This is a genomic window from Microbacterium sp. K24 (assembly GCF_004794465.1).
In the GTDB taxonomy this organism is placed as follows: domain Bacteria; phylum Actinomycetota; class Actinomycetes; order Actinomycetales; family Microbacteriaceae; genus Microbacterium.
Map to the genome: position 1 here is coordinate 1 of NZ_SSDJ01000122.1, position 52090 is coordinate 52090.

Annotated in this window: 55 protein-coding genes, 1 tRNA gene and 1 pseudogene; 40 read left to right on the forward strand and 17 right to left on the reverse strand. The window is 68.4% G+C overall.

The window, feature by feature from the left end; genetic code table 11:
• The 22 genes and pseudogenes from DW306_RS11710 to DW306_RS11815 all read left to right on the forward strand — a co-directional run.
• Positions 1-283, forward strand: a pseudogene (locus DW306_RS11710) (guanylate kinase); the annotation flags it as partial.
• Positions 284-348: 65 nt separating this feature from the next.
• A complete protein-coding gene (gene rpoZ, locus DW306_RS11715; RefSeq protein ID WP_116634940.1) occupies positions 349-606 on the forward strand; it encodes a DNA-directed RNA polymerase subunit omega in 258 nt (85 codons plus the stop codon).
• Positions 607-697: 91 nt separating this feature from the next.
• A complete protein-coding gene (metK, locus tag DW306_RS11720; RefSeq protein ID WP_136055772.1) occupies positions 698-1891 on the forward strand; it encodes a methionine adenosyltransferase in 1194 nt (397 codons plus the stop codon).
• Between the two features lie 16 nt (positions 1892-1907).
• Complete coding sequence (locus DW306_RS11725; RefSeq protein WP_136055773.1) at positions 1908-3866, forward strand: primosomal protein N'; 1959 nt, start codon at positions 1908-1910, stop codon at positions 3864-3866.
• An 18-nt stretch (positions 3867-3884) separates the two neighbouring features.
• Positions 3885-4805: a methionyl-tRNA formyltransferase gene (fmt, locus tag DW306_RS11730; RefSeq protein ID WP_136055774.1), complete on the forward strand. Its 921-nt coding sequence runs from the start codon at positions 3885-3887 to the stop codon at positions 4803-4805.
• Complete coding sequence (locus DW306_RS11735) at positions 4802-6301, forward strand: transcription antitermination factor NusB (RefSeq protein ID WP_136055775.1); 1500 nt, start codon at positions 4802-4804, stop codon at positions 6299-6301. The genes fmt and DW306_RS11735 overlap by 4 nt, the downstream gene beginning before the upstream one ends.
• 4 nt (positions 6302-6305) lie before the next feature.
• Entirely contained in the window at positions 6306-6986 is a 681-nt protein-coding gene (gene rpe, locus DW306_RS11740; RefSeq protein WP_136055776.1) for a ribulose-phosphate 3-epimerase, read from the forward strand.
• The gene (locus DW306_RS11745; RefSeq protein ID WP_136055777.1) at positions 6983-7246 is read left to right on the forward strand and encodes a phosphoribosyl-ATP diphosphatase; all 264 of its coding nucleotides are present in this window, start codon (positions 6983-6985) and stop codon (positions 7244-7246) included. The genes rpe and DW306_RS11745 overlap by 4 nt, the downstream gene beginning before the upstream one ends.
• A 38-nt stretch (positions 7247-7284) precedes the next feature.
• Positions 7285-8127, forward strand: a complete 843-nt coding sequence (gene hisG / locus DW306_RS11750) for an ATP phosphoribosyltransferase (RefSeq protein ID WP_136055778.1) — start codon at positions 7285-7287, stop codon at positions 8125-8127.
• Positions 8127-8888 (forward strand): imidazole glycerol phosphate synthase subunit HisF, encoded by a 762-nt coding sequence (hisF, locus tag DW306_RS11755; protein WP_136055779.1) that lies wholly within the window; start codon positions 8127-8129, stop codon positions 8886-8888. Before hisG ends, hisF begins: the two co-directional genes overlap by 1 nt.
• Positions 8885-9241, forward strand: a complete 357-nt coding sequence (gene hisI, locus DW306_RS11760) for a phosphoribosyl-AMP cyclohydrolase (protein WP_136055780.1) — start codon at positions 8885-8887, stop codon at positions 9239-9241. Before hisF ends, hisI begins: the two co-directional genes overlap by 4 nt.
• A complete protein-coding gene (locus DW306_RS11765; RefSeq protein ID WP_136055781.1) occupies positions 9238-9825 on the forward strand; it encodes a Trp biosynthesis-associated membrane protein in 588 nt (195 codons plus the stop codon). The genes hisI and DW306_RS11765 overlap by 4 nt, the downstream gene beginning before the upstream one ends.
• 47 nt (positions 9826-9872) lie before the next feature.
• On the forward strand, positions 9873-10103 hold the full coding sequence (locus tag DW306_RS11770; RefSeq protein ID WP_136055782.1) for an HGxxPAAW family protein: 231 nt from the start codon (positions 9873-9875) through the stop codon (positions 10101-10103).
• Entirely contained in the window at positions 10103-10879 is a 777-nt protein-coding gene (gene trpC / locus DW306_RS11775; protein WP_136055783.1) for an indole-3-glycerol phosphate synthase TrpC, read from the forward strand. The genes DW306_RS11770 and trpC overlap by 1 nt, the downstream gene beginning before the upstream one ends.
• Positions 10876-12144 (forward strand): tryptophan synthase subunit beta, encoded by a 1269-nt coding sequence (gene trpB, locus DW306_RS11780; protein ID WP_136055784.1) that lies wholly within the window; start codon positions 10876-10878, stop codon positions 12142-12144. The genes trpC and trpB overlap by 4 nt, the downstream gene beginning before the upstream one ends.
• A complete protein-coding gene (gene trpA / locus DW306_RS11785) occupies positions 12141-12944 on the forward strand; it encodes a tryptophan synthase subunit alpha (RefSeq protein WP_136055785.1) in 804 nt (267 codons plus the stop codon). The genes trpB and trpA overlap by 4 nt, the downstream gene beginning before the upstream one ends.
• 10 nt (positions 12945-12954) lie before the next feature.
• Positions 12955-13980, forward strand: a complete 1026-nt coding sequence (lgt, locus tag DW306_RS11790; protein WP_136055786.1) for a prolipoprotein diacylglyceryl transferase — start codon at positions 12955-12957, stop codon at positions 13978-13980.
• An 85-nt stretch (positions 13981-14065) separates the two neighbouring features.
• The gene (gene gltB, locus DW306_RS11795; protein ID WP_136055787.1) at positions 14066-18646 is read left to right on the forward strand and encodes a glutamate synthase large subunit; all 4581 of its coding nucleotides are present in this window, start codon (positions 14066-14068) and stop codon (positions 18644-18646) included.
• Positions 18639-20105: a glutamate synthase subunit beta gene (locus tag DW306_RS11800; RefSeq protein WP_136055788.1), complete on the forward strand. Its 1467-nt coding sequence runs from the start codon at positions 18639-18641 to the stop codon at positions 20103-20105. Before gltB ends, DW306_RS11800 begins: the two co-directional genes overlap by 8 nt.
• 60 nt (positions 20106-20165) lie before the next feature.
• Positions 20166-21617, forward strand: coding sequence for a pyruvate kinase (gene pyk, locus DW306_RS11805; protein ID WP_136055789.1), 1452 nt, complete (start codon positions 20166-20168; stop codon positions 21615-21617).
• A gap of 125 nt (positions 21618-21742) precedes the next feature.
• The gene (locus tag DW306_RS11810) at positions 21743-22555 is read left to right on the forward strand and encodes an alpha/beta hydrolase (protein ID WP_136055790.1); all 813 of its coding nucleotides are present in this window, start codon (positions 21743-21745) and stop codon (positions 22553-22555) included.
• The gene (locus DW306_RS11815) at positions 22492-23205 is read left to right on the forward strand and encodes an alpha/beta hydrolase (RefSeq protein WP_240747169.1); all 714 of its coding nucleotides are present in this window, start codon (positions 22492-22494) and stop codon (positions 23203-23205) included. The genes DW306_RS11810 and DW306_RS11815 overlap by 64 nt, the downstream gene beginning before the upstream one ends.
• Before the next feature lie 9 nt (positions 23206-23214).
• Here the strand turns inward: DW306_RS11815 and DW306_RS11820 are convergent, their stop codons facing one another.
• The 3 genes from DW306_RS11820 to DW306_RS11830 form a co-directional block, all read right to left on the reverse strand.
• Complete coding sequence (locus DW306_RS11820; protein WP_136055791.1) at positions 23215-23427, reverse strand: DUF2945 domain-containing protein; 213 nt, start codon at positions 23425-23427, stop codon at positions 23215-23217.
• Between the two features lie 76 nt (positions 23428-23503).
• On the reverse strand, positions 23504-24757 hold the full coding sequence (locus tag DW306_RS11825) for an alpha/beta fold hydrolase (protein WP_136055792.1): 1254 nt from the start codon (positions 24755-24757) through the stop codon (positions 23504-23506).
• Between the two features lie 74 nt (positions 24758-24831).
• A tRNA-Leu gene (locus tag DW306_RS11830) sits at positions 24832-24914 on the reverse strand.
• Positions 24915-25006: 92 nt separating this feature from the next.
• On the opposite strand from DW306_RS11830, the gene DW306_RS11835 reads away from it, so the two are divergent.
• Together DW306_RS11835 and DW306_RS11840 are read left to right on the forward strand one after the other, a co-directional pair.
• Positions 25007-25624 carry a response regulator gene (locus tag DW306_RS11835; protein ID WP_136055793.1) on the forward strand — a complete coding sequence of 206 codons (618 nt, stop codon included), beginning with the start codon at positions 25007-25009 and terminating at the stop codon, positions 25622-25624.
• Between the two features lie 16 nt (positions 25625-25640).
• A complete protein-coding gene (locus tag DW306_RS11840; protein ID WP_240747170.1) occupies positions 25641-26222 on the forward strand; it encodes a GNAT family protein in 582 nt (193 codons plus the stop codon).
• Here the strand turns inward: DW306_RS11840 and DW306_RS11845 are convergent.
• On the reverse strand, positions 26197-26625 hold the full coding sequence (locus DW306_RS11845; protein WP_136055794.1) for a hotdog fold thioesterase: 429 nt from the start codon (positions 26623-26625) through the stop codon (positions 26197-26199). The genes DW306_RS11840 and DW306_RS11845 overlap by 26 nt on opposite strands.
• A gap of 45 nt (positions 26626-26670) precedes the next feature.
• Here DW306_RS11845 and polA point away from each other — a divergent pair, with 45 nt between their 5' ends.
• Genes polA through DW306_RS11880 form a run of 7 tightly spaced genes read left to right on the forward strand, consistent with a single transcriptional unit; the run spans position 26671 to position 35727 of the window.
• Entirely contained in the window at positions 26671-29304 is a 2634-nt protein-coding gene (polA, locus tag DW306_RS11850; protein WP_205814160.1) for a DNA polymerase I, read from the forward strand.
• A 55-nt stretch (positions 29305-29359) separates the two neighbouring features.
• The gene (locus tag DW306_RS11855; RefSeq protein WP_136055795.1) at positions 29360-31036 is read left to right on the forward strand and encodes a DUF885 domain-containing protein; all 1677 of its coding nucleotides are present in this window, start codon (positions 29360-29362) and stop codon (positions 31034-31036) included.
• Positions 31037-31090: 54 nt separating this feature from the next.
• Positions 31091-32125 (forward strand): LLM class flavin-dependent oxidoreductase, encoded by a 1035-nt coding sequence (locus DW306_RS11860; RefSeq protein WP_136055796.1) that lies wholly within the window; start codon positions 31091-31093, stop codon positions 32123-32125.
• A 48-nt stretch (positions 32126-32173) separates the two neighbouring features.
• Positions 32174-33526 (forward strand): MFS transporter, encoded by a 1353-nt coding sequence (locus DW306_RS11865; protein WP_136055797.1) that lies wholly within the window; start codon positions 32174-32176, stop codon positions 33524-33526.
• 48 nt (positions 33527-33574) lie between these two features.
• Positions 33575-34321 carry an SGNH/GDSL hydrolase family protein gene (locus tag DW306_RS11870; protein WP_136055822.1) on the forward strand — a complete coding sequence of 249 codons (747 nt, stop codon included), beginning with the start codon at positions 33575-33577 and terminating at the stop codon, positions 34319-34321.
• Complete coding sequence (locus tag DW306_RS11875; protein ID WP_342670853.1) at positions 34318-34977, forward strand: hypothetical protein; 660 nt, start codon at positions 34318-34320, stop codon at positions 34975-34977. Before DW306_RS11870 ends, DW306_RS11875 begins: the two co-directional genes overlap by 4 nt.
• An 18-nt stretch (positions 34978-34995) precedes the next feature.
• A complete protein-coding gene (locus DW306_RS11880; RefSeq protein ID WP_168429311.1) occupies positions 34996-35727 on the forward strand; it encodes an SUMF1/EgtB/PvdO family nonheme iron enzyme in 732 nt (243 codons plus the stop codon).
• 4 nt (positions 35728-35731) lie between these two features.
• Here DW306_RS11880 and DW306_RS11885 read toward each other — a convergent pair whose 3' ends face one another.
• A complete protein-coding gene (locus tag DW306_RS11885) occupies positions 35732-36154 on the reverse strand; it encodes a GNAT family N-acetyltransferase (protein ID WP_136055799.1) in 423 nt (140 codons plus the stop codon).
• An 18-nt stretch (positions 36155-36172) separates the two neighbouring features.
• Positions 36173-37498, reverse strand: coding sequence for an MFS transporter (locus DW306_RS11890; protein WP_136055800.1), 1326 nt, complete (start codon positions 37496-37498; stop codon positions 36173-36175).
• A gap of 54 nt (positions 37499-37552) precedes the next feature.
• Here DW306_RS11890 and DW306_RS11895 point away from each other — a divergent pair, with 54 nt between their 5' ends.
• Together DW306_RS11895 and DW306_RS11900 are read left to right on the forward strand one after the other, a co-directional pair.
• Positions 37553-37918 (forward strand): VOC family protein, encoded by a 366-nt coding sequence (locus tag DW306_RS11895; RefSeq protein ID WP_205814161.1) that lies wholly within the window; start codon positions 37553-37555, stop codon positions 37916-37918.
• 9 nt (positions 37919-37927) lie between these two features.
• Positions 37928-38524: a hypothetical protein gene (locus tag DW306_RS11900; protein WP_136055801.1), complete on the forward strand. Its 597-nt coding sequence runs from the start codon at positions 37928-37930 to the stop codon at positions 38522-38524.
• Positions 38525-38531: 7 nt separating this feature from the next.
• Here DW306_RS11900 and DW306_RS11905 read toward each other — a convergent pair whose 3' ends face one another.
• Complete coding sequence (locus tag DW306_RS11905) at positions 38532-39167, reverse strand: TetR/AcrR family transcriptional regulator (protein ID WP_136055802.1); 636 nt, start codon at positions 39165-39167, stop codon at positions 38532-38534.
• A 119-nt stretch (positions 39168-39286) separates the two neighbouring features.
• Between DW306_RS11905 and DW306_RS11910 the strand changes: the two genes are divergently transcribed.
• Positions 39287-39829, forward strand: a complete 543-nt coding sequence (locus tag DW306_RS11910; RefSeq protein ID WP_136055803.1) for a dihydrofolate reductase family protein — start codon at positions 39287-39289, stop codon at positions 39827-39829.
• A gap of 5 nt (positions 39830-39834) precedes the next feature.
• Here DW306_RS11910 and DW306_RS11915 read toward each other — a convergent pair whose 3' ends face one another.
• Both DW306_RS11915 and DW306_RS11920 read right to left on the reverse strand, forming a co-directional pair.
• Positions 39835-40119: a DUF1905 domain-containing protein gene (locus DW306_RS11915; RefSeq protein ID WP_136055804.1), complete on the reverse strand. Its 285-nt coding sequence runs from the start codon at positions 40117-40119 to the stop codon at positions 39835-39837.
• A 30-nt stretch (positions 40120-40149) separates the two neighbouring features.
• Positions 40150-40530: a DUF1761 family protein gene (locus DW306_RS11920; protein WP_136055805.1), complete on the reverse strand. Its 381-nt coding sequence runs from the start codon at positions 40528-40530 to the stop codon at positions 40150-40152.
• A 74-nt stretch (positions 40531-40604) separates the two neighbouring features.
• Between DW306_RS11920 and DW306_RS11925 the strand changes: the two genes are divergently transcribed.
• Positions 40605-41222: a TetR/AcrR family transcriptional regulator gene (locus tag DW306_RS11925; RefSeq protein ID WP_136055806.1), complete on the forward strand. Its 618-nt coding sequence runs from the start codon at positions 40605-40607 to the stop codon at positions 41220-41222.
• Positions 41223-41441: 219 nt separating this feature from the next.
• Here the strand turns inward: DW306_RS11925 and DW306_RS11930 are convergent, their stop codons facing one another.
• From DW306_RS11930 to DW306_RS11945, 4 genes are all read right to left on the reverse strand, one after another.
• Complete coding sequence (locus DW306_RS11930) at positions 41442-41747, reverse strand: hypothetical protein (RefSeq protein WP_136055807.1); 306 nt, start codon at positions 41745-41747, stop codon at positions 41442-41444.
• A gap of 103 nt (positions 41748-41850) precedes the next feature.
• Positions 41851-44208 carry an excinuclease ABC subunit UvrA gene (locus DW306_RS11935; RefSeq protein ID WP_136055808.1) on the reverse strand — a complete coding sequence of 786 codons (2358 nt, stop codon included), beginning with the start codon at positions 44206-44208 and terminating at the stop codon, positions 41851-41853.
• 30 nt (positions 44209-44238) lie between these two features.
• Positions 44239-44649, reverse strand: a complete 411-nt coding sequence (locus DW306_RS11940) for a VOC family protein (RefSeq protein ID WP_136055809.1) — start codon at positions 44647-44649, stop codon at positions 44239-44241.
• A 5-nt stretch (positions 44650-44654) separates the two neighbouring features.
• Positions 44655-45053: a helix-turn-helix transcriptional regulator gene (locus tag DW306_RS11945; protein WP_136055825.1), complete on the reverse strand. Its 399-nt coding sequence runs from the start codon at positions 45051-45053 to the stop codon at positions 44655-44657.
• Between the two features lie 179 nt (positions 45054-45232).
• On the opposite strand from DW306_RS11945, the gene DW306_RS11950 reads away from it, so the two are divergent.
• Positions 45233-45826, forward strand: a complete 594-nt coding sequence (locus DW306_RS11950; protein ID WP_136055810.1) for a DUF308 domain-containing protein — start codon at positions 45233-45235, stop codon at positions 45824-45826.
• 73 nt (positions 45827-45899) lie between these two features.
• On the opposite strand, the gene DW306_RS11955 is transcribed toward DW306_RS11950, so the two are convergent.
• Positions 45900-46664 carry an SDR family oxidoreductase gene (locus tag DW306_RS11955; RefSeq protein ID WP_136055811.1) on the reverse strand — a complete coding sequence of 255 codons (765 nt, stop codon included), beginning with the start codon at positions 46662-46664 and terminating at the stop codon, positions 45900-45902.
• 120 nt (positions 46665-46784) lie between these two features.
• Between DW306_RS11955 and DW306_RS11960 the strand changes: the two genes are divergently transcribed.
• The 4 genes from DW306_RS11960 (at position 46785) to DW306_RS11975 (ending at position 49481) form a co-directional block, all read left to right on the forward strand.
• Positions 46785-47258: an NfeD family protein gene (locus DW306_RS11960; RefSeq protein WP_136055812.1), complete on the forward strand. Its 474-nt coding sequence runs from the start codon at positions 46785-46787 to the stop codon at positions 47256-47258.
• 9 nt (positions 47259-47267) lie between these two features.
• Complete coding sequence (locus tag DW306_RS11965) at positions 47268-48197, forward strand: SPFH domain-containing protein (protein WP_136055813.1); 930 nt, start codon at positions 47268-47270, stop codon at positions 48195-48197.
• Positions 48194-48970 carry a glycerophosphodiester phosphodiesterase family protein gene (locus DW306_RS11970; RefSeq protein WP_136055814.1) on the forward strand — a complete coding sequence of 259 codons (777 nt, stop codon included), beginning with the start codon at positions 48194-48196 and terminating at the stop codon, positions 48968-48970. The genes DW306_RS11965 and DW306_RS11970 overlap by 4 nt, the downstream gene beginning before the upstream one ends.
• Positions 48971-49097: 127 nt before the next feature.
• Entirely contained in the window at positions 49098-49481 is a 384-nt protein-coding gene (locus tag DW306_RS11975; protein ID WP_136055815.1) for an RNA polymerase-binding protein RbpA, read from the forward strand.
• Positions 49482-49552: 71 nt separating this feature from the next.
• On the opposite strand, the gene DW306_RS11980 is transcribed toward DW306_RS11975, so the two are convergent.
• The 3 genes from DW306_RS11980 to lnt all read right to left on the reverse strand — a co-directional run.
• On the reverse strand, positions 49553-50353 hold the full coding sequence (locus DW306_RS11980) for an NAD(P)H-dependent oxidoreductase (protein ID WP_136055816.1): 801 nt from the start codon (positions 50351-50353) through the stop codon (positions 49553-49555).
• Positions 50350-50931, reverse strand: a complete 582-nt coding sequence (locus DW306_RS11985; RefSeq protein WP_136055817.1) for a TetR/AcrR family transcriptional regulator — start codon at positions 50929-50931, stop codon at positions 50350-50352. Before DW306_RS11985 ends, DW306_RS11980 begins: the two co-directional genes overlap by 4 nt.
• A gap of 109 nt (positions 50932-51040) precedes the next feature.
• On the reverse strand, positions 51041-52090 hold a 1050-nt coding region (gene lnt / locus DW306_RS11990; protein ID WP_136055818.1), incomplete at its 5' end, for an apolipoprotein N-acyltransferase.

Sequence of the window (52090 nt, forward strand, 5' to 3'; positions counted from 1 at the left end):
CGGCAAGACCGTTCTCCTCGAGATCGATCTCCAGGGCGCGCGCCAGGTGCGGCGCGCCGAGCCGTCCGCGACGTTGATCTTCCTGCTTCCGCCCAGCTGGGATGAACTGGTGCACCGACTGGTCGGCCGGGGCACCGAAGACGCCGAAGAGCGGGCGCGGCGACTGCGCACGGCGAAGGTCGAACTGGCTGCTCAGAACGAGTTCGATCACCTCATCGTGAACGAGGACGTCGCCGCTGCGGCTCGCGAGGTCGTAGAATTGACCTCAGGCTCTGCGCGCTGACAAGTTTAGCGCGCCTATTGCACCGTCTTCGCGACGATCCCGTCGCCTGATCTGGAGGTCCCACCATGGCCGGACACCACACCAAGGGCATCATCGATCCCCCCATCGACAACCTGCTCGACCGCGTCGACTCCAAGTACGAGCTCGTGATCTACGCCGCGAAGCGCGCGCGTCAGATCAACGACTACTACTCCGACCTGCACGAGGGCAACCTGTTCGACAACGTCGGCCCGCTCGTCGACTCCTCGGTCGAGGACAAGCCGCTGACGATCGCCCTGCACGAGATCAACGAGGACAAGCTCCGCCTGCGTCACGCGGAGTGATATTCCGATCGCGCACGCCGCTCTGTCGGCGGCGCGGTCCAGAATGGGTGCTGCACCCCCTCTTCCCGTCCGTCCCCGTTCTGGAGCATCGATGAGCGCCCTGCGTCTGTTCACGTCCGAGTCCGTCACCGAAGGGCACCCGGACAAGATCTGCGACCAGATCTCGGACAGCATCCTCGACGGGCTCCTCGCCAAGGACCCGGGCTCCCGCGTGGCGGTCGAGACGCTCGTCACGACCGGCCTCGTCCATGTCGCCGGTGAGATCCGCACCGAGGCGTACGTCGACATCCCGACGATCGTGCGTCAGGTCGTGAACGGCATCGGCTACACATCGAGCGAGACCGGGTTCGACGGCGACTCCTGCGGTGTCAGCGTGTCGGTGGGCGAGCAGTCCTCCGACATCGCACACGGCGTCGACAGCGCCCAGGAGCACCGCGATGGCTCGTCGGTCGATCCGCTCGACGGCCTCGGCGCGGGTGACCAGGGCATCATGTTCGGCTTCGCGACGAACGAGACGCCGCAGCTCATGCCCATGGCCGCGTGGACGGCCCACCGCATCGCCGAGCGCCTCACAGAGGTGCGCCGCAGCGGTCTGCTGCCGTTCCTCCGCCCCGACGGCAAGACCCAGGTCACGCTCGGCTACGACGGCTTCACGCCGAAGACCGTCGACGCCGTGGTGCTCTCGACGCAGCACCACCCCGACATCTCGCAGGACGAGCTGAAGGCGCAGGTGCGCGAGCACGTCATCGACCCGATCCTCGCGACGACCGGCCTCGACCTCGGCGACGTCACGCACTACATCAACCCTGCCGGCCCGTTCGTCACGGGCGGACCGAAGGGCGACGCCGGCCTCACGGGTCGCAAGATCATCATCGACACCTACGGGGGAGCGGCTCGCCACGGCGGAGGCGCCTTCAGCGGCAAGGACCCGTCGAAGGTCGACCGCTCCGGGGCCTACGCCACGCGCTGGGTCGCGAAGAACGCCGTGGCTGCGGGGCTGGCCGACCGGCTCGAGGTTCAGGTCGCCTATGCGATCGGCGTCGCACGACCCGTCGGGCTCTACGTCGAGACGTTCGGCACGGGCAAGGTGACCGACGAAGTCATCATCAAGGCCATCGAAGAGGTCTTCGACCTGCGGCCGCAGGCGATCATCGAACAGCTCGATCTGCTGCGCCCCATCTACGCGCAGACGGCGGCGTACGGGCACTTCGGGCGCGAGCTGCCCGACTTCACGTGGGAGCGGACCGACCGCGTGGAAGAGCTTCGCCGCGCTGCCGGGCTCTGATGCGGACCCGGTCGTCATGACGGGCGAGAGCCGGCGCATCGCGCGCGTGCTCCTCGACTCACCGCTGCCGCAGCTCGACCGGCTGTTCGACTACGCGCTTCCGGCAGAGTTCGGCGATGTGCCGCTCGGGGTGCGCGTGCGCGTGCCGCTGCGCACAGCCGGTCGGGTCATCGACGGCTACATCGTCGACATCGACAGCGAGGACGACGCCGACCGGGCGCTCTCCGAGGTCGACAGCGTCGTGTCCGACGTGGCGGTGCTTCCGGAGCGGCTGCATCGTCTCGCCCGCCGGGTCGCGGACCGCGCCGCGGGGTCCGCCTCCGATGTGCTGCGTCTCGTCATCCCCAAGCGTCAGGTGCGGGTCGAGAAGGCATGGACCGCCGACAGCGCGGTGCCGGTGGTCGACGAGGATGCCGCCGCCCGGGCCGCGGAGATCGTCGACGCGTACGACGGTCTCGCCGCCGTGCTCGACGACAGCGGACGCGCCGCGGTCGAGGCCATCCCGCAGCTCCGCGACGGGGGAGAGGCATGGACGCTTCTCCTGGCGGCCGCAGCCGCGCGGATGCTGGCGTCGGGGAAGTCCTCGATCCTCATCGTCCCCGACCATCGCGACCTCGATCGTCTGCTGACCGCTCTCGACGGGCTCGTGCCCGGGGAGGCCGTCGTGCGCTACGACTCTCGGCAGACGAACCCCGATCGCTACCGCGGCTTCCTGCGCACGCTCGAAGAGGCGCCGTGCGTCGTCGTCGGCAACCGGTCCGCGGTCTACGCGCCGGTCCAGGCGGGGCTCGTCGCCATCTGGGACGATGGCGATCCGCTGCTCGGCGAACCGCTCGCCCCCTACGTGAACGCGCGGGATGCGGCGCTGCTCCGGCAGGAGCTCGAGCAGTCGGCTCTGCTGTTCGCGGGCCACACCCGCACCACCGACGTCGAGCGTCTCGTCGCGCACGGCTGGCTGGCGGATGTGCGCGCGGCGCGCCGCGTGCTTCCGAAGGTCGTGCTCAGCACCCCGCAGGAGATGGAGCAGCCGGCCGGGCAGCGGATGCCGTCCTCGGCGTTCCTCGCCGCACGCACCGCCGCCGCCGAAGGCCCGGTGCTGGTGCAGGTATCGCGTCCGGGATTCTCTCCGTCGCTCGTCTGCGCGGAGTGCCGTGCCCCGGCGCGCTGCCCGCACTGCGGAGGGCCGCTCGGCGCCCGTCACCGTGGAGCCGTCCCGGTGTGCGGATGGTGCGGTCGGAGCGCCCAGGCGTGGACGTGTCCCTTCTGTTCGTCGACGAAGCTCCGCCTCGCGTCGTCCGGGAGCGAGCGCACTGCGGATGAACTCGGCCGTGCGTTCCCCGGCATCCGCGTGATCGTCGCCGACGGAGCCCACCCCGTCGAACGCGTCGACGTCAAGCCCGCACTCGTCGTGGCCACACGCGGCGCCGAGCCGCTGGCCGTCGGGGGATACCGCGCCGTCGTGCTCCTCGACGGACCGCGGATGCTGCAAGCACCCGATCTGCGAATCGGGGAGGCCTGCCTGCGCTGGTGGTCGAACGCCGCGGCCCTCGCGTCCCCCGGAGCCCCGATCCACCTCGTCGGCGTGAGCGGTGCGGTGGGCATGGCCCTCGCGACGTGGAACCAGTCGGGATACGCGCGATCCGAGCTCGAGAGCAGGGCGCCGCTCCACATGCCGCCGACGACGCGCGTGGCCCTGGTCGAAGGATCGGCCGCCGCCGTGTCGCGGGCCCTCATCGCGCTGGGCGAGCTCGCCCTGCCCTCCGATGCCGTGCTCGGGCCGGTGCCCGTCGAGTCCGACGACCTGCCTCCGCGCGTGCGGGCACTCGTGCGGTTCGAGTACGGGGCGGGCAGTCGCGTCGCCACGGTGCTCCGCGCGGCCGTCGTCGCCGAGGCCGTGAGCGGACGTCGCGGCAAGGCCCGCAACACGAAGAGCACCCTCACGGTGCGCCTCGATATCCTCGATCCAGAGCTCTGACCCTTCCGGAGAACCTTCATGCGCCTCGTCTTCGCCGGCACACCCGCTGCTGCCGTGCCCACCCTGCAGCGTCTTGCGACCCTGCACGAGATCGTGGCGGTCGTCACGCGGCCGGATGCGCCTCTCGGCCGCAAGCGGCTGCTCACTCCCTCGCCGGTCGCCCGAGCCGCAGAAGAACTCGGTCTTCCGGTGATCCGGGCGGCACGCCTCGACGCCGACGCCACCGCGCAGATCACCGCGCTGGAGCCCGAGCTCGGCGTGATCGTCGCCTACGGCGGGCTGGTGCGGGAGCCGCTGCTCTCGGCGCCGGATGCCGGGTGGATCAACCTTCATTTCTCGCTGCTTCCCGCGTGGCGTGGTGCCGCCCCGGTGCAGCGCGCCCTCATCGCCGGAGATCGTGAGCTCGGGGCAAGCGTCTTCCAGCTCGTGCCCGAGCTCGACGCCGGTGACGTGTTCGCGATGCGCACGATCGCTGTCGCCCCGACCGCGACGGCCGACCAGGCGCTGGAGAACCTCGCTCACGACGGCGCCGAGCTGACCGCGGAGGTCGTGGCCGCGATCGCCGACGGCACCGCCCGCGCCGTACCCCAGCGGGGAGAGCCGACGCTCGCGCCCAAGCTGACACTCGACGACGGACTGCTCGACTGGTCGCAGACCGCCGAAGCGGTGTTCGCACGCTTCCGCGGCGTGACCCCCGAGCCCGGTGCGCACACCACCATCGACGGACAGCGGCTGAAGATCCTCGAGGCGGGGCCCGCAGAGGACGCAGATCCCCTGGAGCCCGGCGTGATCAGCAGCACGAGATCCGCGCTGCTGATCGGCACGGCATCCGCTCCGCTCGCGGTCACGCGCGTGCAACCGGCTGGGAAAGGCGCGATGAGCGCCGTCGACTGGTGGCGCGGCCAGCGCGACACGGAAGGGCTGCGTGCCGGATCATGAGTCCCTCCGAGCAAGGAAGATCGGCGCGTCGTCCCGCGAATCGGTCAGGGGGCGACGCCCGGTCGTCGAACCGCGGTGAGCGCTCCGGCGGGCGGGGCCCGAGCCGCACGGTGCAGCCGGCGCGACGCGTCGCCTACGACGTGCTCCGCGCCGTCTCGGACTCCGACGCCTACGCGAACCTGCTGCTGCCCGCCGCGATCGCCGAGGCCGGTCTCTCGCCCCAGGACGCCGGTCTGGCCACGGAGCTCACCTACGGCACCCTGCGCCGTCGCGGACTGTACGACGCGATCATCGCGGCGGCGGCCGATCGCGCCACCGACGAGATCGATCCCGCGGTCCTCGATGCGCTCCGCCTCGCCGTGCACCAGCTGCTGGCGACCCGCGTCGCCTCGCACGCCGCGGTCAACGAGTCGGTGAACCTCGTGGCGACGACCGTCGGACGGGGAGCATCGAGCTTCACGAACGCCGTGCTGCGTCGCATCGCCCGCGACACTCCGGGCGAATGGCAGGAGCGGATCGAGAGGGATGCGCGTTCGGACGACGAGCGGCTCGCCCTGCGATCGGCGCACCCCGTGTGGATCATCCGTGCTCTGCGTCGCGCTCTCGCGGCCGAGGGGCGTGTCGACGAGCTCGAGGCGCTGCTCGAGGCCGACAACGTCTCTCCCGAGGTGACGCTCGTGGCTCTGCCCGGGCTCGCGGAACCCGTCGAGCCCCGACGCCCCTACGCCGCCACGGCCTTCGCGTCACCCGGCGGCGATCCGCGTCGCCCTGTCGAGGCCTCGGGCGGCACGGTCCGCGTCCAGGACGAGGGGTCCCAGCTCGTCGCACTGGCGCTGGCTGAGGCCGCCCCCATCCGGCCGGGGGAGCGGTGGCTCGATCTGTGCGCCGGCCCCGGCGGAAAGACGGCGCTCCTCGCCGCGATCGCCCGCCAGCACGACGTGGTCCTCGAGGCCAACGAGGTCGTCCCGACACGGGCGCGCCTGGTGCGCAACGCCCTGCGCGCGGTCCCGGGCGAGGTGGTGGTCCACGAACAGGACGGTCGCGAGTTCGCCGCGACCAGGGCCGGAGAGTTCGACCGGATCCTCGTCGACGCGCCGTGCACCGGACTCGGCGCCCTGCGTCGCCGTCCCGAGGCGCGATGGCGGAAGTCGCCGGCCGATGTCGCCGAGCTCGTGCCGCTGCAGGTGGACCTGCTGACGGCCGCTCTGGACGCGCTCGCGCCGGGGGGCATCGTCGCCTACGTGACCTGCTCACCGCACCTCGCCGAGACGGTCGGCGTGGTGCAGGAGGTGCTCCGCGACCGGGCCGACGTCACGGAGCTCGACGCGCGCGCCGTCCTCACCGACGTCGCGCAGTCGCCGATCGACCTCGCCGAGGCCGGCCGGGCGGAATCGGGCAGCGCTCAGCTCTGGCCCCACCGGCACGGCACCGACGCCATGTTCCTCGCGCTGCTGCAGCGCACGGACGCCCCGAACACCTCAGCGAAGGAAGAGTAGGACCGTGGAACTCCCCAGCGCCCCGCGCATCAACCCCAGCATCCTGGCCGCCGATTTCGTGAACATGCAGGCGGATCTCGCCCGCATCGCCTCGGCGGACTTCGCGCACGTCGACGTGATGGACAACCACTTCGTGCCCAACCTCACGTTCGGGCCGCAGATGGTCGAGCGGATCCAGGCCACGAGCCCGATCCCGCTCGATGTGCATCTGATGATCACGGATCCCGACCGCTGGGCTCCGGGGTACGCGGAGTTGGGCGCCGCCAGCGTGACCTTCCACCTCGAGGCCGCGGCCGATCCGATCGCGCTCGCACGGCGTCTCCGCGACATCGGCTCCCGGGCAGGCATCGCCATCAAGCCCGACACCCCGGCGGAACCCCTGTTCTCGGTGCTCGAGGAGTTCGACCAGATCCTCGTCATGACCGTCGAGCCGGGATTCGGCGGCCAGGGCTTCATGCCCGAGACCATGCCGAAGCTGCGCGCCCTCCACGATGAGGCGCGTCGACGCGGTTCGCAGGTGTGGCTCCAGGTCGACGGCGGCATCTCCGACAGCACGATCGAGATGGCTGCGGCCGCCGGCGCCGACACCTTCGTCGCAGGATCCGCGGTCTACGGCGCCGATGACATCGAGGCGGCCGTCACTCGGCTCAGGGACCGCGCACGAGCCGGTAGCCTGGAAGGGTGAAGACTTTCGACGAGCTGTTCGCCGAGCTCAGCGTCAAGGCCGAGACCCGACCAGAGGGCTCCCGCACCATCGCGGAGCTCGACGGCGGCGTGCACACGATCGGAAAGAAGATCGTCGAAGAGGCCGCCGAGGTGTGGATGGCGTCGGAATACGAGTCCGACGAGGCCGCCGCCGAGGAGATCTCGCAGCTGCTCTACCACCTGCAGGTGATGATGCTCGCGAAGGGTCTCAGCCTGCAGGACGTCTACCGACATCTGTGATGCGCTCCGTTCCGATCCCCTCGAACTGAAAGCCATCCATGCTGCGCATCGCTGTTCCCAACAAGGGCTCGCTCTCCGAGACCGCCGCCGACATGCTCGCGGAGGCCGGGTACGCCGGACGCCGCGACCCGAAGACCCTGCATGTCGTCGACGCCGAGAACGACGTCGAGTTCTTCTTCCTCCGCCCGAAGGACATCGCGACCTACGTCGGGTCGGGGGCGATCGACGTCGGCATCACCGGACGTGACCTCCTCCTCGACGCCCGGATGCCGGGTGCACGCGAGATCGAGGCGCTCGGCTTCGCCGGTTCCACATTCCGCTTCGCCGCGCCCTCCGGCCGGTACACCGACGTCTCCGAGCTCGACGGTCTGCGCATCGCGACCTCGTATCCGGGCCTCGTCGACGCGTTCCTCGACGAGCGGGGCATCGCCGTCGACCTGGTGCCGCTCGACGGCGCCGTGGAGTCCGCCGTGCGGCTCGGTGTCGCGGATGCCGTCGCCGACGTGGTCGAGACCGGCACGACGCTCCGCCAGGCGGGGCTCGACGTGTTCGGCCCGGTGATCCTGGAGTCCGAGGCCGTGCTCATCGCCGGTCCGGTCGACGCCGACGGCTCCGAGACTCTGCTGCGCCGCCTGCGCGGTGTCATGGTCGCGCGCCGCTTCGTCATGATCGACTACGACCTTCCGGTCGCCCTGCTCGATGACGCCGTGAAGATCGCGGGCGGCGTCGAGTCGCCGACGGTCTCGCCGCTGCGCGACCCCGAGTGGGTGGCGGTGCGCGTCATGGTCGCCCGCACGCGGGTCAACCACGTGATGGACGAGCTGTACGCGCTCGGCGCACGCGCGATCCTCGTCACCGCAATCCACAACGCGAGGCTCTGATGACTCTCGCCAGCCGCGTGATCCCGTGTCTGGACGTCGCCGACGGACGCGTCGTCAAGGGCGTGAACTTCGAGAACCTCCGCGACATGGGCGACCCGGTCGAGCTCGCCCGGCACTATGCGGCGCAGGGTGCCGACGAGATCACCTTCCTCGACGTCACCGCGACGGTCGATGCCCGCGCCACGACCTATGACGTCGTGCAGCGCACGGCCGAGCAGGTCTTCGTGCCGCTGACCGTCGGCGGGGGAGTGCGCAGCGTCGATGACGTGGCGCGACTGCTCTCGGTCGGCGCCGACAAAGTCGGCGTGAACTCGGCGGCCATCGCGCGCCCCGAGCTGATCGGTGAGATCGCCGACCGCTTCGGCGCGCAGGTGCTGGTGCTCTCGCTCGACGTGAAGCGGGCGGATACGACGCCCTCCGGCTTCGTCGTCACCACGCACGGCGGACGCACCCAGACGACGCTCGACGCCCTCGACTGGGCCCGCGAGGCCACGGAACGCGGGGCGGGAGAGCTGCTCGTCAACTCGATCGACGCCGACGGCACCAAGGACGGCTTCGACCTCGAACTCGTGCGGCTCATGCGAGAGGTCGCCACCGTCCCGGTGATCGCCTCCGGTGGCGCCGGGAAGGCCTCCGACTTCGCACCCGCCATCAAGGCCGGTGCGGATGCCGTGCTCGCCGCGAGCGTCTTCCACACCGGCGCCCTCACCGTCGGCGACGTCAAAGACGCGCTGCGCGCGGAAGGAGTGCTGGTCCGATGAGTGTCGAGGAGCGCATCGCGCAGGTCGCCTTCAACGCGGACGGCCTCGCGCCGGTGATCGTGCAGCAGTGGGACACGCATGAGGTCCTGATGCTCGCCTGGGTGGATGCCGAGGCGCTGCGCCGCACCCTCACCACCGGTCGCGCGACGTACTGGTCCCGCTCCCGCCAGGAGTACTGGCGCAAGGGCGACACGTCGGGCAACATCCAGGTCGTGCACGAGGCGCGGCTCGACTGCGACGGCGACGCCATCCTGCTCGAGGTGGCGCAGACCGGCCCTGCGTGCCACACCGGCACCCGCACCTGCTTCGACGCGAACGACCTCGGGGCGACCGTGGGCTCGGGAGAGCTGTGAGCCTCGCTCAGCGCGGGCGTTCCCTCTCCGTCTCCGGTTTCCTCCTCGCGGGCGCGATCGGCATCATCTCGTCCACTCAGACCTGGTTGACGGTGGAGCGAGCGGATGCGGGCGAGGCGATCCTCGTTCCCGGCGCGTCCGCGCTCGTCCTGCTGGCGCCGCTGAGCCTGGCGGTGCTGGCGCTCGGCGCCGCCCTGTCGATCGCGGCGCGGGTCCTCCGGGTGGTCTTCGCCGTGCTCGCCGGAGCGGCATCCGTGCTGCTCGGCTGGTCGACGATCCAGATGCTCGCTTCTCCGATCGGGTCGGTCGGACCGGCGGTCACCGATGCCACGGGACTCGCGGGCGGAGATGCTCTCGGCGACGTCGTCGATGCGGTCGTGCCGACAGCGTGGCCGATCATCGCCCTGGTCGGGTGGGTCATCCTGCTCGCGGCATCCGTCTTCGTCCTGCTGACCTGGCGCGGCTGGAAGGCCGGCGGGCGTCGGTACCGCACCGACGCGTCCGAGACCGCCCGTCACGACGGACCCGTCGACGCGGTCGACTCGTGGGACGAGCTGTCCCGCGGAACCGATCCGACGCGGTGACCCCGATAGACTGAACACGCCCCGCACGTCGTCCCCCGGAGGAGAACATGACCAACCCGATCGCCGACCCCGGCCACGGACACTCGCCTGCGGCCTGGACCGCTGTGGTGATCATGCTCGTCGGCTTCACCGCCGCAACCGTCGCGTTCTGCTTCGAGCAGCCGACGCTCGTCTGGATCTCCGCGGCTCTCATCCCGATCGGCGCGATCGTGGGCTGGGCGCTGTCCAAGGCCGGTTACGGCGTGAAGGGCCCCAAGTACTCGCCGAAGGCGCACTAGTGGTCCTCGCCGACCTGACGGCCGGCGCTGTCGAAGACGCCGAGCGTCGCTCTCTGGCGCGCCCTCTCGCCGTCGTCGAACGTGAGGCCCTCGCGCGCCCGGCCGCGAAGGACGCGCTGTCGTTCCTGGCCCCCGCCGCACAGGTGAAGATCATCGCCGAGGTCAAGCGCGCGAGTCCGTCGCGAGGCGCCCTCGCCGACATCCCCGATCCCGCCCTCCAGGCCTCGCTGTACGAGACCGGGGGAGCCTCCGCGATCAGCGTCCTCACGGAGGAGCGCCGGTTCGGCGGCAGCCTCGCCGACCTCGAGGCGGTCACCGCCCGCGTCTCGCTGCCGGTGCTGCGCAAGGACTTCATCGCCACCCGCTACCAGGTGCTCGAAGCGCGCGCAGCGGGGGCCGACCTCGTGCTGCTGATCGTCGCCGGGCTCGAGCCCGCGGTGCTGCAGGATCTGTTCGGCTTCATCACCGAGCTCGGCATGACCCCTCTCGTCGAGACGCATTCCGCGGACGAGCTGGAGGCGGCGATCGATCTGGGTGCTCCGCTGATCGGCGTGAACGCACGCGATCTGAAGACCCTCGAGCTCGATCGCGACCTGTTCGGCCGCCTGGTCGAGCGGATCCCGGAGACCGCGGTGAAGATCGCCGAGTCCGCCGTGCTTACTCCCGCCGACGTCGTGCACTATCGCTCCGCGGGCGCGGACGTCGTCCTGATCGGCGAGGCGCTCGTGACCGGCGACCCCGTCGCCACCCTCAAGAGCTTCCTGGAGGCATCGTGAGCCTGCGTGACCAGCACGGACCGTACTTCGGCGAGTTCGGCGGACGGTACATGCCCGAGTCGCTCATCGCCGCGATCGACGAGCTGACCGTCGCCTACGAGGCGGCTGTGGCCGACCCGGAGTTCCGCGCCGAGCTGTCGGATCTGCTCCGGTCCTACGCAGGACGGCCGTCGATCATCACCGAGGTGCCGCGGTTCGCCGAGCATGCGGGTGGTGCGCGGGTGTTCCTCAAGCGCGAGGACCTCAACCACACCGGCTCGCACAAGATCAACAACGTGCTCGGCCAGGCGCTGCTCACGAAGCGGCTCGGCAAGACCCGCGTGATCGCCGAGACCGGCGCCGGTCAGCACGGAGTGGCCACGGCCACCGCCGCCGCGCTGTTCGGACTGGACTGCACGATCTACATGGGCGAGGTCGACACCGAGCGCCAGGCGCTCAACGTCGCCCGCATGCGCCTGCTCGGCGCCGAGGTCGTCGCGGTCACCTCCGGCTCGCGCACCCTCAAGGACGCGATCAACGATGCGTACCGCGACTGGGTGGCATCCGTCGAGACGACCAACTACATCTTCGGCACCGCGGCAGGACCCCACCCGTTCCCCGCGATGGTGCGCGACTTCCAGAAGATCATCGGCGAAGAGGCGCGCGCGCAGCTGCTCGATGAGGTCGGCCGCCTCCCCGACGCGGTCTTCGCCTGCGTCGGCGGCGGGTCGAACGCGATCGGCATGTTCGACGCGTTCCTCGATGACGAGAGCGTCAGGCTCTACGGCGTCGAAGCAGCCGGCGACGGCGTCGACACCGACCGCCACGCCGCATCGATCGAGCGCGGCCGCCCGGGTGTGCTGCACGGCTCGAAGACCTACGTGCTCCAGAACCAGGACGGGCAGACGATCGAGTCCCACTCGATCTCCGCCGGACTCGACTACCCGGGCGTCGGACCCGAGCACTCCTGGCTCGCCGACATCGGGCGCGCCGAATACATCCCGGCCACCGATGACGAGGCCATGCAGGCTCTGCGTCTGCTGAGCCGCACCGAGGGCATCATCCCGGCGATCGAGTCGGCGCACGCCCTCGCCGGAGCGCTGCGGATCGGCCGCGAGCTCGGCCCGGACGCCATCATCGCGATCTGCCTCTCCGGGCGCGGCGACAAGGACATGGACACGGCTGCCCGGTACTTCGAGCTCTACGACGAGGCGGCCCTCGCGCACGATGTCGCCGAGGAGACCGCCGAAGAGGAAGCAGCCTCGAAGGGGGAGCCCGAGCTATGAGCCGCGTCGAACAGGCGATCGCCGCCGCGCACGCCGACGGCCGCAGTGCGTTCGTCGGATATCTCCCCGTGGGATTCCCCGACCTCGAGACGAGCATCCAGGCCGCGATCGCCCTCGCCGAGAACGGCGTCGACATCATCGAGCTCGGACCGCCGTACAGCGACCCGGTGATGGACGGCGCGATCATCCAGGAGGCGACCACGAAGGCCCTGGCCGCGGGCTACACGACCGCCGATCTCTTCACGGCCCTGCGCGCGATCACAGCCGCCACCGATGTGCCGGTCCTCGTCATGACGTACTGGAACCCGGTGCTGCAGTACGGCGTCGACCGCTACGCCGACGATCTGCTCGCCGCCGGCGGTGCCGGGCTGATCACGCCCGACATCACGCCCGACGTCGCCCAGGAGTGGATCGCCGCGAGCGAGCGCACCGGTCTCGACCGCGTCTTCCTCGCCGCACCGACCTCCTCGGACGAGCGTCTCGGCCTGGTCATGAAGTCGTCCACCGGCTTCGTCTACACGGTGTCGACGATGGGCATCACGGGGGAGCGCACCGAGCTCGACCGCGCCGCCCGCACGCTCGTCGCCCGCCTCCGTGAGCAGGGCGCCACCCGCGCCTGCGTCGGCATCGGCATCTCCACGGCAGAGCAGGTCGCCGGCGTCTCGGAGTATGCCGACGGCGCGATCGTCGGCACCGCACTCGTCCGTGCACTCCGCGACGGTGGCATCCCCGCCCTCGCCGAAGTCACCCGAAACCTGGCCTCCGGCACGTCGTCGGCACGCCCCGATCACGAGAACTAGAATCGCACTCATGTCCCTCGCGCTCCACAGCACCTTCAACGGCGTGCTCGCCAGCATCCCGAGCCCTACCGTGTCGTACTTCGACCTGGGCCCGATCCGGATCCACTTCTACGCGCTGTGCATCATCGCCGGCATCATCGCCGCCGCGCTGATCACGAACCACCGCCTCACCAAGCGCGGGGCGGAGCCGTGGGTGGTGATCGACATCTCGATCCTGGCCGTGCCGATCGCGATCATCGGGGCACGCATCTTCCACGTGCTCACCCACCCGAACTTCTACTTCGGTGAGGGCAGGAACACCTGGAACCCGTTCGAACCGGGCTCCGTGTGGGCGATCTGGGAGGGTGGCATCGCCATCTTCGGCTCGCTCATCGGCGGCGCGATCGGCGCCTACCTGGGATGCCGGTGGACCGGCATCCGCTTCTGGACGTTCGCCGACGCGCTCGCACCGGGCCTCCTGCTCGCTCAGGCCATGGGCCGCTTCGGCAACTGGTTCAACAACGAGCTGTACGGCCTCCCCACCGACCTCCCGTGGGGTCTCGAGATCCCCTCGGACAACTCCGCATTCCCGCCCGGGCTGCCGGACGGAACGCTCTTCCACCCCACATTCCTCTACGAGGTCATCTGGAACGGCCTCGGCGTGCTCGTGCTGCTGTGGCTCGGCCGGAAGCTCTTCTTCCAGTGGGGACGCCTGTTCGCGATCTACCTGATCTGGTACAGCGCGGGACGCATCGTGTGGGAGTCGATCCGCATCGATCCGAGCGAGATCATCCTCGGTCTGCGCAGCAACGTGTGGGCCGCGATCTTCGGCGTCATCGTCGGACTGGCGATCCTCATCGTGCAGACGCGCCGTCACCCCGGTCTCGAGCCCTCGCCCTACAAGCCGGGCCGCGGACGGACCGACGAAGGCGCTGATGTAGAATCCAAAGACAATCCCTCTGACTTCGTGGATCTGAGCGAGCCTCCGGCCGAAGAAGTCACCGCAGGAGCCAGCGCCACAAGCGTCGCTCCCACGGACGCGGACGGCTCTCGATAGCCTCCAGAAGTTCCGTGAGGAATCCCACGCATCCACCCGGCCAATGACGTCCCCGGGTCACCTGAAGATCTGAGGACGGTACCGCATGGCATCGAGCGACCTCCGCGCACCCGTCGGGCAGCAGTTCCCGGCCAAGCAGGGCATGTACAACCCGGCGTTCGAGAAGGACGCCTGCGGCCTCGCCATGGTGGCGACGCTGCGCGGCACGGCAGGGCACGACATCATCTCGCTGGCGCTCCAGGCGCTGCGCAACCTCGAGCACCGCGGTGCGATCGGGTCGGATGCCGGCACCGGAGACGGCGCGGGCATCCTCACGCAGATGCCCGACGAGTTCCTCCGCGCCGTCACCGGTTTCGAACTGCCTCCGGTGGGGGAGTACGCCGCGGGTCTCGCGTTCCTGCCCCGGGACTCGAGTGTCCGTCGCGAGCAGAAGGCCGGCATCGAGAAGATCGCCCGCGCCGAGGGATTGCGCGTGCTCGGCTGGCGCGAGGTGCCCACGGCCAACGACAACCTCGGCAAGCTCGCCGATGAGGCACGCCCGGCGTTCGAGCAGCTGTTCGTCAGCGCCGGTGGCTCGACGCACGCGCAGGCCCCGTTGACCGGGATCGCGCTCGACCGGGTCGCCTACCGTCTGCGCAAGCGCGCGGGTCACGAACTCGGCGCCTACTTCGTCTCGCTCTCCAGCCGCACTCTCGGCTACAAGGGCATGGTCACGACCCTGCAGCTCGAGCCGTTCTACCCCGATCTCCAGGACGAGCGCTTCGCATCGGAGCTCGCCGTCGTGCACTCCCGGTACTCGACGAACACGTTCCCGTCCTGGCCGCTCGCGCAGCCGTTGAGGATGCTCGCGCACAATGGCGAGATCAACACGGTCGGCGGAAACCGCAACTGGATGCGCGCGCGTCAGTCGCAGCTCGAGTCCGAGCTGCTCGGCGATGTCGCACCCCTGCTGCCGATCTGCACCGACGGCGCGAGCGACTCGGCGTCGTTCGACGAGGTTCTCGAACTCCTGACGCTCACCGGCCGGAGTCTGCCGCACGCCATCATGATGATGGTCCCCGAGGCGTACGAGAAGCAGGCCGACATCACGCCGGAGCTGCGCTCCTTCTACGAGTACCACTCGAACCAGATGGAGCCGTGGGACGGTCCCGCCGCCCTCATCTTCACCGACGGCACCCTCGTCGGCGCCACGCTCGACCGCAACGGCCTGCGCCCGGGGCGGTGGACCGAGACGACCGACGGCCTCGTCGTGATCGGTTCGGAGACCGGCGTGCTCACGTTCGAGCCGGAGCGCATCAAGCGCCGCGGCCGCCTGCAGCCCGGCAAGATGTTTCTCGTCGACACGGCGCAGCGTCGGATCGTCGAGGATCAGGAGATCAAGCGCCAGCTCTCCACCATGCACCCGTGGCAGGAGTGGCTGGATGCCGGGGCCGTGCGCCTCGCCGACCTGCCGGAGCGCGAGCACATCGTGCATCCGCCCGCGTCGATCACCCGCCGTCAGCGCACGTTCGGCTACACCGAGGAAGAAGTCCGCATCCTGCTGACCCCGATGGGCCAGACGGGCGTCGAACCCCTCGGCGCGATGGGTTCCGACACTCCGATCGCAGTGCTCAGCAAGCGTCCGCGCCTGCTCTTCGACTATTTCACGCAGCAGTTCGCCCAGGTGACGAACCCGCCGCTGGACTCGATCCGTGAAGAGGTCGTCACGAGCCTCAAGCTCGGCCTCGGACCGGAGAGCAACCTGCTCTCGTGGGGTCCCGAGCACACGCGCACCGTCTCGCTGGACTTCCCGGTGATCGACAACGACGAGCTCGCGAAGATCCGGCACATCGACAAGGCGCTGCCCGACCGTTCGAGCGTCACGATCCGTGGCCTGTACCACTTCGATTCCGGGGCCGCTTCTCTCGCAGACCGGCTCACCGAGATGTGCGCCGAGGTCGACGAGGCGATCGAGAACGGCGCGGAGTTCATCATCCTGTCGGACCGCGACTCGAACAAGGATCTGACGCCGATCCCTTCGCTGCTCATGGTCTCGGCGATCCATCACCACCTCATCCGCCGCGAGAACCGCATGAAGGTCGGTCTCATCGTCGAGGCGGGTGACGTGCGCGAGGTGCATCACGTCGCGACCCTCATCGGCTACGGCGCCTCGGCGATCAACCCCTACCTGGCGATGGAGACGGTCGAGCACCTCGTGCGCACCGGCTACATCACCGGGATCACGCCCGAGAAGGCCGTCAAGAACCTGATCTACGCGCTCGGCAAGGGCGTGTTGAAGATCATGTCGAAGATGGGGATCTCGACCGTGTCGTCCTACGCGGGCGCGCAGGTCTTCGAAGCCGTCGGGCTCAGCCAGGACTTCATCGACGCGTACTTCACCCGCACCGAGTCGAAGCTCGGCGGGATCGGCATCGAGGAGATCTTCGCCGAGAACCAGGCGCGTCACGACTACGCCTATCCGGAGGATGCCGCGGCTCGCGCGCACGAGCGCCTCTGGACCGGTGGGGAATACCAGTGGCGTCGCGACGGCTCTCCGCACCTGTTCAACCCGGAGACCGTCTTCAAGCTGCAGCACTCGACCCGGACGCGTCGGTACGACATCTTCCGCGAGTACACCAAGCTCGTCGACGACCAGGCCGCCGAACTCAAGACGCTGCGCGGGCTGTTCAACCTGCGCACCGGTACCCGCAAGCCCGTTCCGCTGGACGAGGTCGAGCCGGTCTCATCGATCGTCAAGCGCTTCTCGACGGGAGCGATGAGCTACGGCTCGATCTCGCGCGAGGCGCACGAGACCCTCGCGATCGCGATGAACAGCATCGGCGGCAAGTCGAACACCGGTGAGGGCGGGGAAGACGCCGACCGGCTGGTCGATCCCGAGCGCCGCAGCGCGATCAAGCAGGTCGCGTCCGGACGGTTCGGCGTGACGAGCCTCTACCTCACCGAGTCCGACGACATCCAGATCAAGCTCGCCCAGGGCGCCAAGCCCGGCGAGGGCGGTCAGCTGCCGCCGACGAAGGTGTACCCGTGGGTGGCGCGCACGCGCCATGCGACCGCCGGCGTCGGCCTCATCTCCCCGCCGCCCCACCACGACATCTACTCGATCGAAGACCTCAAGCAGCTCATCTTCGACCTGAAGAGGGCCAACCCCGACGCCCGCATCCACACGAAGCTGGTGAGCCAGTCGGGCATCGGCGCGGTGTCGGCCGGTGTCGCGAAGGCGCTCAGCGACGTCATCCTCGTCTCCGGTCACGACGGCGGCACGGGCGCGAGCCCGATGAACTCGCTGAAGCACGCGGGAACGCCGTGGGAGCTCGGCCTGGCCGAGACGCAGCAGACGCTGATGCTCAACGGCATGCGCGACCGCGTGGTCGTCCAGGTCGACGGGCAGCTCAAGACCGGCCGCGACGTCATCATCGGCGCGCTGCTCGGCGCCGAGGAGTTCGGTTTCGCGACCGCACCGCTCGTTGTGAGCGGCTGCATCATGATGCGCGTCTGCCACCTCGACACCTGCCCCGTGGGTGTCGCGACCCAGAACCCCGCGCTCCGCGAGCGGTTCACGGGCAAGCCCGAGTTCGTCGTCAACTTCATGGAGTTCATCGCCGAAGAGGTGCGCGAGCTCCTGGCCGAGCTCGGCTACCGGTCGATCGACGAGATCGTGGGCCGTGCGGACCTCCTCGAGACGAATGCCGCGGTCGAGCACTGGAAGACCGAGGGTCTGGACCTCAGCCCGATCCTCGACGGCCCGGTGTTCCCTGCCGGTGAGCCGCGTCGCAGCGGTCGCGCCCAGGACCATGAGCTCGAGAAGCACTTCGACGTGCAGCTGATCGACATCGCGAAGGGTGCGCTGCTGAACGGCGAGCCCGTCGTCGTCGAACTCCCCATCGCGAACACCGAACGTGCGGTCGGCACCATGCTCGGCCACCAGGTGACGTCGCGCCACGGGGCTGCCGGACTTCCCAAGGAGACCATCGACGTCACCCTGCACGGAACGGCCGGGCAGTCGCTCGGCGCCTTCCTTCCGCCGGGGATCGTGCTCCGCCTGGAAGGCGACGCCAACGACTACGTGGGCAAGGGCCTCTCGGGTGGAGACATCACGATCCGTCCGCCGCGCGGCTCGTCCATCGCGCCGCACGAGAACGTGATCGCGGGCAACGTCATCGGCTACGGCGCGACCTCGGGGACGATGTTCCTCTCGGGTGTCGTGGGGGAGCGGTTCCTCGTACGCAACTCCGGAGCGACCGCGGTCGTCGAGGGCGTGGGAGACCACGCGCTCGAGTACATGACCGGCGGACTGGCCGTGATCCTGGGCTCGACGGGCCGCAACTTCGGCGCCGGCATGTCCGGCGGCGTCGCCTACGTGCACGCGCTCGACACCGCGAAGGTGAACGCGCAGTCCCTCAGCAGCGGAGAGCTTCTGCTCGAGCAGCTGGACCGCGCCGACCTCGAGGTGCTCCGGAGCCTGCTGACGGCGCACGTCGAGCGCACCGCTTCGCCGCGCGCATCCGAGCTGCTGGAACGCTTCGACGAGACCGCGTCCGAGTTCGTGAAGGTGCTTCCGCGTGACTTCGCCGCCGTGCGGAGCATGCGCGAGGAAGCGCTGGCCGAGGGGATCGACCCCGACGGCGACATCGTGTGGAACCGCATCCTGGAGGTGACCGGTGGCTGATCCCAAAGGCTTCATGAAGGTGACCGAGCGGGAACTCCCCGCGCGACGTCCGGTGCCGGTGCGCATCATGGACTGGAAAGAGGTCTATGAGCCCGGCGACAAGGCCGTGCTCCGGCGCCAGGCCGGCCGCTGCATGGACTGCGGTGTGCCGTTCTGCCACTCGGGCTGCCCGCTGGGCAACCTGATCCCGGAGTGGAACGACCTCACCTGGCGGGGCGAGGGCCGCGCGGCCATCGAGCGCCTGCATGCGACGAACAACTTCCCGGAGTTCACCGGTCGCCTCTGCCCGGCACCGTGCGAGAGCTCGTGCGTGCTCGGCATCAACCAGCCCGCCGTCACGATCAAGCAGATCGAGGTCTCGATCATCGACGAGGCCTTCGCGAAGGGGTGGGTCGAGCCCGAGCCGCCCGAGCGCCTCACCGGCAAGACCGTCGCCGTCGTCGGATCCGGTCCGGCCGGCCTCGCGGCCGCCCAGCAGCTCACGCGCGCGGGGCACACCGTCGCGGTGTTCGAGCGCGACGACCGCATCGGCGGATTGCTGCGCTACGGCATCCCGGACTTCAAGATGGAGAAGGGGCAGCTCGAGTCGCGCCTCCGCCAGATGCAGGAGGAGGGCACCCGCTTCCGCGCGGGTGTCGAGATCGGCAAGGACATCTCCTGGCCCGACCTGCGGGCGCGCTACGACGCGGTCGTGATCGCGACCGGCGCCACCGTGCCCCGCGACCTGCCCATCCCCGGGCGCGACCTCGACGGCGTGCACTTCGCGATGGAGTACCTCGTCGAGTCGAACCATGCGGTCGCCGGCGACAAGGTCACCGACCAGATCAGCGCCGAGGGCAAGCACGTCATCGTGATCGGCGGCGGTGACACCGGTGCCGACTGCATCGGCACCGCGCACCGCCAGGGCGCGCTCAGCGTGACCAACCTCGCGATCGGCAAGCAGCCCGCCTCGGAGCGGCCCGACCACCAGCCATGGCCGATGATGCCGACCCTGTTCGAGATGGCCTCCGCGCATGAGGAGGGCGGCGAGCGGATGTTCCTCGCCTCCACCGTCGAGTTCCTCTCGAACGACGTGGGCGAGGTCCGCGCGCTGCGGGTCGCCGAGACCGAGTTCGTCGACGGACGCCGCGTGCCGAAGAGCGGCACCGAGCGCGAGATCCCCGCCGACCTCGTGCTGATCGCGATGGGTTTCACCGGCCCCGAGCAGGACGGCTACACCGAGGACACCCTGCCGCAGGTCACCGACCGTGGCGCCTTCCGTCGCGACTCCGGCTACGAGTCGACCGTCCCCGGTGTGTTCGTCGCCGGCGACGCCGGTCGCGGACAGTCGCTCATCGTGTGGGCGATCGCCGAAGGACGCGCCGCGGCCGCGAACGTCGATCGCTTCCTCATGGGCACCACCGTGCTTCCCGAGCCGGTGCGCCCGCATGATGTCGCGATCGGACTCCAGCCCGCGTAGGCTGAGCGGCGGCACCGTCGCCTGATTCACCTTCCCCCACTTCCATTCAGGAGAATTCTGTTGAGACGCGCGAAAATCGTCGCCACCCTGGGCCCCGCCACCTCCACCTATGAGACGGTGCGCGCACTGATCGATGCGGGGGTGGATGTCGCACGCCTGAACCTCAGCCACGGCGACTACTCCGTGCACGAGAACAACTACGCCAACGTGCGTCGCGCGGCAGATGACGCCGGACGTGCCGTCGCGATCCTCGTCGACCTCCAGGGGCCGAAGATCCGCCTCGGCAAGTTCGAGAACGGACCCTACGAGCTGGCCGTCGGCGACATCTTCAAGATCACCACCGAAGACATCATCGGCAACAAGGAGATCTGCGGCACGACCTTCAAGGGTCTGCCGCAGGACGTCAAGCCGGGCGACTTCCTCCTCATCGACGACGGCAAGGTCCGCGTCGAGGTCGTCGAGACCGATGGTGTCGTCGTCACCACGAAGGTGATCGTGGCCGGTGCCGTCTCGAACAACAAGGGCATCAACCTGCCCGGCGTCGCCGTCAACGTCCCCGCCCTGAGCGAGAAGGACGAGGACGACCTCCGCTGGGGCCTGCGCATCGGCGCCGACCTCATCGCCCTGTCGTTCGTGCGCAACGCGTCCGACGTGACCCGCGTGCACGAGATCATGGCCGAAGAGGGCGTCAAGGTCCCCGTCATCGCCAAGGTCGAGAAGCCGCAGGCCGTCGATGCACTCGAAGAGATCGTCGACGCGTTCGACGCCATCATGGTCGCCCGTGGCGATCTGGGCGTCGAGCTGCCGCTCGAGGCCGTGCCGATCGTGCAGAAGCGCGCCGTCGAGCTGGCCCGCCGCATGGCGAAGCCTGTCATCGTCGCGACGCAGATGCTCGAGTCGATGATCAACAGCCCGGTGCCGACCCGCGCCGAGACCTCCGACGTCGCGAACGCCGTCCTGGACGGCGCGGATGCCGTGATGCTCTCGGGCGAGACCAGCGTCGGCGACTACCCGGTCGTGGTGGTCGAGACGATGGCGCGCATCATCGAGTCGACCGAGGAGCACGGTCTGGAGCGCATCGCGAAGCTCACGACCAAGCCGCGCACTCAGGGTGGTGCGATCACCCTCGCCGCCCTCGAGGTCGCCGAGTTCGTCGACGCGAAGTTCCTCTGCGTGTTCACGCAGTCGGGCGACTCTGCCCGTCGTCTCTCGCGTCTGCGCTCGCGCATCCCGATGCTGGCGTTCACGCCGGAGCCCGACATCCGCCGCCGCATGGCGCTGACCTGGGGCATCCGCTCCACGCTCGTCGACATGGTGCAGCACACCGACCTCATGTATCTGCAGGTCGATGACTACCTGCTGGGGAACGGCCTCGCTGAGGAAGGGGACAAGGTCGTCGTGATCTCCGGTTCCCCTCCCGGAATCGTGGGCTCCACGAACGACATCCGCGTGCACAAGGTGGGCGATGCCGTGAACGGCGCCGCACCGATCTACAAGGAAGCCACCGTCTGATCACGGTGCCGCACGTGGAGGGGCGGGACTTCGGTCCCGCCCCTTCGTCGTCTCCGCGCGTGTCCCGCCCGACCTCGCGCGTCAACCCCTCTGCCTCGCGCGCTCGCGTCGAGTAGGTTCCCGGTATGAGCCCTCCGCACCGACGTGTCGACACCGCAGGACTCGCATTCCGACTGACCGAGAGTCCCCGACCGGTCGGCTCCCACGTGCCGACGCACGTGCTGGTGCACGGGATCGGGATGTCGCACCGATCTCTGTCGCGACTGCATGCGGAGCTCGCTGCATCGACCCGCGTGATCTCGGTCGATCTGCCGGGGTTCGCCGGCCTGCCCAAGCCCTCGGAAGACCTCGACGTGGTGCAGATGGGACGCGCTCTCGCAGACGTCGTCGCGACGCTCGACGAGGGCCGGGTGGTGCTCGTCGGTCATTCGATGGGCGCCCAGTGGGCCGTCGAGGCCGCATTGCACCGCCCGGAGTCGATCACGACGGTCGTGGCGGTCGGGCCCGTCGCCGACGGACGCCGTCGCACCCTGGCCGCTCAGGCGCGGGGGCTCGCCGTGGATACGATGGGCGAGACGCCGCTGGTCAACGCGATCGTCTTCGTGGACTACGTCCGCTCCGGAATGCCGTGGTACTCGCGGCAGCTGCGCCACATGCTTGCCTACCCGATGGAGCGACGTGCCCGTGCGCTCACCGTGCCCCTGCTGGTCGTGCGCGGGGGAGAGGACCCCGTGGCGGGCCGGGAATGGTGCCGTCGTCTCCGTGACGCCGCGCGCGTCGCGCGGCTCGTCGAGATCCCGGGGCATCGCCACGTCGCGCTGTTCTCGGCGCCGCGTGCGGTGGCCGCAGCCATCCTGTTCCACACCGCGACGGCGTGGCCGGACGCGACGCGGATGCACGCCGCCACCGAAGGAGAGGGCGCATCATCAATCCTCTGAAGGGTGCCCTGTGGTGGGTCGCCGACTACGCGTACGCCGCCTACTGGCAGGTCCGGGCCACGTTCGGCCGCACGGACGCGCGGTCGTTCTCCTCGGGGGATGCGGCGCACATCATCGTCCTGCCGGGGGTCTACGAGACCTGGAGGTTCATGCAACCGCTCATCACGGCGCTCCATGAACGCGGACACCCGGTACACGTGATCGACGGTCTCCGCAGGAACCAACGGCCGGTGGCCGAGATGGCCGAGCAGGTCGCCGGCTTCCTCGAGGCGGAAGACCTGTCGGACGTGATCCTCGTCGCCCATAGCAAGGGCGGCCTCGCCGGCAAACTCGTCATGACGGGGCGCGCGGCGGGCCGGGTGCGCTCGATGCTCGCCATCGCGACGCCGTTCGGCGGCTCACGCTATGCGCGGATGATTCCGGTGCGCACTCTGCGGGCATTCTCGCCCGATGATCCATCGATCGTGGGTCTCGCCCGGCAGCTCGACGTCAACACGCGGATCGTCTCGATCTACGCCCACTTCGATCCGCACATCCCCGAGGGGAGCGAACTCGCGGGCGCGAAGAACGTGCGGCTCGACACCGGCGGGCACTTCCGCATCCTCGCGCATCCGCGCGTCCTCGCCGAGCTCGCGGTGCTGGCCGGGTGAGGTGGACGACTACGACTTCAGGCGTCGCAGCGCCGATGCGTCGTGCGCTGCCTTCGCGCCGGTCTTCTCCGACTCGACGATGAACGAGGGCGAGTCCTTCGATGCGGTGAAGTGCTGATCGGCGAAGGTGAAGTCACTCGTCTTCCGCTCCAGCACCTTCCCCCGGGTTCGACCCTGCGAGGTGTTCCAGCTGACCCGATCGCCGACGGCTATGTCCTTCATGCCGCCACGCTAGAACCGCGCAGCTCGGCGCAGATACGGGGTTGACGTCGAGCAGCAGAGGGGTGTTCGGATGCCGTCATCCGCAGTCGCTCGCCGGGGTTCGCCGCTCGCCCAGTGTAGGCAGCCAGAGCAGCAGATCGGGCAGCGCGGCGTAGGCGGCCAGCCCGTGATCGATGTCCGGGTAGGTGTGGAAGGTGACATCCGCCTTCTGGGAGCAGAGCAGCTCCACGTAGCCCTCGGTCGCGCTCGGGCGCACCAGCTGGTCGGCCTCGCCCTGTCCGATGAAGACGGGCACGGTCACAGGCTGCCCGCCCGCGCTGTTCTCCTCGAGCAGGGTCTTCCACGGCTCCGTGGTGGCCGGGTCGCTGGTCACGTAGCCGCCGACGAGCGGGTCGGCGATCGCATGCAGCTCCTTCGTCTCGGTGAGCAGGCAGAGTTGGGCCATCTCGGGGGTCGCCTTCGCGCCGGCGGGCGTGAGTATCGCCGTGATCTCCTCCGAGATGTACCGGTCGGCATAGGCGACCGTGTACGCGGGGATCGCGAGCGAGGCGATCGTCACCCCGGAGAGGTCGATGATGTCATCGGTCATCAGTGCGTTCAGATTCGCCGCCGGCGCTGCCACCGCGACGCCCTGCAGCTTCAGCTCGGGAGCATACGTCGATGCTCGCTCCGCCGCGAAGAGCGCCGCCTGACCCCCTTGCGAATGCCCCCACAGCACGACGCGATCACCTGTGTCCGCGCCGTCGATCCGGCGCGCCGCACGGACGATGTCGAGCACGCTGTTCGACTCGGGCACCCCGAGAAGATACGACGACTGTCCTTCGACGCCCAGACCCGGGTAGTCGGTCGCGGCGATGGCGTACCCCTCGGCCAGCAGCTCGTGAAGGCCCTCGATGTACTGGAAGGGATCGAGCCCGAGCGACGGCGCGCATTTGGCCGCGGCGCCGGTCGTCGGGTGCGCCCAGGAGATGACGGTCCGACCTCCCGCGGGTGCAGGGCCGTCCGGGACGATGACGACGCCGGAGACCGGGACGTCATCGCCCGCGAGATCCGTCGAATGGTAGATCACGCGCCAGGCGCTCGAGCCGGCAGGTGCGCTCGCGATCGGCTCGATGCGGATGATCTCGCCAGGGTCGCCCCCCGGCGCAGGGGAGGGCAGCGTATAGAAAGCCGGGTCGGTCCTGAGGTCGGCCTGACCCTCCAGGTAGCGCCTGGCGAACTCCGCCGCGGCGAGCCCGAGCGCGACGACGAGGATCGCTGCGACGATCAGGAGGATCCGCCGAGACCGCCGTAGTCTGCGGGCGTGCGCCGCGGGAGCGCCGGAGTTCATAGGGACTTTCTAGCGCACTACGGACGTGGGCGGAAGGATCCGGCTCACGGGCATCGGACGTTCTTCTCAGAGGGTGCCGGCGGTGGGACTCGAACCCACACGCCCTTTCGGACAAAGCATTTTGAGTGCTCCGCGTCTGCCATTCCGCCACGCCGGCTCGTGTGTCGCGCCTTCGACTTTAGCGCAGCGGATCGCGCGGGCGCGCCGAGCGACCGCCGGTGCACGGGGCCTCTCCACTAGGATGGATCTGTGACAGAGGAAGAACAGGCTGTAGAGCCCACGGCATCCGCACCCCGACGCGTCGTCGTCGCCGAAGACGAGTCGTTGATCCGTCTCGACATCGTCGAGATCCTTCGCGACAACGGCTTCGATGTCGTCGGCGAGGCCGGTGACGGTGAGACCGCCGTCGCTCTCGCGACCGAGCTGCGCCCCGATCTCGTCATCATGGACGTCAAGATGCCCCAGCTCGACGGCATCAGTGCGGCGGAGAAGCTGCACAAGGGCAACATCGCCCCCGTCGTGCTCCTGACGGCGTTCAGCCAGAAGGAGCTCGTCGAGCGAGCGAGCGAGGCGGGTGCCCTGGCATACGTCGTGAAGCCCTTCACCCCGAACGACCTGCTCCCGGCGATCGAGATCGCTCTCGCCCGTCACGAGCAGATCATCACGCTCGAGGCCGAGGTCGCCGACATGGTCGAGCGCTTCGAGACCCGCAAGCTCGTCGACCGCGCCAAGGGTCTTCTCAACGAGAAGATGGGCCTGAGCGAGCCCGAGGCGTTCCGCTGGATCCAGAAGGCGTCGATGGATCGCCGTCTGACCATGCAGGACGTCGCCAAGGCCATCATCGAGCAGCTCGCGCCGAAGAAGTGAGCCCGGAGGGCTCAGATTGAGCCTGCCGAAATCTCAAGTTCGGCTCGACGCCGAGCACATCCTGCGGCCGGTGCGCGTCGGCGACGGCGCAGCTCTGGCGCGCGCCTACCGTGCGAACCGCGAGCACCTCGCCCCGTGGGAGCCGACCCGCTCCGAGACGTTCTTCACCGAGGAATCGCAGGAGGAGCACGCGCGGCAATGCGTGACGGATGCCGCGTCAGGTCGCAGCATCCGATTCGTGATCGAGTCGGACGACGGCGAGATCCGCGGACGGATGAACCTCAACAACATCGTGCGCGGGGCGTTCTGGAGTGCCGATCTCGGGTACTGGATCGGCGTCTCACGACTGCGACAGGGGCTGGCCTCCCGCGCTGTCGCGCGCGTCGCCGAGTACGCCCGAGACGAGTTGGGTCTGCACCGTCTCCAGGCGGCGACCCTGCTGCACAACATCGGATCGCAGCGCGTGCTCGCCGGTGCCGGGTTCGAGCGCATCGGCCTCGCGCCGAAGTATCTGCGGATCGCGGGGGAGTGGCAGGACCACCTGCTGTTCCAGCTGCTGCTGGAGGAACCTCTCAGCCCTCGGCGGGAACGGCCTTGATCATGTTCGTGATCCGTATCGTGGAACAGCGTCGCCCCTGATCGTCGGTCACGACGATCTCGTGCACCGTGATGCTGCGTCCGAGGTGAACGGGGGTGCAGACTCCCGTGACGACGCCCGACGTGGCGGAGCGCGTGTGAGTCGCGTTGATGTCGACCCCGACAGCGAGGCGGCCGGGACCGGCGTGGAGGTTCGCCGCCATCGAGCCGAGGGATTCTCCGAGGACGACGTAGGCGCCGCCGTGCATGAGACCGACGGGTTGCGTGTTGCCCTCGACGGGGAGGGTCGCGACGCAGCGTTCGAGGCTGAACTCGAGGAACTCCATGCCCATCTTCTGAGCGAGGGCGCCCATCCCTCGGGCTGTCGCCCAGTCGAGTCCTTCGCTCGTCGAGACGTCGCTCATGAATCCTCCTCAGCGGGTGTCTGTCGTCCTCGTTAGGCTGACAGGGTGACGGACTCCGCAAAGCCTACCCTCATGGTCATCGACGGCCATTCGCTCGCCTACCGTGCCTTCTTCGCCCTTCCGGTCGAGAACTTCACGACCAAGGACAACCAGCACACGAACGCCATCTACGGGTTCCTGTCGATGCTGGTGAACCTCATCAAGGCCGAGCAGCCGACCCACCTGGCGATCGCCTTCGACACCTCGCGCCACTCGTTCCGCACCGACGAGTATCCCGAGTACAAGGCGACGAGGTCCGAGACCCCGCAGGAGTTCCGCGGGCAGATCCCGCTGCTGCAGGACTGTCTCGCCGCGATGTCCATCCCCGTGCTCACCAAGGAGGGGATCGAGGCCGACGACATCCTCGCCACACTCTCGAAGCAAGGTGTGGAGCAGGGTTACGACGTGCTGATCGTCTCCGGCGACCGCGACAGCATCCAGCTGGTGAACGACGAGGTCACGCTGCTGTACCCGAACGTGCAGGGGGTCTCGCAGCTCAAGCGGTACGACCCGGCGACGGTCGAGGAGCGCTACGGCGTGCGTCCCGAGCAGTACCCCGACATCGCGGCCCTGGTAGGCGAGACCAGCGACAACCTCCCCGGAGTGCCGAAGGTCGGCGAGAAGACCGCGGTCAAGTGGCTCACCCAGTTCGGCACGCTCGACGAGCTGCTCGATCGCGCCGACGAGATCAAGGGTGTCGTCGGCGGCAACCTGCGCGACCACATCGATGATGTGCGGCGCAACCGCAAGCTGAACCGGCTCCTCACCGATGTCGAGCTTCCGGTCGCACCGGGCGACCTCGCGGTGACGCCGATCGACGCGCAGGCCGTTCGCGACATCTTCGCCCGTCTCGAGTTCCGCACGCTCCTCCCGCGCGTCTTCGAGGCCGTCGGTGCCGGCGAGGTCGCCGACGACCCGGCGTCCGCCGTCGTGATGCCGGAGCCCGCGGAGGTCGCACCCTCTGATCTCGCCGCGTGGGCCGTCGCTCAAGACGGCGACGTCGCGGTGCGGATCGTCACGCAGAACGGCACGCCCGTCCGCATCGGGGTGGCCACGACCAGCGAGCTGCGTGAGTCGGATTGGACGGATGCCGCGCCCGAGGCGCTGCGCGACTGGATCGAGTCCGCGAGCCCGAAGGTCCTGCACGATGCGAAGCCCCAGGTCAAAGCGCTGCTGCGTCAGGGCATGCGCCTCGACGGCCTCGCGTACGACACGAGCCTGGCCGGGTGGCTGCTGCGGCCGAGCTTCCCCGACAAGACGCTCGCCGACCTGGTCGAGCGCTACCTGGGCGAGAAGCTGCCGGAAGCCGATCCCTCTCAGCTCGTGCCCGAGACCGAGGGCGCGACCCCCTCGCAGGAGGCGTGGTTCGCTCTCCGCGTCGCCGATGCGCTGCGCGAGGACATCCCCGAGTCGGTGAACACGGTGCTCGTCGACATCGAGCTCCCCACCCTGACCACGCTCGCCGACATGGAGGTCGCCGGGGTCGCCGTGTCGCACGACGTGCTGTCGACCTTCTCGGGTGAGCTCGCGACCCGGGCCGACGGACTCGCACAGGAGGCGTTCACCAGCATCGGACGCGAGTTCAACCTCGGATCGCCCAAGCAGCTGCAGGAGGTGCTGTTCGAAGACCTGCAGCTTCCGAAGACCCGCAAGACGAAGTCGGGCTACTCGACCGATGCCGCCGCGCTGGCAGATCTGCAGGAGACGCACCCGCATCCGTTCCTGAGCCTGCTCCTGCAGCACCGTGAGGCGACGAAGCTCCGCCAGATCATCGAGTCTCTCGACACCGCCATCGGCGACGACCACCGCGTGCACACGACGTACGTGCAGACCGGAAGCCAGACCGGACGCCTGTCCAGCACCGACCCCAACCTGCAGAACATCCCGGTCCGTACCGAGGAGTCGCGTCGCATCCGCAGCGCCTTCCAGGTGGGCGAGGGCTACGAGGCGCTCCTCACGGCCGACTATTCGCAGATCGAGATGCGCATCATGGCGCATCTTTCCGGCGACGAGGGGCTCATCGAGGCGTTCAACAGCGGTGAAGACCTCCACCGCTTCGTCGGCGCACGGGTCTTCGGCGTCGATCCGAGCGAAGTGACACCGGCGATGCGCACGAAGGTGAAGGCGATGTCGTACGGACTCGTCTACGGGCTCTCGGCCTTCGGGCTCTCCAAGCAGCTGCGCATCGAGCAGTCCGAGGCCAAGCAGCTGATGGTCGAGTACTTCGCCCGGTTCGGCGCTGTCCGCGACTACCTGCGTGCGTCGGTGATGAAGGCGAAGGAGGTCGGCTACACCGAGACGATCTTCGGCCGCCGCCGCCCGTTCCCCGACCTCGCGAGTCCCAACCGCGTCTTGCGTGAGAACGCCGAGCGTGCGGCCCTCAATGCGCCGATCCAGGGGAGCGCGGCCGACATCATGAAGATCGCGCTGCTGCACATCCACGACGACCTGCGGTCCGAGAAGCTCTCGTCGCGAGCGCTGCTGCAGATCCACGATGAGCTCGTGGTCGAGGTCGCCCCCGGTGAGTGGGATGCGGTCGAGCGCGTCGTCCGGAAGCGGATGGGTGATGCCGCCGACCTGCGGGTTCCGCTCGACGTGCAGGTCGGACGCGGTGCCGACTGGAACGAGGCCGCGCACTGAGCGGCCGCGGACAGAACCGATATATCGAGGAGGGGCCGGGGATTAGGCTGAAGGGATGACTTCAGCTCCCCGCACTCCGTCCGCCATCGACAAGGTCGCCGATGAGTGGGTCGATACGATCGCTGTCCTCGCTCCCACCCTCGGCACCTACATCGGACGAGACGAGGTGAACGATCGCTTCGGCGACCTGAGCCCGCAGGGACACGAGGAGGTCGCCCACGCGGCGCGCGCCACACTCGACAAGCTCTCGTCGCTCGAGCCCGTCGACGCGATCGACGAGGTCACCAAGACCGACCTGAGCGCCGAGCTCCGCCTCGATCTCGAACTCCACGAAGCCAAGTGGCACCTGCGCGACCTCAACGTGATCGCCTCGAACGCGCAGGATGTGCGCGCGGCGTTCGACCTGATGCCGACGGCCACCGCCGACGACTGGGGTGTCATCGCGAAGCGACTCGCCGCGGTACCCGACGCCCTGCGCGGCTACACCGAGACCCTGAGGCAGGGCATCGCCGAAGGGGTGACTCCCGCACGGCGCCAGGTCGTCGAGGTCGCCACCCAGATCGATCGTTACACCGCCGACGACGGATTCTTCGCGGCTTTCGTCGCCGATGCCGCCCCGGAGGAGGGACAGCTGCCGGCATCCCTCGCCCGCACGCTCGCCGACAACTCCGCCGCAGCGCGCGTCGCCTACGGCGAACTCCGTCGGTTCCTCGCCGAGGAACTCGCGCCCGCCGCGGGTGAGGTCGACGCGGTCGGCCGGGAGCTCTACGCGCTCAACTCCCGTCGCTTCCTCGGGGCGACGATCGACCTCGACGAGACCTACGAGTGGGGCCGCGAGGAACTCGCACGCATGGTGGCCGAGCAGACCGCTATCGCGAACGAGATCCTGCCGGGCGCTTCGGTCGAAGAGGCCGTCGCCCACCTGGAGTCCGATCCTGCCCGCAAGCTGGTCGGCACCGATGCTCTCCAGAAGTGGATGCAGGAGACGAGCGACCGCGCGGTCGCCGAGCTCGGGGCTTCGCACTTCGACATCCCGGAGGCGATCCGCACGATCGAATGCATGATCGCGCCCACCCAGGAGGGCGGGATCTACTACACCGGTCCGACGGACGACTTCTCCCGTCCTGGCCGCATGTGGTGGTCGGTGCCCGAGGGCGTCACCGAGTTCGACACCTGGCGCGAGCTGACCACGGTCTTCCACGAGGGCGTACCCGGCCATCACCTGCAGATCGCGCAGGCGGTCTACAACCGTGCCGAGCTGAACTCGTGGCGGCGCCTGCTCGCCGGCACCTCGGGGCACGCCGAGGGCTGGGCCCTGTACGCGGAGCGCCTCATGGAGCAGCTGGGCTACCTCGACGATCCCGCCGATCGTCTCGGCATGCTCGACGGACAGCGCATGCGCGCCGCCCGCGTCGTCCTCGACATCGGCGTGCACCTGGGCAAGCCCCGCCTCGACGGAACGGGTACCTGGGACGCGGCGTACGCTCTGGACTTCATGCGCAGCAATGTCAACATGTCGGACCAGTTCGTGCAGTTCGAGGTGAACCGCTACCTCGGGTGGCCGGGTCAGGCTCCGTCGTACAAGGTGGGGCAGCGCATCTGGGAGCAGGTCCGCGATGCCGTGCGCGCTGCCGAGGGGGAGAACTTCTCGTTCAAGGAGTTCCACAAGCGGGCGCTCGACATGGGCGGCGTCGGCCTGGACACCCTTCGCACCTCGCTCCTGCCACGCTGACGGGAATGCGGCAGCGCCGAGACGTGTTCATGCATCTGAATGGAAAGGGATGACATGAGCATCGAATTCGGACTGGACACGTTCGGCGACATCACGCGAGACGCCGACGGTGAGCTGCTCACCGCGGCGCAGACGATCCGCAATGTCGTGGCGCAGGCGGAGCTGGCTGACAGCGTCGGTGTGGACTTCTTCGGAGTGGGGGAGCACCACCGCTCCGAGTTCGCGGTCTCCGCACCCGAGATGGTTCTGGCGGCGATCGCCGCCCGCACCGAACGCATCCGCCTCGGAACGGCCGTCACGGTGCTGTCGTCCGACGACCCGGTCCGCGTCTTCGAGCGCTTCTCCACCCTGGACGCGCTGTCCGGCGGTCGCGCCGAGGTCGTGCTCGGTCGCGGATCCTTCATCGAGTCGTTCCCGCTGTTCGGATACGACCTCCGAGACTACGAGGCGCTGTTCGAGCAGAAGCTGGAGCTGTTCACCGAGCTGCTCAAGGAGGAGCCCGTCACCTGGTCGGGCACGATGCGGGCTCCGCTCGACAACGCGAACGTGTTCCCCAAGACGGAGAACGGGCTTCGCACGTGGGTCGGCGTGGGCGGCAGCCCGGAATCCGTCGTGCGCGTCGCGCGCCACGGCCTCGGACTCATGCTCGCGATCATCGGCGGTCCCGCGATCCGGTTCAAGCCGTTCGTCGAGCTGTACCACCGCTCGGTCGCGTCCTTCGGCACGACGGCCCACCCGGTATCGGTGCATTCGCCCGGTCACATCGCCGAGACGGATGCCGAAGCCTGGGACGCCGCATACTCCGGCTTCGAGGCGATGAACAACACCATCGGACGCGAACGCGGCTGGCCCGCGTACAGCCGCGCGCGCTTCCAGAACGACGTCGGTCCCGAAGGCGCCATCTACGCCGGTTCGCCCGACCGGGTGGCGGCCAAGATCGCCGACACCGTCACGACGCTCGGACTCGGGCGGTTCGACCTGAAGTACGCGACCGGTACCCTCTCACACGAGTCGATGATGCGCAGCATCGAGCTCTACGGCACCGAGGTGATCCCGCGGGTGCGCAAGATCCTCGCTGAGCGCGACTGAACCGTCATCGCAGGGTGGCGCACCCGTGCGCCGCCCTACGATGAGGACATGGCCAATACCGCCCTGCCGAGCCGTGCGTCGCTCGCCGCGCGCCTCGACGATCTGCCGTTCACGAAGCGTCATCTCCGCGTGCTCACCGGATCAGGAGCCGGCTGGGCTCTCGACGCGATGGACGTGGGGCTCATCTCGTTCATCCTCGCTGCGCTCACCCAGCAGTGGGGACTGACGAAGACCGACGCCGGCTGGATCGCCTCGATCGGCTTCCTCGGCATGGCGGTCGGCGCGACGCTCGGCGGACTTCTGGCCGACAGGCTGGGCCGCCGTCAGGTCTTCGCGCTCACCCTGCTCGTGTACGGCATCGCGACCGGCGCGAGTGCGGTGGTCGGCGGGATCGCCGCTCTGCTGGTCCTTCGGTTCTTCGTCGGTCTCGGTCTGGGGGCCGAGCTGCCCGTGGCCTCGACCTACGTCAGCGAGTTCGCTCCCGCCCGCATCCGCGGACGACTCATCGTGATCCTCGAGGCGTTCTGGGCCGTGGGCTGGACGGCCTCTGCCCTCATCGGCTACTTCGTGATCCCGGCATCCGACGCAGGATGGCGCTGGGCGTTCGCGCTCGGGGCGATTCCGGCGATCTACGCGCTGATCATCCGGTGGGGGCTTCCGGAGTCTCCGCGCTGGCTCGCCTCGCGCGGTCGGATCGCCGAGGCGGACCGGATCGTGTCGGCGTTCGAAGCCGAGGCGGGTGTCGTCGCGGCACCCGCGATCCGCAAGGAACCGCCGTCGAGGGCGATCGCCGTCACGACCCGCGCGCGTCTGAAGACCCTGTGGAACCAGGAGTTCCGGGTGCGCACCCTCTGCCTCTGGCTGGTGTGGCTGTGCGTCAACTTCGCGTACTACGGCGCGTTCATCTGGATCCCCAGCATCCTGCTCGATGCCGGCTTCGATCTGGTGCGCTCGTTCGGGTTCACTCTGATCATCACGCTGGCACAGCTTCCCGGCTACGCGGTCGCCGCCTGGCTCATCGAGGTCTGGGGGCGGCGGGTGACCCTGTCGGTCTTCCTCGTGGGCTCTGCGGTCTCGGCCGTGTTCTTCGGAACCGCCACCACCGAGGTCGCGATCATCGCCTCGGGCATGGCCCTGTCGTTCTTCAACCTGGGCGCCTGGGGTGCTCTGTACGCGATCACACCCGAGACGTATCCCACGTCGCTCCGGGCGACCGGGGCAGGATGGGCGGCCGGTGTCGGGCGCATCGCCTCGATCGTCGCGCCCTTGTCCGTGCCCCTGCTGCTCGTCGCCGGCGGCACGCCGCTGCTGTTCATCGTCTTCGGCGCCTGCTTCGTCCTGGCCGCCGCGGCCGCCTGGGGGCTCGCAGACCGCGGCGGCGCCACCCTCGACGACCGCTGAGCGGCGCGGGCCCTCCCCGCGCGGGAATAGGCTTGTGCGGTGGCAGATGTGCGTTTCGTGGCGATCGGCGACTCCTTCACGGAAGGGGTCGGCGATGTGCTCCCCGACGGCAGGGAGCGTGGTTGGGCCGATCTCGCCGCGCAGGGCTGGGCCGACGCCGCCGGACACTCGATCCAGTACGCGAATCTCGCGATCCGCGGCAAGCTCGCCTGGCCGATCGTGCACGAGCAGCTGGAGCCGGCGCTCGCTCTCCGACCGACTCACCTCTCCTTCAACGGGGGAGGGAACGACATGCTCAGGCCGCGCACAGACCTCGAGCACATCGCCGACGCCTTCAGCCGCGTGCTCCGTCGCTGCGACGAAGAGGGCGTCACGCTCATCCTGCTCTCCGGCGCGAACCCCAGCGGTCAGCTGCCCATGGGGTCGCTGGTACAGCGTCGCGGCGATCTCCTCTCCGAGGCGGTGCTCCGCCGGATCGAAGATCGCCCCGACGTGATCCGTGCGCTGAACTGGCCCGACCGTGAGCTCGCCCAGAGCGCGTACTGGTCGGAGGACCGTCTGCACATGAACGCGGCCGGCCACCACCGAGTCGCGGCCCGGGTCGTCCATGCCCTGGGCTTCGAGCCGCCGGAGACCTGGTGGGCGCCGAGCGAACGCGGCGGAGCAGGACCTTCCGGTCTCGCGTACTATCGCGAGCACGTCGGCCCGTGGGTCCGTCGTCGAGTGACGCGTACGTCCTCCGGGGACGGCCGCACGGCGAAGTACCCGATGTGGGTCGAGCGGACACCATCGTGAACCGACTGCGCGGTCGTCGGATGCCGCGCCGCATCACCCAGTTGCTCGTCGGCCTGTTCCTCTACGGCATCGGCATCGCCTTCATCGTGCGCGGGATGATCGGGGCAGCTCCCTGGGACGTCCTGACGCAGGGGATCGCACGCCACGTCCCGCTGTCGTTCGGTGTGATCACGATCCTCGTCAGCATCGTGGTGCTGCTGCTGTGGATCCCGATCCGCCAGAAGCCCGGGATCGGCACGGTGCTCAACGCGCTGCTGGTCGGTCCCGCGGCCGACGTCGGCTTCCTGCTGATCCCTGAGACCGACGCGCTGTGGGTGCGGATCCTCTTCTTCGTGATCGGTCTGCTGGTGCTGTCGGGGGCCACCGGGCTGTACATCGGCGCCGCTTTCGGCCCCGGACCGCGCGACGGCCTCATGACCGGCCTGCATCGGCGCACCGGATGGCCGATCTGGGTCGTGCGCACCGGGCTCGAGGTGATGGTGGTGGTGGTCGGCTGGGCGCTCGGCGGGAACGTCGGAGTCGGCACCCTGGCGTTCGCTCTGCTCGTCGGACCGTTGTGCCAGTACTTCCTGCGTCTGTTCGCGATCCGCCTGCCCGATCGGGCGAAGCCTGACACCGCGACGACACCCACCGGCGAGATCCGGATCGCTGGCTGAAGCGTGTCGGACTTCGAGATGACCCGCATTCCTGCGGGATCCGTGACCCTGCACGACGCGCGTCGGAAGCTCCAGCGCACGGTGGAACTGGAGCCGTTCGAGATCGGCGTGTATCCGGTCACCGAGGAGCAGCTGGCCGACGTGCTCGGCATCGCCCAGCGGCATCCGTCCCGTCCTGCCGTCGATGTCAGCTGGCTGCGTGCCGTGCACTTCTGCAACGCGGCCTCCGAATGGGAGGGCCTCGATCCGGTCTACCTCTTCGATGGAGAGGACGTGAGCTGGGACGTCACGGCAGACGGCTACCGGCTGCCGACAGAGGCGGAGTGGGAGTTCGCGTGCCGCGCCGGATCGGTCGGCCCGCACTACGCGCCGCTCGCGGATGCCGCGTGGACCAGCGCCGACGGCGTAGCGGCGCCGCAGAACGTGGGCGGCAAGATCCCGAACCTCAACGGGCTGTTCGACACGCTCGGCAACGTGTGGGAGTGGTGCTGGGACCTCCTGGATCCGGCGCGGTATGACGACTACCGGGTGTTCCGCGGCGGCGGTTTCGCCGACGATGCCTGGAGCGTGCGAGCATCGGTCCGTCGCGGCGGAGCGCCGCGCATGCACCACGACGACGTCGGCGTGCGCCTCGCGCGCGGCGCGTTCGACGGCGACGGCGAGGCGCAGGGATGGTCCGCGAAGGTCGACCGGGAGAGGGCGGCCTTCGACGGACCGCTACCGCCGGGGTGGACGCCCCTCCGTCGCTGATCACTCAGGCAGTCTTCATCTGTTTGATCATGTAGCGGTTGGGGTCCTCTGCAGGCGCGAAACCGTACTGGGCGTAGAGACCGTGCGCGTCGGCGGTGGCGAGCAGGATGCGGCTCACCGGAAGGGGCTGCAGGTCGGCGATGACGCCTTCGACGAGCATCTTCCCGACGCCGTTGCCTCGAGCGCTCTCATCGACGAAGACGTCGCAGAGCCAGGCGAACGTCACGGCATCCGTCACCACGCGGGCATACGCGACCTGCTCGCCGTTTGCGTTCCAGACGCTGTAGTTCCGGGAGCCGTCGATGGCGGCGTCCTGCACCTCGCGCGCGCGACCCTTGGCCCAGTACGCCTGCTCGCTGAGCCAGGCATGCACCTGAGCACGGTCGATGCGGGATGTGTCGGAGGAGAAGGTGAAGCCGGAGACCATGCTTCATCCTATGAGCGCTCAGCGACGCCGCTCGGGATCCAGACCCATGCGGATGCGCGTGCGCTTGCGCTCGATGAGGATGAAGACGACACCGAGCACCCAGAGCGGGATGGGCATGAGGAAGGCGATGCGGAAGGCATCGAGCGAATACGTATCGGGCGTTCCCGCGCCCTGCAGGTCGAGCACGAGTCCGATCAGGAAGATCGCGATGAGGGCGGCGATGAAGCCGCCCGCGTTGGTGACGCCGGTCGCTGTGCTCAGGCGGTGCGAGGGATTGTGCGTGCGGGCGTGGTCGAAGGCGATCATCGATGCCGGGCCGCCGGTCGCCAGCGCCACCGCGAGCACGTAGAGCAGCCACAGGGGAGCGGGTCCGGGGAGGGCGAGGACGATGATCCAGGCCAGCATCTGCACTCCGACGGCGGGGAGGACAAGCGCCAGGGAACGATGGTTCGGCAGCCTTCGGGAGAGATCGCCGATGACAGGTCCCAGCACCATGCCGGCGACCACGTAGACCGAGATGATGCCCGCAGCGTGAGCGCTGTCGAGTCCCTGTGCCGCCGTCAGGAACGGCATCCCCCAGAGGAGGATGAAGGCCGTGCCGGCGAACGGCGTCGTGAAGTGCGACCAGAAGGCGAGCCGGGTGCCGGGGTGCGCCCAGGCCGCGCGGATTCCGACGCCGGTGTCTATCGCCGAGGTGACCACGCGGATCACGCCGGTGTCGGTGTTGACCGAGACGTCGGCGTCGCGCTCGGGCGGATGGTTGCGGATGATGAGGAAGACCAGGATGGCGAACAGAACGCCGAGCCCGGCGATGCTGCCGAAGGTGATCGTCCAGGTCGTCGCATGCAGGAGCGCGGCGAGCGGGACGAGGGCGATCAGTTGCCCGGCCTGCCCGACGATCCCCGTGAACTGCACCATGATCGGGCCGCGTTGCGCAGGGAACCAGGTCGCGACGAGACGGAGCACCGCGGGGAAGATCGCTGCATCACCGGCGCCGAGGAGCACACGGGCGACGATGGCGATGCCCACGCTGGGGGAGAGGGCCATGGTCAGCTGGCCGGCAGCCATCAGGAGCATGCCGACCGTCATGATCGGGCGCGAACCGTAGCGGTCCAGCAGCACGCCGATCGGGATCTGCATGCCGCCGTAGACCGCGAGCTGGACGACGGCGAAGAGGGCCAGCGTCGACGCGTCGGCCTGGAAGCGATCCGCGGCCTCGACCCCGACCGCGCCGAGCGAGGTACGATTCGTGATCGCGAGCACGTAGGCCGCGACGCCCACCGACCAGACCAGCCACGCCCGCCACTCCGGAGTCGACAGGGGGGAGCGGGAGACCTGCGGCACGCTTCCACGCTACTCCTGTGTTCTGATGTCGGATGCCGCCGCTAGCCTGCACGCATGATGACCACACCGCAGCACCACTCCCTCGACTACGTCGAACTCGTCGTGACCGATCTCGCCGCTGCCACCCGGTTCTACACCGAGGCATTCGGCTGGAACTTCGTCGACTACGGCCCCGGCTACGCGGGGATCGCCGCCCCCGACGGCGAGGGCGAGGTCGGTGGGCTCCTGGTCGCTGAAGAGCCTCGACCGGCCGGCGGTCCGCTCGTGCTGCTCTATTCGGCTGACCTCGACGCGACGATGGAGGGGATCGTGGCCGCCGGAGGCACGATCCTGCAGTTGCCGTACGAATTCCCCGGTGGTCGGCGCCTCCATTTCGCCGATCCGAGCGGTAACGAGCTCGGAGTCTGGGCCGCGCAGTAATCTGACCGGATGCTGTTCTCTCTCACCGGTGCCAGCGGAGCAGGCAAGTCGACAGTGCTGGCGCACCTCGACGGAGTGTCCTGGCCGGTGCCGGTGCGCTGCGTCGAGTTCGATTCGATCGGCGTGCCCGACGGCGCGGACACGGCGTGGCGGCATGGCGCGATCGAGCACTGGGTTCAGCAGGCAGTACAGGCGGATGCGGTCGGCGAGCACATGCTGCTCTGCGGTCAGGTTCCGATGGGCGAGCTTTTCGCGGCGCCGTCCGCCGAGCGGCTCCAGGGAATCGCCGTGTGCTTGCTGCACTGCTCGCCCGAGACTCGCACCGCACGTCTGCTGGCGCGCGGTGAGGATCCGGCGTCGATCGTGCACCACAACCGTTTCGGTGAGTGGTTCCGCGGCCACACGCTCGACCCGCGCCACGCGCCCGAGGTGATCCGTGTCGAGAGCGCGGTGCCGATGGCCTGGGATCACTGGGCCGAGTGGGAGCGCGGTGATCCGCGCTGGGCTGCCGAGATCATCGACACTGACGAGCGTGCGCCGGCGGACGTTGCGCGTGAGGTCGAGGAGTGGGTCCGGCGGAGGTTGGCAGACCCCGCCGAGGCGTGAATCTCTCTCACGAACCCCTGCCATCCGCGCCGTAGCGCGCGACGATCGTCGCAGCGGCCTCGTCTACCGTGCGCCGCGTCTCCTCGTCCGTCAGAGACCAGCCGCCATGCACGAGACGTGGCCAGAAGACCACGGTCGCGATCATGCCCAGGAACTGCGCGGCGGCGACGTCGAAGTCGTCCACGCGGGCCTCGCCGTCGCGGTCAGCGGCCTCGAGGAACTTCCGAAGCGCGTGGAGCACCGGTAGGGTGCCGAAATCGAACGTCTGCTCTCGCAGCTCTGGGAAGCGCGCGGATTCGGTGATGACCGCGCGGATGAGATCCGTCATTCGCGGGCGCGTGAGGAGTTCGGCATACGCCATTCCCAAGCTCACCAGACCCGCGCGCAGATCTCCCGCGGGCGGGTCGAGGTGCTCGGGCCGGGCCGTGTCGCCGGCCGCCAGCACCATGGCCTCGAACAGCTCGGCCTTCGTCGGGAACTGCTTGAACAGCGTCGCCTTCGAGACGCCCGCGCGGGCTGCCACCTGCGCCAGAGAGCTGCGGTCGTACCCGATCTCGAGGAACAGACCTGTCGCGGCATCGAGGATCGCTGTGCGATTCGTCGCGGCTACTTGCCGGTGATACGCGGAGAGCTCTCGGGTCATGTCTCCAGTATGCCCGAGAGGTGAGACGGTTGACTCATGACACTTCCGGAGCTACTGTCAGTGCGAGGTGAGACGAATAACTCACCTCTCGCAGATCACGGCGGACCGAGGAGGACGAGATGTCGAAGGTACTGATCCACGCGACGGTGTCGGTGGACGGCTTCATGGCAGACGAGCACGGGGGAGTCGAGTGGATGAACGGATTCCCGTCCGATCCCCGGGACGAGGTGGTCATCGCGCAGATCGTCGAGCAACTCGGGGCCGTCATCGGGGGAGCGAACAAGACGCAGACGATCGAAGAGGGAGAAGTTCCGTACGGCGGGATCCTCGGAGTGCCGGTGTTCCTGATGACGCACAGCGCCCACGAACCCATCGTGAAAGACGACGTGACCTATAACTTCGTCGTCGGCGACGTCGCTGAGGCTGTCGCGACAGCCACGCAGGCGGCGGGGGAGAAGTGGGTGAGCCTGCTCGGCGGAACCATTGCGCGCCAGTGTCTCGAGCGTGGCCTCGTCGATGAAATCCAACTGCACGTGGTGCCGATTCTTCTGGGTCGCGGCGTCTCACTGTTCGCAGGATTGACGACCCACATCGCGCTCGAGCGCCTCGACACCTCTGCCTATGCCAGCGAGACCCACCTGCGGTACCGCGTGGTCGCGTAGTTCGTTCAGTTGAGGCGCTGCGTGAGATGCACGGTGACCTCGTCGCCGTCGGATTTGCCGATCCGCTTGCGGACGGCTGCGGCGACCGGAAGTTTGTGCGTGCCGTCGCCGAGTGCCATGAAGGCGCCGCGGAACGCCTCGCCGTCGACCGTTCCGGCGACCTTGACCAGGCCGCGTGTTCCGAAGACGGATGCCGAATCCGGCAGCTGGACGCAGGTCCAGGTGTCGCCGTCGCGCACCTTGCCGAGAGTGGCGGTGAAGGTGATGTCGAGTGGGGTGATGTCTGCCATGATCTTCTCCTGACTTTCCGAAGCGCCGTGTCAGACGAAGAGTCCGACGATCGCCCCGATGAGGACGAGCTTGATGAGCCAGTCCAGAAGATGGATACCCGCCGTGGGGAGTGCCGTGTTCTCGTGCACCACGCCGCCCATGAGGAGGATCAGCGGAAGGGCGGTCAGAGCCGCCCCGAGCCCGATGCCGGGCAGGGCGCCGTGCCAGCCCGCAGCCAGCATCAGCCCTGCGACGAGGCAGGAGGCGATGAGGCTGCGCACGACGACCGACATCATCTGCGCGGCGACGGGCACACCTGGTCGGGGAGCGCTGGTCCGCGTGACGACCGCAGAGATGGGCGGGATGGCATAGAGGACCGCGCTCGCGATGAACGAGACCACCGTTGCGATGATGATTCCCCATACGATCATGTCCACTCCTTTAGTACCGGGCAGTACTCAAACTAGGTTGTCGTTTAAGAACTGTCAAGTACTAATATGAAGTCATGGCTGAAGGTCTCTCCCCCCGAGGACGCCCTGCCGGGCTGCAAGGCGAGGACCTCATCGCGGTGGCGCGTGAGGTGTTTCTCGAGCGCGGCTACGCGGGAGCGTCGATGGACGAGGTCGCCAAGCGGGCGAAGATCTCGAAGGCGTCGCTCTATCGAGCGCACCCGTCCAAGAGCGCGCTGTACGCGGCGGTCGTTCACCAGTGGGCGGCAGCCGGCCGAGACGCGATGCGCCCCGCGCTGGAGCGCCTTCGGGGGAGTACCGACACGAGACAGGGACTCATCGAACTCGCGGAGACGATGCACGCCGGCATCCTGAGCGAACCGGTACTGGCGATGCGGCGACTCGTCACCGCGGAAGCCGAGAGCGAGCCCGAGGTCGCCGCGACATATCTCACCGAGAGCTGGGACGCCAACATCGCAAACCTCGCCGACGCGCTGAGCGCACTGGCGGACGCAGGGGAGTTGCGGGTTCAGGACGCGCACGCCGCCGCTGAGCAGTTCACCTGGCTGGTCATCGGCGCCCCGCTGAACGCGCGACTGCTCGGCGGACGAGATGATGCGTCTTCGCGCGGTGCCGCAGTGGACCTGTTTCTCGCCGGATACGGAAAGCGCTGAGCCGGAGTGGCGGTGTTGCGCGCAGCGGGGGCGGACAGCGCAGTCCCGACTGGACGACGACGTGTCCCGTGCTCAGGACATCTTCCCGAGTGAACTGACATAATATGCATTATCGGTCAATCGTCATTTACCTAGATTCGGCACCGAGAGGCGCAGCTGGCAACGCGGAGTCGTCGTCGAAGTAGGACAAGGTCGATCCGCATCAGTTCCTGTGGTCGATCAGGGCCTGTAGTCGACGTGTACGTCGATCTCTTGTCCGAGTTCGATCTCGATGCGTTTGGCGAGGCTTCGTCCCTCTTTGATGCACTGATTCAGTTCGTCCTCCCAGTCGGACTCATTCCCGGGTGGCTTCGAGAAGAAGTACTTCTCCCCTCGAGAGTTCCAGGCGATGAGATCCTGGATGAGCTGCTCTGAGAGACCTGAGGTCTCGGGATCGAGCGGCCCGCCTCCTTCACCGGGCGTTCTCTCCCAGACCGGAAACGTGTCCCCAAGCTCCGCCATGAGCGCTAACAATCGGCGTGACATGTACGTCCTCCATCTGTTCGGCACCGAGTCAAGCCGACGCTACAGGTCAGGAGAGCAGCTCCCCTGCGACAATGGATTTTTGGGATACCAAATCCTCCGAGCTTCAGGCCCCGACGTAAGCCGCGAGGTGCTCCCCCGTCAACGTGGATTTTTGGGATACCAAATCCGATGGGTTTCCCTCGAAGACGATCTTCCCGCCGTCGTGCCCGGCTCCCGGGCCGATGTCGATGATCCAGTCCGCGTGAGCCATGACGGCCTGGTGGTGCTCGATCACGATCACCGTCTTGCCGGAATCGACCAGTCGATCGAGCAGCCCCAGGATCTTGTCGACATCCGCCAGGTGGAGTCCGGTCGTGGGCTCGTCGAGCACATAGATGTCGCCCTTCTCCCCCATCTGGATCGCGAGCTTGATCCTCTGCCGCTCTCCCCCGGACAGGGTCGACAGCGGCTGTCCCAACGACAGGTACCCGAGACCCACATCGTCGAGACGGCTCAGGATCGCCGTGACCGCCGGGATCTTCGCCTCCCCGTCGGAGAAGAACATTCGCGCCTCCGACACCGGCAGATCGAGGACCTCGGTGATGTCCTTGCCTGCCAGTTTGTACTCCAGCACGCTCGCCTGGAACCGCTTGCCGCCGCAGTCCTCGCACGGCGTCTCGATCGTGTCCATGAATCCGAGCTCGGTGATGATGACCCCGGCACCCTTGCACGTGGGGCAGGCGCCCTCGGAGTTCGCACTGAACAGCGCGGGCTTCACCCCGTTCACCTTCGCGAACGCCTTGCGGATCGGCTCGAGCATGCCGGTGTACGTCGCAGGGTTGCTCCTGCGCGATCCCTTGATCGCCCCCTGATCGATCGCGACCACGCCCTCGCGGCGCGACACGGAACCATGGATGAGCGAGCTCTTGCCGGACCCGGCCACGCCGGTCACGACCGTGAGCACCCCGGTCGGGATGTCGACATCGACGTTCTGCAGGTTGTTCGCGGTCGCGCCGCGCACCTCGATGGCGCCGTTGCTCGCTCGCACGGCATCCTTCAGCTGCGCCCGATCATCCAGATGATCGCCGGTGCGCGTGCCGCTGGATTTCAGTCCCCCGACCGTGCCCTCGAAGCAGATCTCCCCACCCGCCGCACCGGCGCCGGGACCGAGGTCGATCACATGATCGCCGATCGCGATCGTCTCGGGCTTGTGCTCGACGACGAGGACGGTGTTGCCCTTGTCTCGCAACTTCAGCAGCAGACTGTTCATGCGCTGGATGTCGTGCGGGTGCAGTCCGATCGTCGGCTCGTCGAACACGTAGGTGATGTCGGTGAGCGACGAGCCCAGGTGGCGCAGCATCTTGATGCGCTGCGCCTCTCCCCCGGAGAGCGAGCCCGATGGTCGCTCGAGACTGAGGTAGCCCAGTCCCAGTGTCACGAAAGCATCGAGGTTCGCGCTGAGGGCCTCGAGCAGCGGCCCCGCACCGGGCAGGTCGAGGTCGCGGACCCAGGCGGCGAGGTCGGTCACCTGCATGCGGCAGGCGTCGGCGATGCTGATCCCCGCGATCTTCGACGATCGCGCGCCCTCGGTCAGCCGGGTGCCGTCGCATTCGGGGCAGCGCGCGAAGGTCGCGACCCGCTCGACGAATGCGCGGACGTGCGGCTGCAGGGCGTCGAGGTCTTTCGACAGCATCGACTTGCTGATCTTCGGGATCAGACCCTCGTAGGTCATGTTGATCCCCGAGATCTTGACCTTCGTCACCTCGCCGTAGAGGAACAGATGCCGCTGCTTCTCGGTGAACTCGGCGATCGGCTTGTCGCCGGGGTAGAACCCCGACTGTGAGAAGCCCTTCACCATCCAGCCATCGGCGGTGTATCCCGGCACCATGATCGCGCCCTCGTCGAGGGATTTCGATTCGTCGACGATCTGGGTCAGGTCGAGGTCGGACACCGATCCCCGGCCCTCGCAGCGCGGACACATGCCACCGAGGTAGATCGCATCCTTCACGATCTTCTTCTCGCCGCCGGGTCCCGTCATCACACCGCTGGCCCGCTGCGTCGGGATGTTGAACGAGAACGCCGTCGGCCCGCCGATGTACGGTGATCCGAGCTTGCTGAAGAGGATGCGGAGCATCGCGTTCGCGTCGGTCACCGTACCGACCGTCGACCGCGGGTTCGCTCCGAGACGCTCCTGGTCGACGATGATCGCGGTGGTCAGTCCCTCGAGCACGTCGACGTCGGGCCGTGGAACCGAGGGCATGAACCCCTGCACGAACGCGCTGTACGTCTCGTCGATCATGCGTCGGGATTCGGCGGCGATCGTGTCGAAGACCAGCGAGCTCTTGCCCGACCCGGAGACGCCCGTGAACACCGTGAGACGGCGCTTCGGGATATCGACGCTGACGTCTTTCAGGTTGTTCTCCCGCGCGCCCTGCACGCGGATCAGGTCGTGGGTGTCTGCGGGATGCTCGGTGGCGGTCATCGGCGTCCTTCGTTGTCGAGGCTGAAAGGGTCAGCTGGCCTGGTTGATACGCAGCAGGTTGCCGGCCGGGTCGCGGAAGGCGCAGTCGCGCACGCCGTACGGCTGATCCATCGGCTCTTGGACGACGTCGGCGCCGCTCTCGACGAGGCGCTCGAAAAGGGCGTCGAGGTCGTCGCTCGCGAGCGTGAGGGCTCCGTAGCTGCCTTTCGCGATCAGCTCGAGGATCGTCTGACGCTCGACGTCGGTGATGCCGGGATCGACAGCCGGCGGATGCAGGACGATCGACGTCTCGGGCTGCCCGGCAGGACCGACGGTGAGCCAGCGGAGGCCGTCGTAGCCGACGTCGTTGCGCACCTCGAAGCCGAGCGTGTCTCGATAGAAACCGAGAGCGGCGTCGGAGTCGGTGTGCGGGAGGAAGGCGTAGTGGATGCTGATGTTCATGGTGCTCACGTTAGATGCGCATCGGTGCGCGGTGCTTCTTGATTCCTGATCGGCCTGGTGACCTGCTTGGCCTGGAAGGACGGTATGCCCTCGACGTTGGCGGCGCGTTCACGGTACACCCGGGGTGAGACACCGACCAGTTCGGTGAATCGGGTGCTGAAGGTGCCGAGCGACGAGCACCCGACCTCGAAGCACACATCGGTCACGCTCAGGTCGCCGCGCCGCAGCAGGGCCATCGCCCGTTCGATGCGCCTGGTCATCAGATAGGAGTAGGGCGACTCGCCGTACGTCTCCCGGAACCGGCGGCTCAGGTGCCCGGCAGACATGTGCACTCCCCTGGCCAGAGCCTCGACATCCAGCGGACGCGCGTACTCGCGATCGATGCGGTCGCGCACCTTCCGCATCACGACGAGCTCGCGCAGGCGTGCATCGTCCACGGGGGTCACGAGTCGATCCTTCCACGTCACCGGGCGTCACGGGGTGACGTTCTCAGACGCTCACGCGGAACGCACTCCCCAGACGATCATGAGAGCGCTACCCTGAGGGTCATCCCCACAGGATTCTCTCAGAAAGGGTCCACATCATGTCCGAAACACTCCCCACAGCGAAGTCCCTCTTCCGGTCTGTCCGCGTCGCGCTGGCCGTCTCCGGCGTCATCGCACTGGTCGCCGGCCTCGTCCTGTTGATCTGGCCCGTGAAGTCCGCGGTGATCGTGACGGCGATCTTCGCCACCTACCTGATCATCGCCGGCCTCGTCTACATCGGCCTCGCGATCTTCCACAACGCGAAGGGCGGATGGTCGCGCGTCGGTCACATCGTGCTCGGGCTCGTCTACATCGCAGCCGGCGTGATCGCGTACCTGAATCTCGGAGCCGCTGCAGCGACGCTGGCACTCGTCGTCGTCATCTTCATCGGCATCAGCTGGATCGTCGACGGCGTCGTCTCCCTCTCCCTGCTGGGCAGCGACGGCTCGCGGGTGTGGACGCTGCTCTACGCGCTGCTGAGCATCATCGCCGGCATCATCGTGCTGTTCTCGCCGATCATCGCGGGTCTGGCGTTCTGGCTGCTGCTGGGCATCTCGCTCGTGGCGCTGGGCATCGTGCAGATCGTCCGCGCGATCACGCTCGGCCGGGACGCGAAGACGTTCACCGCCCCGCAGGAGAGCGCTGCCGCATGACGCACGGAGAACAACGATCGGCCCCGACCTGCGCGAAGCAGGTCGGGGCCGATCGTCGTTCAGGGGTGGCGTGCTACTCCGCGGCGAAAGCGCTCACGTCTCCGACGAGCCGAGTGTTGTCGGCGGGCACCGGGTCGATGGCGGCCTGCGCCACCTCCGCGGCGAACTCCGACACGTTGTAAAGCCTGCCTGCCGACTCGCGACGCTCGGCGATGGCTCCCGGGTTGGCGCGCTCGAGCAGCGTCGCCGTGATCGTGCCTTCGATCATGTCGCCCGAGACGACCGTGAAGCCGATGCCCTTCTCGGCGAGGCCGGGGATGAGCTCGCGGAGGGCATCCTCGCCCGCCCGCTTCGAGAGCGCCACCGGCTCGTACTCCGGCATCGTCGGCGTGGTGCGGATGAAGTGCGCCTGGTGACTGGTGACGAAGACGACGCGCGAGCCGTCGCCCAGGAGGGGCGTCGCTGCGTTCAGCACGTTGAGCTGGGCGTCGCGGTTCAGCGCGAGCGCGTAGTCCTCCGCCATCCCCGACTCCATGCCGCCGGAGGCGTTCAGCACGAGCACGTCGAGTCTTCCGTACTCGGCCCGGATGGCCTCGAACATCTCGGCGACGGATGCCGGATCGGTGAGGTCGGCACCCACGACGAGTGCGCGACGGCCGAGCTCGCGCAGCTGGCCGGCGAGCTTCTCGGCACGTGGAGCCTTGTTGCGGAAGTTGATGACGACATCGGCGCCGGCCTCGGCCAGATAGCGCACGGTGTCGGCGCCGATCCCCCGCGATGAGCCGGTGACAAGGGCGACCTTGCCGTCGAGAGATCCTGCGGGAAGAACGTCGGTCACGGTGACTCCTCATGATGCGCGAGATGCCGCGATCGCACGGCCCTTCCACACTATCAATCCGGCTCCGAGACACCCGAGAGCGTCCACGGCGCGTGATAGGTTGACCGCAAAGGAGGCCGCATGAATGACTTCTCCGTCTTCATCGAACTGATCGAGAACTGGGCCTGGATCGGTTGGCTGGTCCTGATCGCACTCTTCCTCGTGATCGAGATGCTCACGCTGGACTTCACCTTCCTCATGCTCAGCTTCGGCAGCGCGATCGGCCTCGTGACCGACCTGGTCGGTCTTCCCGTATGGGCCCAGGTGATCATCGCCGCCGCCGCGGCCGCGATCTTCATCCTGTTCCTGCGACCTCCGCTGCTGAAGCGGCTCCGGCGCGGGGAGGATCCGACGAAATCCAACGTCGACGCGCTCATCGACCTCCGCGGTGTCGCTCTTCACGACATTACCCAGATCTCCGGGCAGGTGAAGCTGAGCAACGGCGACACCTGGACCGCGCGCTCCCTCACATCCGTACCGATCCCGCAGGGCTCACCGGTCGCGATCTCCGCGATCAACGGTGCGACTGCCGTCGTCCGCCCCATCAACGACTAGGAGAACTCCGTGAACGACTCCTCGTTCATCCCCACCGCGATCCTCTGGATCCTGGTGGTCGCGATCATCATCTTCGTGGTGGTCACGGTCGCACGCTCCATCCGGATCATCCCGCAGGCGACCGCGGGCGTCGTGGAACGGCTCGGCCGCTACCACAAGACCCTCATGCCGGGTCTGAACCTCCTGGTCCCCTTCATCGACCGGCTCCGCCCGCTCATCGACATGCGCGAGCAGGTCGTCTCGTTCCCGCCGCAGCCCGTCATCACCGAAGACAACCTCGTCGTCTCGATCGACACCGTCGTCTACTTCCAGGTGACCGACGCCCGCGCCGCCACCTATGAGATCGCGAACTACCTGGGAGCGGTCGAGCAGCTCACCACCACGACCCTGCGAAACGTCGTCGGTGGTCTCAACCTCGAAGAGGCTCTCACCAGTCGCGACAACATCAACGGCCAGCTCCGCGTCGTGCTCGACGAGGCCACCGGCAAGTGGGGCATCCGCGTCGGTCGAGTCGAGCTGAAGGCCATCGATCCGCCGATCTCGATTCAGGACTCGATGGAGAAGCAGATGCGCGCAGAGCGGGACCGCCGCGCGGCCATCCTCACCGCCGAGGGCACGAAGCAGTCGGCGATCCTCGAGGCGGAAGGTGCTCGTCAGGCCGAGATCCTCCGCGCCGAGGGTGACAAGCAGGCCGCTGTGCTCCGTGCACAGGGCGAGGCCGAGGCCATCCAGAACGTCTTCACGGCCATCCACCAGGGCGCGCCCGACGACAAGCTCCTCGCATACCAGTACCTGCAGATGCTGCCCAAGATCAGCGAGGGCCAGTCCAACAAGCTGTGGATCATCCCGAGCGAGCTGACCGAGGCGCTCAAGGGCATCGGCAGCGCGTTCACCCCGAAGCCCGGCCAGGGGCCGAGCAACACGCTCCCCGGCGCGTGACGCACCCGTACTTCACCAAGGCGCGGCATCCCCGAGTCCTCGCCCATCGCGGTCTCATCACCGCGGCGGGCGAGGCATCCGGCGTCTGGGAGAACACCGCCGCATCCTTCGCCGCTGCTCATGCCGCCGGTGTCGAATACATCGAGACGGACTGTCAGGTCACAGCGGACGGCGACGTGGTGCTCTTCCACGACGCGACCCTCGATCGGCTCGTCGGCGATCCGCGCGCGGTGCGAGAGGTTCGCACGAGAGAGCTGCGGAGCATCTTCGCCGATCACGGCGGTCTCCTCACCGTCGCCGAGGCGCTCAGGTCGTTCCCCCAGATCCGCTTCAACATCGATGTGAAGACGGACGCTGCCGCCGGTCTCCTCGGGCCGATCCTCGTGGACGAGACCCATCGAGTGCTCGTGACGAGCTTCTCCGACGCCAATCGCCGGGCCACCGTCGCAGCGGTCCTGCGCGCAGGCGCGGCGCTGCGGCCGGCGACGTCCGGCGGTCTTCGCACCATCGCCACGGCGCGCGGGCTCTCGGCCGTGCGCCTCTCCCCCGGCCGCCTGCTTCGGGACATCGACGCGCTGCAGATCCCCGAACGGCGCGGCGTCCTCACGGTTCTCACACCCGCGCTCCTCCGTGCCGCGCATCGGGTCGGCGTCGAGGTGCACGTGTGGACGATCAACGATCCGGAGGCGATGCTGCGCCTTACGCATCTCGGCGTCGATGGGATCGTGTCCGACCGGGCTGATGTCGCGCTGACGGCCCTCAACCCCCTCTGAGGGCACTCGACGCGCTCTATAACCTCTGGCGCTGGGATTACGCTGTGAATCCCGCCGAGAATCCGCTCGCGTGGAGCAGGCGCACAGGCTGGAGCGTTATACCTGACATCGACGAGAGGACCACAAAATGGCAGATCGCAGCCTGCGCGGCATCCGACTCGGCGCCCAGAGCCTACAGAGCGAAGAGGGCGTCGTTTTCATGGAGCGCCGCGAGACCCAATACTCCTGTGACACATGCGGGCACGTCACGAACCTCATGTTCGCGGCAGATGCCGAGCCGCCCCAGACCTGGGAATGCCGCTCCTGTGGAGCGGACGCCCGATTGAACGTCGACGGCCAGGCCGTCACGCTCGAGGTCGCCGACGAGAAGGCTGCTCGCACCCACTGGGACATGCTGATGGAGCGTCGCACCCGTGCCGAGCTCGAAGAGCTGCTCGAGGAGCGTCTCGCCTTCATCCGCGCCCGTCGTGGCGCCGGCGAAGACCCGACCCGCGAGAAGATCGGGGCCTGACGGCCCGAACCCGAGAAGCAGCGGAGCTCTGACGAGCCCCGCTGCTTTTCTGCGTCCGGACCCGATACCCGCTAGTCGTTCGCGGCGAGATGGATCGCCAGATCGGTCCGACCGGGCAGCAATTCCGGACGGAGCGCGCGTGTGCCGCGGTAGTCTCCGTCGCGCAGGCGGCGGAACGGTACGGCGGGCTCGTCATCGATGCCCCGAAGCCTGTCGCTCAGGCGAGTGACCTCGCGTTGCACGGCCTCGGCGTCCAGCGCGTCGGCGTCATGGACCACGTGCAGCTCGAGCACATCGATACCCACGTACCAGAGCACGCCGTGTGTGAGCGGGAAGAGCAGCGCCTCGATGTCGCCGCTGATGCCGCGTGGGCCGATCGACCCCTCGTCCTCGCCCGCGGTCACGATGATGAGCGCTCGTCTTCCGGTGAGACCGCCGTCGCCGTAGCGGCGCGGCACACCCAGCTCAGGATCCTGATCGCCGTACGCGAATCCGGCACTCAGGACCCGGTCGAACCATCCCTTCAGGATCGCGGGCATCCCGTACCACCAGAGCGGGAACTGGATGACCAGCAGCTCGGCGGCGGCGAGCTTCTCCTGCTCCGCCCGCACATCGGGGGCGAGCAGTCCCCGCAGGTAGGCCTCCCCCGCCTGCTCCGCGATGTTCCCGGGGGTCGACGCGAGCTCTCCGAGATCCTGAGCGCCCAGCACAGGATCGAACCCCTGCGTGTACAGGTCGGAGGTCGCCACCGTGTATCGCTCTCCGAGCGCGTTCGCGCCGTCCCGGAGGAGCCGGTGGTTGAACGACTCATGACGCGGGTGCGCGTACAGCCAGAGCGCCGTACCCGGCGTGGGCGGATTCGAGATGGTCATGCGTGGTCCTCTCCGTCGTGATCGGTCGCGTCCGCAGCCACGGCGGCGACAACCCTGGACAATGCGGCCCGCGCCTGTTCCGCGGTGATCGAGCCGTCGAGCGCTCGTCGCGCCAGGGCGTCTCCCGCGCCGATGACGGCGAGCAGCCCCGCCGGGTCCAGCGGTCCGGCGAGCGGCTCGAGGGCGCTGCGGCACATGTCGAGGTAGGCCTCCTCCGCCTCGCGCCGCAGCCGGGTCAGCGTGGACGATCCGGCGAGAGCTGCGACCACGTCGGCGAGCTCGCGCCCTTCGGCGAGGCAGCAGTCGATGTACGCGCCCGCGACGACCCGCGACACGGCCGTCAGGTCGTCCGGCGCATCCTGCAGGGCGGCGGCGAGCATCTCCCGCTGTCGGTGCTCGAAGGAGCGGTAGAGCTCCGCGAGCACTCCGGAACGGTCGCCGAAGTGGTCGTACACCAGAGGTTTGGTCACCCCTGCGTGTTCTGCCAGCCGCGCGAGGGAGAACTCATCGGTCCCCGCCGTGCGGATCAGATCCCTGGCGGCGTCGAGCAGTTGCGCGTGGCGCTCGGGTTTCGGCATCCGCTGACGTGGCGGAGTCCCGGAGACATGACTGATCATCGGTCCCTTTCGGTGGTGACGCGAGAAGTTACTCCTCGTAACTTACCATGCGTAACTTACCGATGGGGCCTCAGGAGTCGCTCGTGCCGCGTCTCCGCGAGCGCCACCACGCGAGAACGAGCGCGGCCAACCCGCCCCAGACCAGGAACTGCTGCATCCAGGGACCGACGATCACCCCCGCCGTCACACCGGTGCGCAACTCGACGTCCTCCAGCATCGCACCGGCTTCATCCTCGTCGAGGCTCGTGACTGTGGCGCCGTCGGGGGCGATGATCTGGCTTCGTCCGACGGTCGAGATGTTCACGACGCTGCGCCCGGTCTCGATCGCCCGCATCCGTGCGAAAGCCAACTGCTGCAGGTTCTCATCGGTACCGCGGAAGTCCGCGTTGTTGGTCTGGAACACGAGGACCTGAGCGCCGGCGTTGATCCCCTCGGTGATCACATCGTCGTAGATCACGTCGAAGCAGATCGCGAGTCCCACAGCGACGCCGTCGACATCCACCACAGGTGGGTTCTCGCCCGGCGTGTACTCGCGCTGGATGAGGCCGATCAGGTCGGGAGCGAGCGCGTTGTAGAACGCGCGATCGGGAACGTATTCGCCGAAGGGCACCGGATGCCGCTTGTCGTGGAGCTGCGTCGCTCCCCCGGCATCCGTCCAGAGCATCGACGTGTTGTAGTAGCGCTCATTGCGCCCGGTGGCGGCGTTCGCGAGCAGCGGTGCGCCGATTCGCGTCGTGATGAGCGTCATCCGTCGCGCGAGCGTCTCGTTCTGGAACGGATCCGTGTCGAGCGATCCCTCCGGCCAGACGAGAAGGTCGACATCCTCGCCGTACAGCGGAGCGGTCGCCTCGGTCTGCGCGTCGATCACCGAGAACGGCTCGCGCTGATCGAAATAGCCGGTGGGTCCGTTGCCCTGCACGGCGGCGATGCGCATCGACCCGGCATCCGTCGTCGGGAAGAAAGGCGTGAAGAAGAGGACGACCACCAGCGCCGCAGGAACGAGCAGGCGCAACGGCTTCGTCCACGCCCGCAGTCGCACGATCTCGATCAGCATCGCCACGAGGAGCACCATGAGGAAGCCGAGGCCGCTGACGCCGATCCACGATGTGAGCGGAGCGAG

What these genes read in the sequence shown, in the direction of transcription:
- rpoZ (WP_116634940.1), top strand. Translation starts at nt 349, where the DNA reads ATGGCCGGACACCACACCAAGGGCATCATCGATCCCCCCATCGACAAC.
- metK (WP_136055772.1), top strand. Translation starts at nt 698, where the DNA reads ATGAGCGCCCTGCGTCTGTTCACGTCCGAGTCCGTCACCGAAGGGCAC.
- DW306_RS11725 (WP_136055773.1), top strand. Translation starts at nt 1,908, where the DNA reads ATGACGGGCGAGAGCCGGCGCATCGCGCGCGTGCTCCTCGACTCACCG.
- fmt (WP_136055774.1), top strand. Translation starts at nt 3,885, where the DNA reads ATGCGCCTCGTCTTCGCCGGCACACCCGCTGCTGCCGTGCCCACCCTG.
- DW306_RS11735 (WP_136055775.1), top strand. Translation starts at nt 4,802, where the DNA reads ATGAGTCCCTCCGAGCAAGGAAGATCGGCGCGTCGTCCCGCGAATCGG.
- hisG (WP_136055778.1), top strand. Translation starts at nt 7,285, where the DNA reads ATGCTGCGCATCGCTGTTCCCAACAAGGGCTCGCTCTCCGAGACCGCC.
- hisF (WP_136055779.1), top strand. Translation starts at nt 8,127, where the DNA reads ATGACTCTCGCCAGCCGCGTGATCCCGTGTCTGGACGTCGCCGACGGA.
- hisI (WP_136055780.1), top strand. Translation starts at nt 8,885, where the DNA reads ATGAGTGTCGAGGAGCGCATCGCGCAGGTCGCCTTCAACGCGGACGGC.
- DW306_RS11770 (WP_136055782.1), top strand. Translation starts at nt 9,873, where the DNA reads ATGACCAACCCGATCGCCGACCCCGGCCACGGACACTCGCCTGCGGCC.
- trpA (WP_136055785.1), top strand. Translation starts at nt 12,141, where the DNA reads ATGAGCCGCGTCGAACAGGCGATCGCCGCCGCGCACGCCGACGGCCGC.
- lgt (WP_136055786.1), top strand. Translation starts at nt 12,955, where the DNA reads ATGTCCCTCGCGCTCCACAGCACCTTCAACGGCGTGCTCGCCAGCATC.
- gltB (WP_136055787.1), top strand. Translation starts at nt 14,066, where the DNA reads ATGGCATCGAGCGACCTCCGCGCACCCGTCGGGCAGCAGTTCCCGGCC.
- DW306_RS11810 (WP_136055790.1), top strand. Translation starts at nt 21,743, where the DNA reads ATGAGCCCTCCGCACCGACGTGTCGACACCGCAGGACTCGCATTCCGA.
- DW306_RS11820 (WP_136055791.1), bottom strand. Translation starts at nt 23,427, where the DNA reads ATGAAGGACATAGCCGTCGGCGATCGGGTCAGCTGGAACACCTCGCAG.
- DW306_RS11825 (WP_136055792.1), bottom strand. Translation starts at nt 24,757, where the DNA reads ATGAACTCCGGCGCTCCCGCGGCGCACGCCCGCAGACTACGGCGGTCT.
- DW306_RS11845 (WP_136055794.1), bottom strand. Translation starts at nt 26,625, where the DNA reads ATGAGCGACGTCTCGACGAGCGAAGGACTCGACTGGGCGACAGCCCGA.
- DW306_RS11855 (WP_136055795.1), top strand. Translation starts at nt 29,360, where the DNA reads ATGACTTCAGCTCCCCGCACTCCGTCCGCCATCGACAAGGTCGCCGAT.
- DW306_RS11860 (WP_136055796.1), top strand. Translation starts at nt 31,091, where the DNA reads ATGAGCATCGAATTCGGACTGGACACGTTCGGCGACATCACGCGAGAC.
- DW306_RS11865 (WP_136055797.1), top strand. Translation starts at nt 32,174, where the DNA reads ATGGCCAATACCGCCCTGCCGAGCCGTGCGTCGCTCGCCGCGCGCCTC.
- DW306_RS11880 (WP_168429311.1), top strand. Translation starts at nt 34,996, where the DNA reads ATGACCCGCATTCCTGCGGGATCCGTGACCCTGCACGACGCGCGTCGG.
- DW306_RS11885 (WP_136055799.1), bottom strand. Translation starts at nt 36,154, where the DNA reads ATGGTCTCCGGCTTCACCTTCTCCTCCGACACATCCCGCATCGACCGT.
- DW306_RS11895 (WP_205814161.1), top strand. Translation starts at nt 37,553, where the DNA reads ATGATGACCACACCGCAGCACCACTCCCTCGACTACGTCGAACTCGTC.
- DW306_RS11900 (WP_136055801.1), top strand. Translation starts at nt 37,928, where the DNA reads ATGCTGTTCTCTCTCACCGGTGCCAGCGGAGCAGGCAAGTCGACAGTG.
- DW306_RS11905 (WP_136055802.1), bottom strand. Translation starts at nt 39,167, where the DNA reads ATGACCCGAGAGCTCTCCGCGTATCACCGGCAAGTAGCCGCGACGAAT.
- DW306_RS11910 (WP_136055803.1), top strand. Translation starts at nt 39,287, where the DNA reads ATGTCGAAGGTACTGATCCACGCGACGGTGTCGGTGGACGGCTTCATG.
- DW306_RS11915 (WP_136055804.1), bottom strand. Translation starts at nt 40,119, where the DNA reads ATGGCAGACATCACCCCACTCGACATCACCTTCACCGCCACTCTCGGC.
- DW306_RS11920 (WP_136055805.1), bottom strand. Translation starts at nt 40,530, where the DNA reads ATGATCGTATGGGGAATCATCATCGCAACGGTGGTCTCGTTCATCGCG.
- DW306_RS11925 (WP_136055806.1), top strand. Translation starts at nt 40,605, where the DNA reads ATGGCTGAAGGTCTCTCCCCCCGAGGACGCCCTGCCGGGCTGCAAGGC.
- DW306_RS11930 (WP_136055807.1), bottom strand. Translation starts at nt 41,747, where the DNA reads ATGTCACGCCGATTGTTAGCGCTCATGGCGGAGCTTGGGGACACGTTT.
- DW306_RS11935 (WP_136055808.1), bottom strand. Translation starts at nt 44,208, where the DNA reads ATGACCGCCACCGAGCATCCCGCAGACACCCACGACCTGATCCGCGTG.
- DW306_RS11940 (WP_136055809.1), bottom strand. Translation starts at nt 44,649, where the DNA reads ATGAACATCAGCATCCACTACGCCTTCCTCCCGCACACCGACTCCGAC.
- DW306_RS11945 (WP_136055825.1), bottom strand. Translation starts at nt 45,053, where the DNA reads ATGCGGAAGGTGCGCGACCGCATCGATCGCGAGTACGCGCGTCCGCTG.
- DW306_RS11950 (WP_136055810.1), top strand. Translation starts at nt 45,233, where the DNA reads ATGTCCGAAACACTCCCCACAGCGAAGTCCCTCTTCCGGTCTGTCCGC.
- DW306_RS11960 (WP_136055812.1), top strand. Translation starts at nt 46,785, where the DNA reads ATGAATGACTTCTCCGTCTTCATCGAACTGATCGAGAACTGGGCCTGG.
- DW306_RS11975 (WP_136055815.1), top strand. Translation starts at nt 49,098, where the DNA reads ATGGCAGATCGCAGCCTGCGCGGCATCCGACTCGGCGCCCAGAGCCTA.
- DW306_RS11980 (WP_136055816.1), bottom strand. Translation starts at nt 50,353, where the DNA reads ATGACCATCTCGAATCCGCCCACGCCGGGTACGGCGCTCTGGCTGTAC.
- DW306_RS11985 (WP_136055817.1), bottom strand. Translation starts at nt 50,931, where the DNA reads ATGCCGAAACCCGAGCGCCACGCGCAACTGCTCGACGCCGCCAGGGAT.